Annotated in this window: 58 protein-coding genes and 2 riboswitches; of the genes, 16 read left to right on the top strand and 42 right to left on the bottom strand. The window is 66.3% G+C overall.

All coding sequences use genetic code 11. The annotated features are described in order from the left end of the window. Window positions 1-218: 218 nt before the first annotated feature. The 14 genes from lysS to ftsH all read right to left on the bottom strand — a co-directional run bounded on the left by lysS (window position 219) and on the right by ftsH (window position 12,841). Window positions 219-1,736 (bottom strand): lysine--tRNA ligase, encoded by a 1,518-nt coding sequence (lysS, locus tag DK926_RS20695; RefSeq protein ID WP_114332004.1) that lies wholly within the window; start codon window positions 1,734-1,736, stop codon window positions 219-221. Window positions 1,737-1,811: 75 nt separating this feature from the next. Continuing rightward, entirely contained in the window at window positions 1,812-2,234 is a 423-nt protein-coding gene (locus tag DK926_RS20690; RefSeq protein ID WP_068423179.1) for a rhodanese-like domain-containing protein, read from the bottom strand. After that, window positions 2,231-2,788, bottom strand: coding sequence for a cysteine dioxygenase family protein (locus DK926_RS20685; RefSeq protein ID WP_243636927.1), 558 nt, complete (start codon window positions 2,786-2,788; stop codon window positions 2,231-2,233). The genes DK926_RS20690 and DK926_RS20685 overlap by 4 nt, the downstream gene beginning before the upstream one ends. 114 nt (window positions 2,789-2,902) lie before the next feature. Continuing rightward, window positions 2,903-3,703, bottom strand: a complete 801-nt coding sequence (locus DK926_RS20680; RefSeq protein WP_114331962.1) for a type III pantothenate kinase — start codon at window positions 3,701-3,703, stop codon at window positions 2,903-2,905. Between the two features lie 2 nt (window positions 3,704-3,705). Continuing rightward, the gene (panD, locus tag DK926_RS20675) at window positions 3,706-4,137 is read right to left on the bottom strand and encodes an aspartate 1-decarboxylase (RefSeq protein WP_068423188.1); all 432 of its coding nucleotides are present in this window, start codon (window positions 4,135-4,137) and stop codon (window positions 3,706-3,708) included. Between the two features lie 11 nt (window positions 4,138-4,148). Beyond that, window positions 4,149-5,033, bottom strand: a complete 885-nt coding sequence (gene panC, locus DK926_RS20670; RefSeq protein WP_114331961.1) for a pantoate--beta-alanine ligase — start codon at window positions 5,031-5,033, stop codon at window positions 4,149-4,151. Further along, entirely contained in the window at window positions 5,030-5,944 is a 915-nt protein-coding gene (locus tag DK926_RS20665; protein WP_114331960.1) for a DUF2520 domain-containing protein, read from the bottom strand. The genes panC and DK926_RS20665 overlap by 4 nt, the downstream gene beginning before the upstream one ends. A 123-nt stretch (window positions 5,945-6,067) precedes the next feature. Next, on the bottom strand, window positions 6,068-7,207 hold the full coding sequence (locus DK926_RS20660) for a DUF6779 domain-containing protein (RefSeq protein WP_114331959.1): 1,140 nt from the start codon (window positions 7,205-7,207) through the stop codon (window positions 6,068-6,070). A 101-nt stretch (window positions 7,208-7,308) separates the two neighbouring features. Beyond that, on the bottom strand, window positions 7,309-7,776 hold the full coding sequence (locus tag DK926_RS20655) for a DUF3180 domain-containing protein (protein ID WP_114331958.1): 468 nt from the start codon (window positions 7,774-7,776) through the stop codon (window positions 7,309-7,311). Further along, the gene (gene folK / locus DK926_RS20650) at window positions 7,773-8,288 is read right to left on the bottom strand and encodes a 2-amino-4-hydroxy-6-hydroxymethyldihydropteridine diphosphokinase (RefSeq protein WP_114331957.1); all 516 of its coding nucleotides are present in this window, start codon (window positions 8,286-8,288) and stop codon (window positions 7,773-7,775) included. Before folK ends, DK926_RS20655 begins: the two co-directional genes overlap by 4 nt. Next, on the bottom strand, window positions 8,285-8,647 hold the full coding sequence (gene folB, locus DK926_RS20645) for a dihydroneopterin aldolase (protein WP_114331956.1): 363 nt from the start codon (window positions 8,645-8,647) through the stop codon (window positions 8,285-8,287). The genes folK and folB overlap by 4 nt, the downstream gene beginning before the upstream one ends. Then, a complete protein-coding gene (gene folP / locus DK926_RS20640) occupies window positions 8,644-9,474 on the bottom strand; it encodes a dihydropteroate synthase (protein ID WP_207890875.1) in 831 nt (276 codons plus the stop codon). Before folP ends, folB begins: the two co-directional genes overlap by 4 nt. Continuing rightward, window positions 9,471-10,118 carry a GTP cyclohydrolase I FolE gene (gene folE, locus DK926_RS20635; RefSeq protein ID WP_114331955.1) on the bottom strand — a complete coding sequence of 216 codons (648 nt, stop codon included), beginning with the start codon at window positions 10,116-10,118 and terminating at the stop codon, window positions 9,471-9,473. The genes folP and folE overlap by 4 nt, the downstream gene beginning before the upstream one ends. 83 nt (window positions 10,119-10,201) lie before the next feature. Beyond that, on the bottom strand, window positions 10,202-12,841 hold the full coding sequence (gene ftsH, locus DK926_RS20630) for an ATP-dependent zinc metalloprotease FtsH (RefSeq protein WP_114331954.1): 2,640 nt from the start codon (window positions 12,839-12,841) through the stop codon (window positions 10,202-10,204). 259 nt (window positions 12,842-13,100) lie between these two features. On the opposite strand from ftsH, the gene DK926_RS20625 reads away from it, so the two are divergent. Next, window positions 13,101-15,494, top strand: coding sequence for a serine/threonine-protein kinase (locus DK926_RS20625; RefSeq protein ID WP_114331953.1), 2,394 nt, complete (start codon window positions 13,101-13,103; stop codon window positions 15,492-15,494). Between the two features lie 4 nt (window positions 15,495-15,498). On the opposite strand, the gene hpt is transcribed toward DK926_RS20625, so the two are convergent. From hpt to dacB, 4 genes are read right to left on the bottom strand one after another with little or no spacing between them, the layout of a single operon-like run. Beyond that, complete coding sequence (gene hpt / locus DK926_RS20620; RefSeq protein ID WP_068423317.1) at window positions 15,499-16,053, bottom strand: hypoxanthine phosphoribosyltransferase; 555 nt, start codon at window positions 16,051-16,053, stop codon at window positions 15,499-15,501. Between the two features lie 48 nt (window positions 16,054-16,101). After that, window positions 16,102-17,082: a tRNA lysidine(34) synthetase TilS gene (gene tilS / locus DK926_RS20615; protein ID WP_165839637.1), complete on the bottom strand. Its 981-nt coding sequence runs from the start codon at window positions 17,080-17,082 to the stop codon at window positions 16,102-16,104. Continuing rightward, window positions 17,079-18,134, bottom strand: coding sequence for a zinc-dependent metalloprotease (locus DK926_RS20610; protein ID WP_114331951.1), 1,056 nt, complete (start codon window positions 18,132-18,134; stop codon window positions 17,079-17,081). The genes tilS and DK926_RS20610 overlap by 4 nt, the downstream gene beginning before the upstream one ends. A gap of 31 nt (window positions 18,135-18,165) precedes the next feature. After that, the gene (dacB, locus tag DK926_RS20605) at window positions 18,166-19,575 is read right to left on the bottom strand and encodes a D-alanyl-D-alanine carboxypeptidase/D-alanyl-D-alanine-endopeptidase (RefSeq protein WP_114331950.1); all 1,410 of its coding nucleotides are present in this window, start codon (window positions 19,573-19,575) and stop codon (window positions 18,166-18,168) included. 131 nt (window positions 19,576-19,706) lie between these two features. Between dacB and DK926_RS20600 the strand changes: the two genes are divergently transcribed. Both DK926_RS20600 and DK926_RS20595 read left to right on the top strand, forming a co-directional pair. Then, entirely contained in the window at window positions 19,707-20,198 is a 492-nt protein-coding gene (locus DK926_RS20600) for an inorganic diphosphatase (protein ID WP_068423225.1), read from the top strand. A gap of 43 nt (window positions 20,199-20,241) precedes the next feature. After that, window positions 20,242-20,712 carry a PAS domain-containing protein gene (locus DK926_RS20595; protein ID WP_068423227.1) on the top strand — a complete coding sequence of 157 codons (471 nt, stop codon included), beginning with the start codon at window positions 20,242-20,244 and terminating at the stop codon, window positions 20,710-20,712. Between the two features lie 27 nt (window positions 20,713-20,739). On the opposite strand, the gene DK926_RS20590 is transcribed toward DK926_RS20595, so the two are convergent. The 3 genes from DK926_RS20590 to DK926_RS20580 all read right to left on the bottom strand — a co-directional run bounded on the left by DK926_RS20590 (window position 20,740) and on the right by DK926_RS20580 (window position 23,191). Further along, entirely contained in the window at window positions 20,740-21,816 is a 1,077-nt protein-coding gene (locus DK926_RS20590; protein WP_114331949.1) for a GGDEF domain-containing protein, read from the bottom strand. A gap of 83 nt (window positions 21,817-21,899) precedes the next feature. Beyond that, entirely contained in the window at window positions 21,900-22,358 is a 459-nt protein-coding gene (locus DK926_RS20585; protein ID WP_243636926.1) for a MarR family transcriptional regulator, read from the bottom strand. Window positions 22,359-22,363: 5 nt separating this feature from the next. After that, a complete protein-coding gene (locus DK926_RS20580) occupies window positions 22,364-23,191 on the bottom strand; it encodes a crotonase/enoyl-CoA hydratase family protein (RefSeq protein WP_114331947.1) in 828 nt (275 codons plus the stop codon). Between the two features lie 119 nt (window positions 23,192-23,310). Between DK926_RS20580 and DK926_RS20575 the strand changes: the two genes are divergently transcribed. After that, complete coding sequence (locus tag DK926_RS20575; protein ID WP_114331946.1) at window positions 23,311-23,637, top strand: 2-oxo-4-hydroxy-4-carboxy-5-ureidoimidazoline decarboxylase; 327 nt, start codon at window positions 23,311-23,313, stop codon at window positions 23,635-23,637. A 1-nt stretch (window position 23,638) separates the two neighbouring features. On the opposite strand, the gene fepB is transcribed toward DK926_RS20575, so the two are convergent. Then, window positions 23,639-24,649 carry a Fe2+-enterobactin ABC transporter substrate-binding protein gene (fepB, locus tag DK926_RS20570; protein WP_165839636.1) on the bottom strand — a complete coding sequence of 337 codons (1,011 nt, stop codon included), beginning with the start codon at window positions 24,647-24,649 and terminating at the stop codon, window positions 23,639-23,641. A gap of 38 nt (window positions 24,650-24,687) precedes the next feature. Here fepB and fes point away from each other — a divergent pair, with 38 nt between their 5' ends. Beyond that, window positions 24,688-25,983, top strand: coding sequence for an enterochelin esterase (gene fes, locus DK926_RS20565; protein WP_114331945.1), 1,296 nt, complete (start codon window positions 24,688-24,690; stop codon window positions 25,981-25,983). On the opposite strand, the gene DK926_RS27105 is transcribed toward fes, so the two are convergent. Then, window positions 25,897-26,118 (bottom strand): DUF6480 family protein, encoded by a 222-nt coding sequence (locus DK926_RS27105; protein ID WP_084423609.1) that lies wholly within the window; start codon window positions 26,116-26,118, stop codon window positions 25,897-25,899. The genes fes and DK926_RS27105 overlap by 87 nt on opposite strands. A gap of 64 nt (window positions 26,119-26,182) precedes the next feature. On the opposite strand from DK926_RS27105, the gene alc reads away from it, so the two are divergent. Both alc and DK926_RS20550 read left to right on the top strand, forming a co-directional pair. Next, window positions 26,183-27,142, top strand: a complete 960-nt coding sequence (alc, locus tag DK926_RS20555) for an allantoicase (protein WP_114331944.1) — start codon at window positions 26,183-26,185, stop codon at window positions 27,140-27,142. Window positions 27,143-27,268: 126 nt separating this feature from the next. Continuing rightward, window positions 27,269-27,742 carry a YbaK/EbsC family protein gene (locus DK926_RS20550; RefSeq protein ID WP_114331943.1) on the top strand — a complete coding sequence of 158 codons (474 nt, stop codon included), beginning with the start codon at window positions 27,269-27,271 and terminating at the stop codon, window positions 27,740-27,742. A gap of 80 nt (window positions 27,743-27,822) precedes the next feature. Here DK926_RS20550 and DK926_RS20545 read toward each other — a convergent pair whose 3' ends face one another. Beyond that, window positions 27,823-28,332 (bottom strand): hypothetical protein, encoded by a 510-nt coding sequence (locus DK926_RS20545; RefSeq protein WP_114331942.1) that lies wholly within the window; start codon window positions 28,330-28,332, stop codon window positions 27,823-27,825. 132 nt (window positions 28,333-28,464) lie between these two features. Next, window positions 28,465-29,808, bottom strand: a complete 1,344-nt coding sequence (locus tag DK926_RS20540) for an aminotransferase class V-fold PLP-dependent enzyme (RefSeq protein ID WP_114331941.1) — start codon at window positions 29,806-29,808, stop codon at window positions 28,465-28,467. Window positions 29,809-29,856: 48 nt separating this feature from the next. After that, window positions 29,857-29,972, bottom strand: a riboswitch (SAM riboswitch). A 189-nt stretch (window positions 29,973-30,161) separates the two neighbouring features. Here DK926_RS20540 and DK926_RS20535 point away from each other — a divergent pair. Then, complete coding sequence (locus DK926_RS20535; protein ID WP_114331940.1) at window positions 30,162-34,100, top strand: Pls/PosA family non-ribosomal peptide synthetase; 3,939 nt, start codon at window positions 30,162-30,164, stop codon at window positions 34,098-34,100. Continuing rightward, a complete protein-coding gene (locus DK926_RS20530) occupies window positions 34,097-35,443 on the top strand; it encodes a M1 family metallopeptidase (RefSeq protein ID WP_114331939.1) in 1,347 nt (448 codons plus the stop codon). Before DK926_RS20535 ends, DK926_RS20530 begins: the two co-directional genes overlap by 4 nt. 86 nt (window positions 35,444-35,529) lie before the next feature. Here the strand turns inward: DK926_RS20530 and DK926_RS20525 are convergent, their stop codons facing one another. From DK926_RS20525 to DK926_RS20505, 5 genes are all read right to left on the bottom strand, one after another. Next, window positions 35,530-36,756, bottom strand: a complete 1,227-nt coding sequence (locus tag DK926_RS20525; RefSeq protein WP_114331938.1) for an MFS transporter — start codon at window positions 36,754-36,756, stop codon at window positions 35,530-35,532. Then, entirely contained in the window at window positions 36,753-37,397 is a 645-nt protein-coding gene (locus DK926_RS20520) for a GntR family transcriptional regulator (RefSeq protein ID WP_165839635.1), read from the bottom strand. The genes DK926_RS20525 and DK926_RS20520 overlap by 4 nt, the downstream gene beginning before the upstream one ends. Before the next feature lie 96 nt (window positions 37,398-37,493). Then, complete coding sequence (locus DK926_RS20515) at window positions 37,494-37,691, bottom strand: hypothetical protein (protein ID WP_068423256.1); 198 nt, start codon at window positions 37,689-37,691, stop codon at window positions 37,494-37,496. Window positions 37,692-37,796: 105 nt separating this feature from the next. Beyond that, entirely contained in the window at window positions 37,797-38,192 is a 396-nt protein-coding gene (locus DK926_RS20510; protein ID WP_114331936.1) for a DUF2752 domain-containing protein, read from the bottom strand. 19 nt (window positions 38,193-38,211) lie between these two features. Next, window positions 38,212-38,814 (bottom strand): hypothetical protein, encoded by a 603-nt coding sequence (locus DK926_RS20505; RefSeq protein ID WP_114331935.1) that lies wholly within the window; start codon window positions 38,812-38,814, stop codon window positions 38,212-38,214. A 139-nt stretch (window positions 38,815-38,953) separates the two neighbouring features. Between DK926_RS20505 and DK926_RS20500 the strand changes: the two genes are divergently transcribed. Further along, on the top strand, window positions 38,954-39,541 hold the full coding sequence (locus tag DK926_RS20500) for a hypothetical protein (protein WP_243636925.1): 588 nt from the start codon (window positions 38,954-38,956) through the stop codon (window positions 39,539-39,541). A 12-nt stretch (window positions 39,542-39,553) separates the two neighbouring features. On the opposite strand, the gene DK926_RS20495 is transcribed toward DK926_RS20500, so the two are convergent. Then, entirely contained in the window at window positions 39,554-39,892 is a 339-nt protein-coding gene (locus DK926_RS20495) for a plastocyanin/azurin family copper-binding protein (RefSeq protein ID WP_114331934.1), read from the bottom strand. 87 nt (window positions 39,893-39,979) lie between these two features. Here DK926_RS20495 and DK926_RS20490 point away from each other — a divergent pair, with 87 nt between their 5' ends. Further along, on the top strand, window positions 39,980-40,402 hold the full coding sequence (locus DK926_RS20490; RefSeq protein WP_068423266.1) for a hypothetical protein: 423 nt from the start codon (window positions 39,980-39,982) through the stop codon (window positions 40,400-40,402). A 105-nt stretch (window positions 40,403-40,507) separates the two neighbouring features. Here DK926_RS20490 and DK926_RS20485 read toward each other — a convergent pair whose 3' ends face one another. From DK926_RS20485 to DK926_RS20450, 8 genes are all read right to left on the bottom strand, one after another. Further along, window positions 40,508-41,677: a Dyp-type peroxidase gene (locus DK926_RS20485; RefSeq protein WP_114331933.1), complete on the bottom strand. Its 1,170-nt coding sequence runs from the start codon at window positions 41,675-41,677 to the stop codon at window positions 40,508-40,510. Further along, window positions 41,670-42,140: a copper chaperone PCu(A)C gene (locus DK926_RS20480; RefSeq protein WP_114331999.1), complete on the bottom strand. Its 471-nt coding sequence runs from the start codon at window positions 42,138-42,140 to the stop codon at window positions 41,670-41,672. The genes DK926_RS20485 and DK926_RS20480 overlap by 8 nt, the downstream gene beginning before the upstream one ends. 2 nt (window positions 42,141-42,142) lie before the next feature. Continuing rightward, a complete protein-coding gene (locus tag DK926_RS20475) occupies window positions 42,143-43,525 on the bottom strand; it encodes a PepSY domain-containing protein (RefSeq protein ID WP_243636924.1) in 1,383 nt (460 codons plus the stop codon). A 107-nt stretch (window positions 43,526-43,632) separates the two neighbouring features. Continuing rightward, on the bottom strand, window positions 43,633-44,151 hold the full coding sequence (locus DK926_RS20470) for a hypothetical protein (protein WP_206031063.1): 519 nt from the start codon (window positions 44,149-44,151) through the stop codon (window positions 43,633-43,635). Between the two features lie 26 nt (window positions 44,152-44,177). After that, window positions 44,178-46,244 (bottom strand): FUSC family protein, encoded by a 2,067-nt coding sequence (locus DK926_RS20465; RefSeq protein WP_114331931.1) that lies wholly within the window; start codon window positions 46,242-46,244, stop codon window positions 44,178-44,180. 18 nt (window positions 46,245-46,262) lie between these two features. Beyond that, window positions 46,263-47,555 carry a GAF domain-containing protein gene (locus DK926_RS20460; RefSeq protein WP_114331930.1) on the bottom strand — a complete coding sequence of 431 codons (1,293 nt, stop codon included), beginning with the start codon at window positions 47,553-47,555 and terminating at the stop codon, window positions 46,263-46,265. 61 nt (window positions 47,556-47,616) lie between these two features. Next, complete coding sequence (locus tag DK926_RS20455; RefSeq protein WP_114331929.1) at window positions 47,617-48,384, bottom strand: acetoin reductase; 768 nt, start codon at window positions 48,382-48,384, stop codon at window positions 47,617-47,619. Continuing rightward, a complete protein-coding gene (locus DK926_RS20450) occupies window positions 48,381-49,436 on the bottom strand; it encodes a 2,3-butanediol dehydrogenase (protein WP_114331928.1) in 1,056 nt (351 codons plus the stop codon). Before DK926_RS20450 ends, DK926_RS20455 begins: the two co-directional genes overlap by 4 nt. A gap of 125 nt (window positions 49,437-49,561) precedes the next feature. Next, window positions 49,562-49,660, top strand: a riboswitch (TPP riboswitch). Between DK926_RS20450 and tenA the strand changes: the two genes are divergently transcribed. The 4 genes from tenA to DK926_RS20430 all read left to right on the top strand — a co-directional run bounded on the left by tenA (window position 49,654) and on the right by DK926_RS20430 (window position 52,895). Then, the gene (gene tenA / locus DK926_RS20445) at window positions 49,654-50,379 is read left to right on the top strand and encodes a thiaminase II (RefSeq protein ID WP_114331996.1); all 726 of its coding nucleotides are present in this window, start codon (window positions 49,654-49,656) and stop codon (window positions 50,377-50,379) included. (Overlaps the previous riboswitch by 7 nt.) 20 nt (window positions 50,380-50,399) lie before the next feature. Continuing rightward, entirely contained in the window at window positions 50,400-51,380 is a 981-nt protein-coding gene (locus DK926_RS20440; RefSeq protein WP_243636931.1) for an ABC transporter substrate-binding protein, read from the top strand. After that, on the top strand, window positions 51,358-52,179 hold the full coding sequence (locus DK926_RS20435) for an ABC transporter permease (protein WP_114331927.1): 822 nt from the start codon (window positions 51,358-51,360) through the stop codon (window positions 52,177-52,179). The genes DK926_RS20440 and DK926_RS20435 overlap by 23 nt, the downstream gene beginning before the upstream one ends. Continuing rightward, the gene (locus DK926_RS20430; RefSeq protein ID WP_114331995.1) at window positions 52,176-52,895 is read left to right on the top strand and encodes an ABC transporter ATP-binding protein; all 720 of its coding nucleotides are present in this window, start codon (window positions 52,176-52,178) and stop codon (window positions 52,893-52,895) included. The genes DK926_RS20435 and DK926_RS20430 overlap by 4 nt, the downstream gene beginning before the upstream one ends. Here the strand turns inward: DK926_RS20430 and DK926_RS20425 are convergent, their stop codons facing one another. Further along, window positions 52,896-54,053 (bottom strand): LCP family protein, encoded by a 1,158-nt coding sequence (locus DK926_RS20425; protein ID WP_243636923.1) that lies wholly within the window; start codon window positions 54,051-54,053, stop codon window positions 52,896-52,898. A gap of 96 nt (window positions 54,054-54,149) precedes the next feature. Next, window positions 54,150-54,803 carry an NAD(P)H-dependent oxidoreductase gene (locus tag DK926_RS20420; RefSeq protein ID WP_068423288.1) on the bottom strand — a complete coding sequence of 218 codons (654 nt, stop codon included), beginning with the start codon at window positions 54,801-54,803 and terminating at the stop codon, window positions 54,150-54,152. A 60-nt stretch (window positions 54,804-54,863) separates the two neighbouring features. Between DK926_RS20420 and DK926_RS20415 the strand changes: the two genes are divergently transcribed. Next, window positions 54,864-55,235, top strand: a complete 372-nt coding sequence (locus tag DK926_RS20415) for a helix-turn-helix domain-containing protein (RefSeq protein ID WP_114331925.1) — start codon at window positions 54,864-54,866, stop codon at window positions 55,233-55,235. Here the strand turns inward: DK926_RS20415 and DK926_RS20410 are convergent. After that, complete coding sequence (locus DK926_RS20410) at window positions 55,232-55,552, bottom strand: homoserine dehydrogenase (protein WP_114331994.1); 321 nt, start codon at window positions 55,550-55,552, stop codon at window positions 55,232-55,234. The genes DK926_RS20415 and DK926_RS20410 overlap by 4 nt on opposite strands. Window positions 55,553-56,483 lie beyond the last annotated feature (931 nt).

The following is a 56,483-nucleotide window of genomic DNA, read 5'->3' as shown; positions in this document are numbered from 1 at the left end:
CGCTCGGCATCGAAGGTGTCGCGCCTACGCTCGAATACGTCTGCGCGCCCAACTTCACTGTAGTTGGCCGGTGGTGCGCTTGCCGACCCTCGGTCCCGTAAAGCCCCGGTTCCGAAAGGTCCTACCGAGGCCCTCCATGCCTGCTTACCGTTCATAACGCGTGCACGGGCAGTTTCGTTTCCGGTTCGCTGTCCGCTGCTGGCGAACAACCGAACCGGCTACTTCGACTGCTTGACGATCGGGAACAGGATCGTCTCCCGAATACCCAATCCCGTCAGCGCCATGAGAAGGCGATCGATTCCCATGCCGGTGCCGGTCGTCGGCGGCATACCCTGTTCCATCGCGGCCAAAAAGTCCTCGTCGAGAACCATTGCCTCGTCGTCGCCGGCCGCAGCCTGACGCGCCTGATCTTCGAACCGCTCGCGCTGGATGACCGGGTCGACGAGTTCGGAGTAGCCGGTGGCCAACTCGAATCCGCGAACGTAGAGATCCCACTTCTCGGTGACGCCCGCGATGCTGCGGTGCTGACGCGTCAGCGGCGACGTCTCGACGGGGAAGTCCCGCACGAACGTCGGCGCGGACAGGTCGTCGCCCACCTGGTGCTCCCACAGTTCCTCGACGAGCTTGCCGTGTCCGTAGATCGGCTTGCCGTCCTTGCGCGGCACCTCGAGCCCCACCTTCTCGGCCAGTGCAAGAAGCTCGTCGACGGTGGTCTCCGGGGTGACGGTGACGCCGATGGCCTCCGACAGCGACGGGTACATCTCGAGCGTCGTCCACTCGCCGCTCAGGTCGTACGTGGAGCCGTCGGGAAGCACGACGACCTGCGTGCCCAACGCCGCCTGCGCGACTTCCTGGATCAGTTCGCGCGTCATGCGGGCCGAGTCGTCGTACGTGCCGTATGCCTCGTACGTCTCGAGCATCGCGAATTCCGGCGAGTGCGACGAGTCGGCGCCCTCGTTGCGGAAGTTGCGGTTGATCTCGAAGACCTTCTCGATGCCGCCGACGACACAGCGCTTCAGGAAGAGTTCGGGAGCGATACGCAGGTACAGATCCGTGTCGAGTGCGTTGGAGTGCGTGACGAACGGACGCGCCGCGGCACCGCCGTGCAGCGTCTGCAGCATCGGGGTCTCGACCTCGAGGAAGCCGCGACGTTCGAGCGCGTTACGCAGCTCGCGGACGACGGCGATGCGCTTGCGTGCGACCTCACGAGCCTCGGGACGGGTGATCAGGTCGAGGTAGCGCTGGCGGATGCGCGTCTCCTCGTTCAGTTCCTTGTGCGCGACGGGCAACGGACGCAGCGCCTTCGACGCCATCTGCCATTCGTCGGCCATGACGCTGAGCTCGCCGCGTCGGCTCGAGATGACCTCGCCGTGCACGAACACGAAGTCACCGAGGTCGACGTCGGCCTTCCATGCTGCGAGCGCATCCTCCCCGACGCCCGCGAGGCTGATCATCGCCTGCAGCTGGGTGCCGTCGCCTTCCTGCAGCGTCGCGAAGCACAGCTTGCCGGTGTTGCGTACGAAGATGATGCGTCCGACGACGCCGACGAGCTGACCCGTCGTGGTGTCCGCGTCGAGGCTGGGGTACGCATCGCGAATCTCGCGCAGCGAGTGGGTGCGCGCCACCGAGACCGGGTAGGCCTCACGGCCCTGCTCGAGCAGCCGGTCCCGCTTTTCACGACGAATCCGTAGCTGTTCCGGCGTGTCGTCGACTATGGGGGAAGCTGCTTCAGTCACGGACACACACTTTATCCGCGAGCCCTACGTACCTCGCAAATGCATGTGCATTTCCGGGAAGGCTCGAACAGCCCGTCAGTGCGACGCGACGGCCTCGGCCTCGCGGACGCAGTGCCTGGCCTGTGTCAGGATGCCGAGCAGCCCGGCCGCCTTGAGCGCTTGATACCCGCCGACGAGGTCGGTGGCCTTCGTCAGACCCAGTTCCTGCAGCGACGCGGCCGCGAGCGACGAGGTGTATCCCTCGGAGCAGATCACGACCCATTCGACGTCGTGGTCGGTCGCGGCGGCGAGTCGCGCGTCGCTGGTCGGATCGAGACGCCATTCCAGAACGTTGCGTTCGATCGCGAGCGCACCCGGCAGCGTTCCCTCCACGGCGCGCTGCGCCTGAGGGCGAATGTCGACGACGATCGCGCCACGTGCGACGGCGTCGCGCAGCTCGAATACGGTCATGCGGTCGATCTTGGTGCGGGCCTGCTCCAGCATTTCGACGATGGTCATTTCGAAGGTCCTTCGGGTTCGTCGGTGAGCTCGGTGCGGGTTCTTCGTAGTGTGGACTTGTCCGTCACTTCGTAGTAGGACATGGCCGTCAGAGGCGGCGAGTAGGCATGCACGCTCAGCGTCGGCCCTGTACTGATCGACGCGGGTGCACGCATGACGTCGTGAACCCATCCGAGAGGGAACGACGCCTGATCTCCCGCGTCGAGACGTCGACGCTTCAACGCGTCTCCCGCCCAACGGTATTCGACGAGCGAGCCGCTGAGAACGGTGAGCGCTCCGAGCGACCCCGCATGGTCGTGCAGCTCGGTGGACCGGTCGGCGACCCAGCTGATCAGCCAGACGTCGAGGTCGTCGTCGGCGTGCAGGCGCGTCGACCAACGCTCGTCGGTGGGCCAGACTCCGCCTGCGGGCAGCAGGTGGTCGAAGCGGCCCTCCAGAACATCGGCAGCACCCTGATCGGTGATACGCAGCAGGTCATGGGGGCGCAAGCGTGTCGGCAGCGTCAGCTGGGGAGAGACGGGCGCAGATACAGAAAAGACAGGTGTGGAAAGCACGGAAACTACTCCAGGGTGTGAAAATGAACGAGGCAGCGGTCAGCCTCGACAACACTCCTGGGGTCCCATGCACATCATCACGCCGACGATTCTGACACACGCAGCGCGAACGCGCTAGCGCGCCCGCCTTTTCGCCAGATTGCGCTCGTACACCAGACGCAGGCCTTCGAGCGTCAGATCGGGCTCGTGATGTTCGATCGACGTGCTCTCGTCCATGATCAGCGGTGCACTGTCGCCGGTGCCGATGACCGCGACATCCTTGCCTGCGAACTCGGGCAGCTCGCGCCTGACGCGTCCGACGAGGCCGTCCACGAGACCCGCGAAGCCGAACACGGCCCCGGACTGCATGCACTCGACCGTGTTCTTCCCGACGACCGAGCGTGGACGAATCAACTCGACCTCACGAAGCGCCGCGGACCTCGACGACATTGCGGCCGTTGATATTTCGAGTCCGGGCGCGATCGCGCCACCGAGAAACTCTCCCTTGGCCGATACGACGTCGACACACGTCGTCGTGCCGAAATCAACGACGATGCACGCACTTCCGTACAGATCGTATGCCGCGAGGGTGTTCACGATTCGGTCCGCACCCACCTCTTTCGGATTGTCGACGAGCAGAGGCACTCCCGTGCGTACACCGGGCTCGACCACCACGTGCGGCACGTGCTTCCAGTACCGCGCCAGCATCGTGCGCATCTCGCGCAGCACCGACGGGACCGTCGACAGTGCCGATACACCGGTGATCCGATCGACGTCGTCGCCGAGAAGCCCACGCAGCATCAGAGCCAGCTCGTCCGCGGTGACGCGAGGATCGGTGCGCATCCGCCAGTCGCGCAACAACTTCGAGTGATCTCCACTGCCGGTGAAGAGCCCGAGCGTCGTCGACGTGTTGCGCACGTCGATCGCGAGAAGCACGGCTACACCGCGACGGAATCGGCGCGCAACGAGCGCGGGTCGATCAGGCCCGAACCCTCCGGCGCGTGTGCCGGGTCCGCGCCGAGCACGACGGGCGCGTTCTTCTCGTCGACGAACACCACGCGCGGGGCGTAGTTCGCTACCTCCTGCTCGTTCATCACGCCGTAGGCGATCAGAATGACGAGGTCACCGGGATTGACGAGATGCGCTGCGGCACCGTTGATTCCGATGACGCCACTGCCGCGCTCACCGGTGATGACGTACGTTTCGAGGCGCGCGCCGTTGTCGATGTCCACGATCGTCACCTGCTCACCCTCGAGCAGGTCCGCAGCCTCCATCAGGTCCTTGTCGACCGTCACCGAACCCACGTAATGCAGGTCCGCGTGCGTCACGGTGGCGCGGTGGATCTTCGATTTCATCATCGTGCGAAACATGGTCGTTCCCTTCAGTTCTCGAGGAAGCCGGTGCCGACGGCGACCCCGACGTTGTCGATCAGCCGCGTCGTGCCGACCTTGGCTGCGACGAGCAGCCTGCCGTCGCCGCGTTCGGGCGCGGGACCGAGATCCACACCCCGAAGTTCCAGATAGTCCACTTTCACCTCGGGCGTGCTGTCGAGCACGCTCCGTGCGGTCGTCAGAATCGCCTCGGCGCCACCTGCTGCCGCGTGAGCACCGGCGACGAGAGCCGCGGACAGCACCATCGCCGCCTCACGTTGCACGGGATCGAGGTATCGGTTACGCGACGACAGCGCGAGCCCGTCCTGCTCGCGAACCGTCGGAACGCCGAAGATCTTGACGTCGAAGTTCAAGTCCCGCACCATCTGTCGGATCAGAGTCAGCTGCTGATAGTCCTTCTCCCCGAAATACGCCGCATGCGGAGTCGCTATCTGCAGCAACTTCGCGACGACCGTCAGCATTCCGGCGAAGTGAGTGGGACGCGACACCCCTTCGAGTTCGCTCCCGAGCGGGCCGGGATGGATCGTCGTGCGCGGGCCTGCCGGGTACATGTCGGACGCCGACGGAGCGAACACGAGCTCGACGCCTTCCTCGCGCAGAAGTTCGACGTCGGCATCGAGCGTACGCGGATACGCGTCGAGGTCCTCGCCTGCACCGAACTGCAGCGGATTGACGAAGATCGACACGATGACGACCGCACCGGTACGCCGCGCCTGACGCACGAGATGGATGTGCCCGGCGTGCAGAGCACCCATCGTCGGCACCAGCGCGACGGTCTTGCCCACGGCGCGAAGGGCTTTCGACACCGAGGTGACGACGGCCGGATCGTGGTGGACTGTCAGCTCCCCCGCCTTGTAGCTGCCTGCCAGGGTCATCGTTCACCTTCCAGAAATTCGACGAGCTCGGGGTTCGAGCCGATCTTCGTTGCCGCGCGCAGTGCGAGGGCTCGGTACTCGGCCGCGATGCCTGGATCGACTTTCGCCAGCGTCGCCAGGTGTGCTTCGACGGCGACGAGGTCGCCGCGGGCGACAGGCCCGGTCAACGCCGAGCGGCCGCGTCGCAACGCATTCTCGAGAGCGGCAGTGACGAGCGGTGCGAGGACTCGGACCGGGGTGTTCGGGTCCGTGTCGATACCAGGGAATCCAGGGCCGTCGAGTGCGACGCCGAGTGCGTCGATCGCGTCGGCGATGACCGTGACGAGGTGGTTGGACCCATGCGCGAGAGCTGCGTGATAGAGCACCCGATTCTCTTCGGCGACGTGAACCGGCTCGCCACCGAGCTCGAGGACGAGCGCTTGCGCCACCGCGTAACCGATCTCGTCGGCGGCGGTGATACCGAAACACGCGGACGACAGACGGTCCGTGTCCTCTGCTTCACCCGTGAACGTCATCGCGGGGTGGATCGCCAGGGGAATCGCCCCGAGTGCCGTCAGCGGTGCGAGCACCGAGATGCCGTTGGCACCCGACGTGTGTACGACGAGTTTTCCCGGGGCCACCGCGCCCGTCGACGCCAAGCCGGAGGCGATGGATGCGAGTTCGGTGTCGGGAACAGCGAGAACGAGAAGCTCTGCGCGACGCGCGACCTCGTCGACCGGCAGAATCTCGGTGTCGGGCAGTCGGGTCGTCGCCCGCTGCACCGAATCCGCGGATACCGCGGAACACGCCACGACGACGTGGCCGACGCGCTCGAGCGCCTCGCCGGCCGCAGTGCCCACACGGCCCGCGGAAACGATTCCCACGGTCAGGCGTGCAGGTGCGATGTCGGCGGTGAACTCCGATGAGGTCACCAAAGATCCCTTCGTTCGTTCCAGTCCCGCTCGGCGGGTACCAGACGTCCTTCAGGAAGGATAGCGGCATCGTGCACCGCCCGACCACGGGCCGAGCGCGTGATCTATTTCACGGGCAACGTGTCAGTCCGCGCGACGTCGGTGCCGACGCGTCTGAGGCGCGGACCCGCCCGATTGCAGACCCGCCATGATCTCGGCGACGGACCGGCCGTTCGAGTGAGCTCCGTCGGCGTCGACCTCCGGCTCCGCGCGACGACGGCGACGCGGTGAGACCGGGGGCAGCCCGTCGTCGTACGTCGGCACAGGGTCGGGAGCAGACGCAGGGTCCGGCGACGCCTCCGCTGCTGCCTCACCGCCGGCGTACGCGGGTTCGGGCTGCGGCTCCGGCTCGCGCTCGGGTTCCGGCTGACGATCGAGCTCGGGCTCGGGTTCCGGGAGAGAAGGTGGGCCCGCAGGCGAGCCGACCGGCTCGTTGACGAGGGGCGCGATGGGTGCGCGCGGTGGCATCGGAACACGACGTCCGCTGCCGGGGATCCGGACATCCGTCGCGCGCTCGGACCGTCGACGGATAGGAGCGGCGGTGGAATAGCCCGTCGCTCCCGGGTCTTCGCTGCCGATGGGGACGTCGGGGTACAGCACGGACGTCTCGGCCGTGACGGGCTCGTCGAGCGGGTTTCCCAGCCCGGCGACGGGCGCGCTCTCGGCGTCCGACGTGGTGGCCTGCGGCTGCGAACCGCCGCCCGGGACGTATAGGCCCGACGCCGCAGCCTGGTAGTTCTCGTAGCTGCGACCGCCGAGTTCCTGCATCCGTGTCGCCTCGGCGCGCAGCGCCACACGTTCGGTGGGCAGGTTCCCGTCGAACAACAACTGCAGGTTCTCGCGGAGATGCGCGAGTTCCGCGCGCAGGGCTGCGACCTCGGTGGTTTCGAGCTGCACCTCGCTGCGCACCCGGGCCTCGACGCCCAGCTCGTACTCACGCCGGGCGGAGATCTCGCGTGCGAGCTGCAGTTCGTACACCGTCTGCAGATCCTTGGCCTTGGCCTGATCGGCCACTGCGTCGCGTCGATACTTGGTCATCGCGAAGGCGCCGACGATCGCGGCCCACAGCGCCGAGACCAGGCCGACGCGCAGCCATTGAATGTTCTCGCTGAACAGCAGCAGCGCACTGGCTGCGATGCCGAACACCACCAGGGCGGCGATGAACAGCTGGCTCGCACTGCGCCGCGGACGGCGGGTCGCTTTCGCGCGAGTCGGTTCGGTCATGGCAACCAGGGTAGCCGGGAAATCGGACTACACGAGACAAGCTGAAACGTCGATCTGATTCGATTCACAAGACCGTCGTGTTCACACGGTACGAGCGAGGCTCACGGCGTGGGCTCGTCGGGCGAGTCGTCCGGCGTGCGGCAGCAGTGTTCGAGCCACAGCGCAGCGCCGACGAGCGCTGCACCCGCGACGAGTCCGACGATCGCGCCCGCTCGGTCGGAGGCGGCCGCACGCACGGTCGACACCATCGGCATCACGTGCAGCAGGAATCCGATCCATACGCCGGTCGCAGCAGCACCGACCAGTGCGGAAGCCTTTGCCAGAGCCAAGGCTCGCGCTGCGGTGATGGGGTGAATCTGACGCGGGCCCGCGCCGATCTGACGCCGGTCGACCCTGGATCGGATCACGAACGCGAGGATCGTCTCGACCAACGCGACGGGATAGAGCGACGCGCCTGCGTAGACCGGGATGGGCGGCACCGATCCGTAGAACGTGCGCACCAGCAACCACGTGGCGACGGCCGCGATGACGGCAAGACCGATCAGATCCCAGACACGAGTCGGTTTCACGCGGACTCCGGTGTGTCGAGCGTCATGTCGGTTCGACGCACGCCCGCACGCTCGTCAGCGCCGAGGGCAGCGAGCCACTCGGTGACAGGGCGAACCGTGCCGTCGACCTCGAGCGTCGCAGCCGGGTCGACGTCGAGCCACGGGATCAGAACGAAGGCCCGCTCGCGCGCACGAGGGTGCGGCAGAAGCAATTCGGGATCGTCGCTGCTCACGTCGTCGCACACGACGATGTCGACGTCCAGGCTGCGTGGCCCCCATCGCTGCACGCGGACACGATCGGCAGCCGTTTCGCATGCACGGGCGAAGTCGAGCCACTCCCACGGCCCCCGAGCGGCATCGTCGACGATCAGAATCGCGTTGAGAAAATCCTGCTGCTCGACGCCTCCCCAAGGCTCCGACGAGTAGACGGCCGACGCGGCCACGAGCCGATCGCCGAGCGCGTCGACGACCGATCGAAGATGCGCGAGCGAATCTCCGATGTTGCTGCCGATCGACAGCACGGCACGCGTCACGACCTGCTCCGGTAAGCGACGACCGCGACGTCGCCGAACGTCAGCGGAATCGGCGCCGACGGTTTGTGCAGGGTGACCTCGACCGCGTCGACTCGCTCGTCGGCCATGACGCCGTCGGCGATCTCGGCGGCAACCGTCTCGATGAGATCCCGGGGTGGGCCTGCCACGATCTTCGCCGCGGCCTCGGCGAGTTCGCCGTAGTGCATCGTCCGCGTCAGATCGTCCGTGGCCGCAGCGGGACGCAAGTCCATCCACACGATGATGTCGACGACGAAATCCTGGCCGTCACGCTTCTCGAAATCGAAGACCCCGTGGTGTCCGCGGACGACGAGTCCACGCAACTCGATCCGGTCGCTCATGCGCCTCCTGACTGCCATGCTGCTACGACCGCCACCGCGTCGAGCGAGGAGATGGCGTCGTGCACCCGGACGCCCCAGGCGCCGCCCGCGACGGCGAGGGCCGACACGACGGCCGTGGCGACTTCGCGGCCTGCCGGTGGGCGCGGTGTGCCGTCGGCGGCAAGCAACGATCCGAGAAAGCGCTTGCGCGACGCACCGATGAGCACCGGCATCCCCAGCTCGACGAACGTCGGCAGCGCATGCAGCAACTGCCAGTTGTGACGCGCGTTCTTCGCGAACCCGAGGCCGGGATCGAGGATGATGTTCGACGCGTCGATGCCTGCTGCGAGCGCGAGATCGACCTGCTCGAGCAATTCGCGTCGGACGTCGGCGACGATGTCGTCGTAGTGCTCGACGCCCCCGGCGTGCACGTAGGCCGTCGCCGGTCGCCAGTGCATCAGAATCCACGGCACGCCTGCGTCGGCGACGACGTTCGCCATGTCCGGGTCCGCGCGTCCACCCGAGACGTCGTTGACGATCGACACTCCGGCCTCGATCGCGGCCGTGGCTACCGACGCCCGCATCGTGTCCACGCTGGTCGTGACTCCGTGCCGGGCCAGAGCAGCGATGACCGGAGCGACGCGGTCCGCCTCCACCTCGGGTGCGACGCGTGCAGCGCCGGGACGAGTCGATTCGCCGCCGACATCGACGATGCCGACGCCGCAGTCGCGCAGTTCGAGACCGTGCGCGACAGCCGCGTCGAGGTCGAGATACCGGCCACCGTCGGAGAACGAGTCGGCGGTGACGTTGAGAACACCCATCACGACGGGTGCGGCGGGCACGCTCATTTGCGAAGAATGAGATCCAACGCCTCGGCCCTGGACGCGGCACTGGATTGCAACAGACCACGCACGGCCGACGTCGTCGTGCTGGCACCGGGTTTGCGGATGCCGCGCATCGCCATGCACAGATGCTCGGCCTCGATGACGACGATGGCGCCGCGCGGATCGAGCTTGCGCATGACCGCGTCGGCGATCTGGCTGGTCAGGCGCTCCTGCACCTGTGGGCGCTTGGCATACAGGTCGACGACGCGTGCCAGCTTGGACAGGCCGGTGACCTTGCCTGCCTTGCCCGGGATGTAGCCGACGTGGGCGACGCCGTGGAAGGACACCAGGTGGTGCTCACACGTCGAGAACATCGGAATGTCGCGCACCAGCACCAATTCCTGGTGGCCCTCGTCGAACGTGGTGTTCAGCACGGAGTCGGGATCGGTGTAGAGCCCACCGAAGATCTCCTTGTACGCCCGTGCGACGCGTGCCGGGGTGTCGACGAGTCCGGGACGATCCGGATCCTCGCCGACAGCGATCAGCAGCTCGCGCACCGCCGCCTCCGCCCGGGGCTGGTCGAACGTCTGCCCCGTCTCGACCGCGACGAGCTCGCCGACGCCGTTGACCGCGGCCGCGCCGTCGTCGCCGGCATGCCTGACTGACACCAAGATCGCACCTCCGTTGGCGGGGTTCGGATGCCCCGAGGATTCTTCGTCAGCCTAGCGTCCGGGCAAAAGCGCAGAACGAGCTAGTGCTGCCCGTTCGGCCCTTCCCAGCGCTGGGTGCGTGGGCCACCGTCCTCGTCACGGCCGGTCTCGTTGCCGTCCGGGCGAGGTTCCGGGTTCGACGGGAGACCGCCGAGCGGATCCCAGTGCTGGGTCGGCGGGCTGTCGTGGCCCTCACCCTGGCTCGTGTCACCGTTGTGGCCGCGGTTGTCGGACCCCTGATGACCCGGCCCCTGATGACCGGGTGTCCGGTATTCGGGCGCCTGGTACTCGGGTGCCTGGTACTCGGGTGCCCGATACTCCGGGGGCTGGTACTGCGGCGGACGGTAGTGCGGCGACTGGTACGCGGGCTCGGTCGGTCCCGAATTCGGCCCGGTCGACTCGCGCGGAGGCCAGCCCGGTGCCGACCACCCTGCGGGAGCACCGTAGTCGGGCCGCGAACCCTGCGGCCGCGGTTCGGGAGCCCGGTAACCGCCGCCGTTGTTGCCGCCGCCGTTGTTGCCACCGCCGTTGCCCTGGCTGTGGGCAGGCCCACCGTTGTACGGGCTCACGCCCTGAGGATGCGACCCGTTGACCGGCGCACCGTTGGTGTACCCACCGTTCGTGTAACCGCCGTTGCGTCCACCCGCCTGAGCGTCCTGCCCCTTGCTCAGCTGCGGCGAACCGGCGTACTGCGGTTGCGGGAACGGTTGTGGCGGAACGACTTTCGGCGCGATCGGCTGCGGCGGCCACGGCTCGCCACGTTCGAGGGCCAGCTCGCGCGGCGTCTTCACCGGCGGCTTGTCCGACGGAATGCGCTCACCGAAGTCGTTGAAGGTGGTGATCCGCGGACGCTTGGTGACACTGGTGAAGATCTTCTCCAGGTCCTTGCGCGTCAGGGTTTCGCGTTCGAGGAGTTCGGTGGCCAACGTGTCGAGCACGTCGCGGTACTCGTTGAGGATTGCCCACGCCTCGGTGTGTGCAGCCTCGATGAGCTTGCGCACTTCCTCGTCGATCTCGCGGGCGACCTCGTGCGAGAAGTCGGACTGCACGCCCATCGAGCGGCCGAGGAACGGATCGCCCTGCTCCTGGCCGTAGCGGACGGCGCCGAGCTTGCTGCTCATGCCGTACTCGGTGACCATCGCGCGCGCGATCTTGGTGGCCTGGTCGATATCCGACGACGCACCCGTCGTCGGCTCGTGGAACACCAGTTCCTCGGCGGCGCGGCCGCCCATCGCCATGACGAGGCGAGCGATCATCTCGGACCTGGTCATCAGGCCCTTGTCGTCCTCGGGGACCGTCATCGCATGTCCGCCGGTGCGGCCACGGGCAAGGATGGTCACCTTGTAGACGGGCTCGATGTCCGGCATCGCCCACGCGGCGAGCGTGTGACCGCCCTCGTGGTACGCGGTGATCTTCTTCTCGTGCTCGCTGATGATGCGGCTCTTGCGACGCGGGCCGCCGACGACGCGGTCGACCGACTCCTCGAGCGACGCCTCGGTGATGACCGTGCCGTTCTCGCGAGCGGTGAGCAGAGCTGCCTCGTTGATGACGTTGGCCAGGTCCGCGCCGGACATTCCGACGGTGCGCTTGGCGAGCCCCTCGAGGTCGGCATCCTGCGCAACAGGCTTGCCCGCGGCATGCACCGCGAGGATCGCGCGACGGCCGGCGAGGTCGGGGGCACCGACCGGAATCTGACGGTCGAAGCGACCGGGACGCAGCAGCGCGGGGTCGAGGATGTCGGGACGGTTGGTGGCGGCGATCAGGATGACGCCGGTGCGCTCACCGAAGCCGTCCATCTCGACGAGCAATTGGTTGAGCGTCTGCTCCCGCTCGTCGTGGCCACCGCCCATGCCTGCGCCACGCTGGCGTCCGACGGCGTCGATCTCGTCGACGAAGATGATGCACGGGCTGTTCTGCTTGGCCTGCTCGAACAGGTCGCGAACGCGAGACGCACCGACACCGACGAACATCTCGACGAAGTCCGAGCCGGAAATGGTGAAGAACGGAACGCCTGCCTCACCTGCGACTGCGCGGGCGAGCAGCGTCTTACCGGTTCCGGGAGGTCCGTACAGCAGGACTCCGCGGGGAATCTTGGCGCCGAGCGACTGGTAGCGGGCGGGATTCTGCAGGAAGTCCTTGATCTCGTACAGCTCTTCGACGGCCTCGTCGGCACCCGCGACGTCCTGGAACGTCGTCTTGGGCATGTCCTTGCTGAGCTGCTTGGCCTTCGATTTGCCGAAGCCCATGACGCCACCGCGTCCACCGCCCTGCATACGGCTCATCACGAAGACGAAGAGTCCGAGCAGGACGATCATCGGGAGGAGGAAGAGCAGCAGCGACGAGAACCAGCTGTCCTGCGAGACGACGGTGTTGAAGCTCTGCAGACCGTCCTGGTTGACCTTGTCGAAGATGGTCTGCGACGCCGAATCCGGGTACTTCGCGAGGATCTGTGTCTCGCCCTCGGTAGCGTCGTTTCCGTTCTTCAGATCGAGACGGATCTGCTGCTCACGGTCGTCGATCTGCGCGGTGTCGACGTTGCCCGAATCGAGCTGCGCTATCGCCACCGACGTGTCGACGGTCTTCCAGCCACGCGTGTCGTTTCCGAAGTAGCTGAAGGCGTAGATCACCAGCAGGATGCCGAAAACGATGGCCAAGTTGCGTATAACTGTCTTCCGATTCATACAGCTTCAGCCGAGACGGCCTCGTCCTTTCCAGTCTGCTCCGATGAGCGGCGTCCGGCCGCTACCGGATGCTCAAGGCTACCGCGTACTTCCGACACGGGCCCGAGGTGCATCAGGTGCCCAGTGCTGGGCCGATACGTCTCGAACCGCCCGACGACGCAGCGCGCTTCTGCGTTGTACAACGTTCCCCCTACCCCTGAGGTTCCCCGACCCCCGACGGCGTCTCGTTCAAACGGCACGATAGACCGTGAGCAGGTCTATGGTAGTGACCGTGCAGCCAGGCTCGGACCGAGTCACCGTGAATCAGGAGAGCGTCCCGGCCGCATCGGACGAATCCCGGACGTTGCAGACACCGCTGTTCGATTCCCCGGTCGACGTGGGTGGTCCGTTCCGCGCCGCCTGGACGATGGCACTGGCCACCGACCGGGCGACTCCTCCCGACCTGGCGTCGTTCCTCCCCGATTCCGACGCGGCCCGACGCGGCTGGCTGATGCAACTGATCTCGATAGACCTGCAGGAACGCTGGCTGCGCGCTCGTCTGCCCAAGCGCCTGCCGGAGTACTGCACCGAGTTCGACCTCGATCGCGCGTCTCTGCCGCCCGGGCTGATCTACGAGGAGTTCTGCATCAGGCGCCAGGGCGGTGACGCGGTGTCGCCGCGCGAGTACGTCGCCGCGTATCCCCATCAGGCGTCCGAGTTGACCGAGCTGCTGAACACGACGTCGGGCGAACCGACCGATACCCACGACGCCCGGGCGGTTCCGGACGCGACGCAGGCCGCTGCCGCCACCGCCACCGCTGCGGCCGGGTCGTTCACCGCCGATCTGTCGTGGACCCACCCACGGACCAGGGACGAGCTGGAAGATCTCGACGACGGGGACCGACTGGACGACTTCGATCTTCTGATGGGCCTGGGACGCGGCGCGTTCGCGCGGGTGTTTCTCGCACGCCAGCGATCGATGCAACGTGTCGTCGCCGTCAAGATCTCCGAGGATCGCGGTAGCGAGCCGCAGACACTCGCGCAACTCGATCACGACTACATCGTGCGCGTCTTCGATCAACGGATACTGCCCGAGAAGAAGCTGCGGCTCCTCTACATGCAGTACCTTCCGGGCGGGACGCTGCTCGACGTGCTGCACCGTACGAGGAAGATCCCGCCCTCCGAGCGTTCGGGACAGACGTTGCTCGACGCCATCGACGCCGCCATCGAGATGAAAGGCGGACTTCGACCCACCGATTCCACTGTGCGCCACTACCTTTCGACGCTCACCTGGCCGGAGACAGTGGCCTGGATCGGCAGGCGGCTCGCCGAGGCACTGAACTACGCGGGCGATCGCGGCGTCCTGCACCGCGACATCAAACCGGCCAACGTACTGCTGACCGCGGAAGGCGTCCCCAAGCTCGCGGACTTCAACATCAGTTTCAGCGACAACGTCAAGGGCGACAGTCCGGTTGCTTACTTCGGCGGCTCGCTGTCCTACATGTCGCCCGAACAGTTGGAAGCGTGCCATCCCGGCTTGCCCGGTCGCGCAGAGGATCTCGACACTCGTAGCGACCTCTACTCGCTCGGCGTCGTGCTGTGGGAATTGCTCACCGGCGTGAAGCCGTTCGACGACACGGACGTCGGGTCGACGGCGGGAGACCGAACCACGATCGACGGTCTGCTCGGGATGCGGTTGGCGGGCGTCGCCGACGACGCGTTGTCCTCGCTCCCGCCGCACTGTCCGACGACGCTGCGACGCGTCCTGCTGAGGTGCCTGGCCGCGAACCGGGACGACCGATGGCCGACAGGACGGGAACTGGCGCAGCAGTTCGACCTGTGTCTCGACGCGCACGCTCGCGGTCTCGTCGACCCTCCCCCGTCGAGTGCGCGGTTTCGCGTTCGCCCGTTCACCGTTCCGGTGATGACGGCGGCCATCGGCATCCCCAATGTGATCGCCGCGGTCTACAACTATCAGCACAACAAGGCGCTCATCATCAGCGATCTGTCCGAGGTGGCGCAGGACAGATTCGAAGCCGTCAGCACGGTCATCAACGGCATCGCCTGGCCGCTCGGCCTCGTGATGATCGTGTACTGCGGACGTCGCATCATCTCGGTGCCGCATGTGTTGCGCGCGGGACGGGCCGTGTCGGAGGAGCGGCTTGCACGGACCAGGGCCGACACCCTGCTCGTCGCGGACCGCGTCGTCGCGGTGTGCCTCGGTCTGTGGATCGTTGCCGCCGTGGCCTATCCGGTGTCGTTGCAGATCGCCGCGGGCGCGGTGCCGACGAAGGCCTACGTGCACTTCTTCGCGTCGCTCGGCGTGTGCGGCGCGATGGCGACCGCGTACCCGTTCTTTCTGGTGTCGCTGTTCACGATTCGATGTCTCTACCCGTCGCTGCTGCCGTACGGGCACGCCGACAGCGAGGACGTCCGACGACTCCACGCACTTGACCGTCGGAGCGTCGTCTATCTCGCGGTGGCCGCGTCGATACCTCTCGTCGCCGTCGCGGGACTCACTTTCGTTCCCGCCGAGGACATTCCGGACATCATCGGCGTCGTGCGTGTCATGTGCGTCGGCGGTATCGCCGCGTTCGTCGTGTCGTACTCGATCTTCCGACTCCTCGAGAGCGACCTGCGTGCACTGCGACGCGCGGTGTCGATGGACAGCTGAACGCTCAGCCTCCGTAGACCTTCGGGTCGAGGGTGCCGATGTACGGCAGGTCGCGGTAGCGCTCGTTGTAGTCGAGGCCGTAACCGACGACGAACTCGTTCGGAATGTCGAAGCCGACGTTGGCGACCTCGACGTCGACCTTGATCGCGTCGGGCTTGCGCAGCAGCGTGACCACCGACAGCGACGCAGGGTTGCGCGTCGCCAGGTTTCGCTTGAGCCACGACAGCGTCAGACCGGAATCGATGATGTCCTCGACGATCAGGACGTTACGGCCGTTGATGTCGCGATCGAGGTCCTTGAGAATGCGCACGACGCCGGACGACGACGTCGACGAGCCGTACGAACTGACAGCCATGAATTCGAGCTGCGTGGGGATCGGCAGGGCACGCGCGAAATCGGTCATGAACATGATGGCGCCCTTGAGGACACCGACGAGCAGCAGATCCCCTTCGGGGCTGCCTTCGGGATATCGCTTCGCTATCTCCTCCGCCAGTTCGGCGGTGCGCGTCCTGATCTGCTCCTCGGAGATGAGAACTGACTCGATATCGCCCTCGTACACGGCGCATCCCTTCATAGGTTCGTTCACTGTTTCTCGGACCGGCCGGAATCACAGCAGACTCCATTCGAGCTCTGCTCCAAGCCTGCCATGTCGACGCTGCACCACCAACCTCGCACCTGCCGGTCCTCCGCCGACAGCCACTCCCCCTTGGCCTCGCCACCGCACGATCAGGTCGTCGATGGTTCGCAGTTGCCTGTCGGACAACGAGTGTGCGCCGACCTCGTGCAACCACACGCGAACTGCCCTGCGCCGCAGCGCAGCGGGGCGGTCCGCGACGACCGTCACGTCGAGTTCGTCGCCCGCACGCGCCGACGCGAGGAGCTCCGAGGCGAGGTCGTCGAGCACCGCGGCGTCCTCGCGCAGCTGAGCAGCAGTGCGCGCCATCGCAGGTGCGACGCCTCCGCCGAGAACGTCTTCGAGCAGCGGAAGCACCTCGAGCCGCAGCCGGACACGGGTGAAGTCGCTGCTGACGTTGTGTGGGTCCTCGAACGGCGTCAGACCGAGCTCCTCGCACGCCGCACGCGTCACCGACCGGCGGACTCCGAGCAGCGGACGACCCCACGGCTCGTCCCAATCGGCCATACCCGCGATCGACCGGGGTCCGGACCCACGTGAGAGTCCGAGCAGCACCGTCTCGGCCTGGTCGTCGAGGGTGTGGGCGACGAGAACGTTCGCGCCGTCCCGTGCCTCGTCGAGCGCCGCGTACCGCGCGCGCCGAGCGGCCGCTTCCATCCCACCCACGCGATCGACGCGCACCGGCAACACCGTCGCGTCCGCACATCCGAGCGAAACCGCGGTGGCTGCGGCCGCGTCGGCGACATCGTTCGACCCGGGTTGCAGCCCGTGGTCGACGACGAGAGCGCGCACCGACGACGCCTCGGCGACGGCCGCAGCGGTGAGCGCCAACGAATCCGCGCCTCCGGACAACGCAACGGCAATTGGACCCGGCCGCGACCTGATCCACGCGCGAACCGCATGCCGAACCTCGAGGATCGCAGGGCCCTCGGGCAGCGGCGCGACCGGTGTCATGCCAGGACGCGAGCGATCCACCGGTCGGGATCGTCGATCTCGTCGAGCTTCGGCAGCGTCGTCGCATCGGTCCAGATTCGGTTGAACTCGGTCATGCCGACCTTGCCGACGACGTGGTCGACGAATGCCTTGCCACGCACGTACTGCGCCATCTTGGCGTCGATGCCGAGCAACGCGCGGACGATGCGCTGCAACGGGTTGGTCTTGCGCCGACGTCGACCGTCGAAGGCGCTGCGAATCTGGGCGACGGCGGGCACCACGGCGGGTCCGACCGCGTCCATGACGTGGTCCGCGTGGCCCTCGAGCAACGTGCCGAGCACGAGCAGTCGATCGATGGCGTCACGCTGCTCGGGTGCTTGCGTGGCACGCAGCAGGCCGACGATGCCTGCATCCTCGGCCTTGTCGGACTGTCGCCGGTTCTTCAACGCCTCGGTCAATCGGTTCGCGAACTGGCTCATCGGCTCGTCGACACCGTCCGACAGCACCGCCACCGAACCACGCATGTAGTCGCCGAGCCACGGCGCCGACGAGAACTGGACACGGTGGGTCACCTCGTGCAGGCAGACCCACAGCCGGAAGTCGCTGGGCGGCACGCGCAGTGCGCGTTCGACGGCGATGACGTTGGGCGCGACGAGCAGCAGCGTCCCGTGCTCACCGGTGAACGGGTCGTACTGGCCGAGGATCGCACTGGACAGGAACGCCAGCATCGCACCCGCCTGCAGGCCCGCGGGCTTGCCTGCGAGCAGCCCCGACGGCTCGGAGTCCGGCTCACCGGTCAGATGCTTCATCGACGACGCGGCCGCGTCGATCCAGCCGGCCCGATCGACGATGCGTGCCTGCGGGACAGGAAGGCCGTCGGCGAGTCCGGTGGTCTCGCGCACCGGCCCCTCGGCTCGCACGGACGCGTCGGCGAGCTCGGTGACCACGGCGTCCGCGGTGTAGCGGGACGTCGACGGTTCCTTCGGGGCCAGTGTGGCGCCGGTCCTGGCCGCGAGTGCCCAGTCGACCGACGAGCCGAAGCCCGACGAGCTCTCCGCGTCGCGATCGGTCATACAAGTACCACTGTCTTGCCTTGTAGCTCTGTCATCGGCAACCACACATCCTCAGTGTCGACGCCACCGCGTCGAGCGCAGGTCTGCTGACCTCCGGCGGACGATCGTTGGACATCAGCGCGAACGTCAGTGTTCTGCCGTCGACGTCGACGACGAATCCGGCAAGGGCACTCGCTGTCGACAGTGTGCCAGTTTTGGCGCGGATCCAACCGGCTCCGACGCGATCGGCGCTGGCGTAGCGGTCGGACAGGGTTCCGGTGGCACCGGCGATCGGCAGGTAGTCGAGCATCGGACGCAGTTCGGCCTTCCCCGATCCGGCGGCGCTCGTCATGATCTCGTCGAGAAGCCGCGCCGGAATCAGGTTGTCCACCGACAGGCCGCTCGTGTCGTGCAGTTCCACGCCGTCGAGGTCGTAGCCGGCCGAGAACAGCGTCTGTCCGATCGAGTCGATCGCTCCTTGGAACGACGCCTGCGCGTTCGTCTCGATGGCGATCTCGCGTCCGATCGCTTCGGCGAGAACGTTGTCCGAACGCCCGAGCATCTGGCCGAGACGATCACGCAGAGGCGCCGACTGCACACTCGCCACCTGATCGGCGCCCTGCGCGGCCGTGCCGATCGACACACGAGCCGGATCGATACCGAGCCCGCGCGCGAGGGCACGACCGGTGTCGAGTGCCGGTTCGGCGCTACGCGGTGACTCGTCTTCGGTCGGAACAGAACGTCCGCCGTCGAGCATGATCGGTTCGATCGGCGTGATGTACCCGGCGGCGACGTCGGGCGCGAACCAGCCCTGCGCCATCGCCCCACCGTTGTAGATCGACGTGTCGACGACGATCTTGTCGACCGGAGTGCCCGCCTTCGAGATCTGTTCGACGAGGTCGTCGATCCGCGCCGCACCCGGGTAGAAGCCCGGGGTGCCGACGGGCTGCGCGGTGAGCGTCGGATCGCCTCCCGCGATCAGCACGATCTCCCCCGGCACCGCGCCTTTGACGACCTTCGTCGTCACGCGGTGTTCCTGAGGCAGAGCCAGCATCGCGGCCGCCGCCGTCAGCACCTTCGTCGTCGACGCCGGGGTCATCGGCGTATCGGGCGACGAGGACCACAGCACGTCACCGCTGGCGGCGTCGGCGACGACGCCGGTGAACGAACCGAGATCGGGCGATCCGACGACGGGAGCCAAGGCCGCGGTCAGAGCGGCCTGCGTCGGTATCGGCGCGGTGTCCGGGTAGGGAACGATCGACGGAACCGGCATGACGGCGTCGGGCTCGGGGGCCGTCTCCGTGTCCGACACCGCGTCGGACGTCGTCGGGACTATTGCCGCGACCGCGACCCCGCCTGCTGCCACGATCACGACGGCCACGAGTATCAGGAGGACGCGCGTCCGCCGTCGTCGCCGGCCGGCGGTGGGACCGAGAATTCGCTTGGTCAGGCCCGCCAACATTCCTCCATCTGCTTCGAGCTCTGCCGGTCGGCAGTTCATCCAACAGTATCCCTGGGTCCGGTACGCTTGCGCCGCGAAGCATCATGCGTCGCCCATGACGCACGACACGAAGAGAAGAGCGAGGGCTGCACGTGCCGTTCGACGTCACCATCGAGATCCCCAAGGGACAGCGCAACAAGTACGAGGTCGACCACGTCAGTGGCCGCGTTCGCCTCGACCGTTACCTGTACACGGCGATGGCATATCCGGCCGACTACGGCTTCATCGAAGGCACGCTCGGCGAGGACGGCGACCCGCTGGACGCGTTCGTTCTGCTGCCCGAGTCCGTGTTCCCCGGCGTCATCGTCGAGGCTCGCCCGGTCGCGATGTTCAAGATGGTCGACGAGGCAGGCGGCGACGACAAGATCCTGTGCGTTCCGGCAGGCGACAAGCGCTGGGATCACATCCAGGACCTCTCCGATGTCTCGACGTTCGAGCTCGACGCGATCAAGCACTTCTTCGTCCACTACAAGGACCTCGAGCCGGGCAAGCATGTCGAGGCGGCAGACTGGGTCGGCCGCGCAGAGGCAGAAGCCGAAATCGCTGCGTCCTTCAAGCGTTTGGCGGACAATCCGGAGCACTGAGTCGAAACCGGCTCGGCACGAAAGGGATCAGGTGGGGAGAGACATGACGGACAGCAATTCGGTCGGTAGCGCCGTCGGCGGAAGCGGCGAGCGACGCAATGCCGATTCGCGGCCCATTTCCGATCCGGCGCAATTCCCCGATCTGCCGGTCACGGTCGTCCTCGACCGCATTCCGGTCCCGATCCTCGCTGTCGATCCGAGCGGTGCCATCGTCTTCGCGAACGAGGCGTTCGACGAATTGTTCGGCACGGACCGTTCCGAACGGGCCGACTTCCACCTGCACGACATCTTCCCGGATCGGGCTCCCGAGGGAGTCAACGTCGCGGACATGTTCCTGACGACGGTCGCGACACGCGCCGATTCGTTGTGGCGCATGACCGACAAGTCCGGCGATGTCGTGCAGGTGCGGGCCAGCAAGTCGATTCTGCGACGGGCCGAGGACACCGTCGTGCTCGTCGCGCTCGAGGACTTCACCGATCAGCTGTGGAACGACCCCAAGAGCGCGCTGCGCTGAGACGGTCTCACCGGGTGGGTTCGAGACTCATCCGGTGAACACCCTCGCTTGATTGCCGCCGGACCGCTTGGCCTCGTACATCGCCGTGTCCGCTTTGAGCAGCGCGGCGTGGACCATTTCCGCAGCCTCGTCGGCGTGCAATGTCCGCCACGCGTCCGCCGAGATGAGCGAGGCGCCGACGCTTCCCGTCACCGGTATCTCGTTCTGGATGCGCGCGAGTGCCGCCCGTATCCGTTCGGCCATGTTCAGTGCGTCCGGCGGTGTCATCACCGACGCGACCGTGAATTCCTCACCGCCCGTTCGGGCCACACATGCTCTCGGCGGCGCTGCTGCGGCGAGACGCTCGGCCGTCGCTTTCAACACTCGATCGCCTGCCGCGTGACCGTAGGTGTCGTTGACGTTCTTGAACCGATCGAGGTCGACGACCGCCAGCACGACGGTCTGCCCCGCCGAGCAATCGCACAGCAGACGTTCGAGGCGAAGATCGAAACCGCGTCGGTTGAGCAGGCCCGTCAGCGAGTCCGTGTTGGCTAGGTCGAGCTGCGTCTTGATGACCGCGCGGAACGCGATGACGGAGTTGACGACGAGCAGCGCGACGAGCGTCTGCGCGATCACGGCCGGCAGATCCTGCTCGCGTTCGAGGTACGTTGCCGCGGACAGCACGAGAATCACGATGCTGACGAAGACGGCATGCGCCCGCAGCACCCGCCGACTCGAGAAGTATGCGATATAGGTGCCGATGACGGCGAACAGCGACGTGACAGCCAGTGCGAATCCGCGAGAGGTGAAGGTGAACAGCACGATCGCGACGCCGACGTCGGCATAGAACACGAACCACCCCGGCATACGTGCGACGCGGATGCCGCGACGCAGCCACCACGCGCCGACCGGGATCGTCGACGCCAGCACGATGCCGCACAGTATCCGCCTGCCGGTCGAGCCCGGACCTTCCTGGGAGAACAGGACGATCGTGCCGATGACGGCGAAGAAGGGAACGAGGACCGCGATTCCGAGGCCCACTCTGCGCTCGAGCCTCGTCGCGGGGGTGTTCGTTTCCAGGATGCGCAGTGGTCCCGGTGTCCACCGACCCAGCATTCCTGGCATCTCGCCCCCTCACCGGCGTTTTCGACGACACCGACGCTGCCACTACATCGGTGTCCGACAACACAGAACGCGAGCTTCGGACTCTACCGTTCACGCACCGCCTGTAAATCGGGCTTGACGCGTTCCCAGTCTGTCAGGAATCTGTCCAACAGCTCGACCAGGCGAGCACGATCGTCGCCCGACCAGTCCTCTATGACGCGCGCGAGGTTGGCGGTACGCCGTTCCTGAATGCGACGCGCGATTTCCCGTCCGGAATCCGTGACGGCCAGAACGTACGCTCGGCCGTCGGTCTCGTCGCGAAGACGCTCGACGTGGCCACGGTCGACGAGTTGAGCCACCTGCCTGCTGACCGTCGACGGATCCGAGTCGACCATCGCAGCCAGCGTGCTCGATCGCATCGGGCCGTCCGTCAACAACCGGAACAGGCAGACGAACGCTGCGCCTTCGACGCCGCCCGACGCGTCCTTCAGCTGCGCGAGTTTGCGCTCGCGGATGCGCTGAAGTCGGACCAGCTGGCTCCCGATCTCTTCGGCGTATTCCACTTCTCTCAGCTCCCGGTGAACTTCGCGGGACGCTTCTCGAAGACCGCGGTGATGGCCTCGGTCAGGTCGTTCGACGCGAGGAATGCCGCGTTCCATGCCGCGACGTAGCGAAGACTGTCGTCGACGGCCGCGGAGCGGGAGTGGTCGAGCACCGTCTTCACACCCTGGACGACGAGCGGCGGATTCGCGGCGATCTCGGCCGCGGTGGCACGAGCTGCGGCGAGCACGGCGTCGGCGTCGTCGAACACGTCGTTCACGAGCCCGATCTTCTCTGCACGCGCGGCGTCGATGTCCTTGCCCGTCAACGCGAGTTCGCGCACGTGACCATCGCCGATGATCGCGGGAAGCCGCGCGAGCGACCCCATGTCGGCGACGATCGCGACCTTGACCTCGCGCACGCTGAACTTGGCGTCGGCGCTGGCATAGCGAATGTCCGCGGCGCTGATCAGGTCGAGTCCGCCGCCGATGCACCAGCCTTGTACCGCGACGACGACGGGTTTGCGGCAGTCGGCGACGGCGCCCGTGGCCAGCTGCATCCGCTTGATCGTGTCGTGGAACGTGGTGCGCGGGCCCGCAAGCGCCTTGTCGGCCATCAGCGGCGCGAATTCACCGCCCATCGCAGCGAGGTCGAGCCCGTACGTGAAGTGCTTTCCCGACGCGGCGAGGACGATCGCACGAACCTCCGGATCGGCGTCGAGCTGTGTGAACAGCTGTGGACACTCGCTCCAGAAATCCGGACCCATCGCGTTGCCCTTGCCGGGACCGATCAGCGTCACCTCCGCCACGTGGTCGGAGATTTCCACCGAGAATGCCTTCCAGCTCTGTTCCGTCATAGGGCGAGCCTAATGGAGGACACAGCGACGAGGTCAGGCTGTGTTACGCCGCGTAACGCCTGCGCTAACACCGTGCGGAACCGCTGGAGGTGGCCGCCATCGCGGCTCATCATCGATCCATGATGATGCATCAGGGTCTTGGATTGGATGTGTTCAACGACCTGCCGCGCCACAAGGCGGTACATGCGCTCTTCGAGTGCTGCTGCTCGGTGACGTGGGCGTCGCACGTGGCGGACGGACGAGCATACGGCTCGTACGCCGAGTTCTTCACCCGGGCCGATCTCGAACTCGGCGAGCTGTCCGATGCCGACGTCGATGCGCTCGCGTCGACCTGTCCGTCGATCACCGGGGTCGACGCGGCGATGCTGCGGCGGGAATTGGCGAAGGTCAACCGCACTCGGTTGTCGAAACTGCTGGGCCCCGAGGGCGGTTGGCCTCCGTACTGACCTACGCGGCCAGCTGCTCCTGCAATCGTTCGACGACGTTGGTCGCGCTGTAGTAGTCGAGCCGGAAGCTGTCGAGGCCAGCGTCGTAGACGTGGCCTCCGGTGACGGCAGGCGACTGTGCGAGTTGCGGATCGGCGACATACGCAGCCACGTCCGACTCGTCCGCGCTGACGAGCACGACCGTGTTACCGGTGAACGCGCGGCTGAAGTTCTCGGGCGAAACGGAGACGATGTCCTTGCGCGCACCCATGCTGGTGTCGCCGAGGACGGCGTCGGGCATCTCGGCGAGGGTGAACCCGAGGTCGACCAGCAGTTTGCCCTGCGCCGACTCGCCGGTCCACACGTTCGCGGACTCGGCGCCGTTGTAGACCAGCGCGGTCGTCGGCTGTGGCGGAAGAGCGATCGCCTCTCTCGCGGCCTCGACGGTGTCGCCGAACGTCGCGATGACGTCCGCGGCGTCGGACTCGTGTCCCGTCGCCTCGCCAAGGACGGTGGCGACGTCCTGCCACGTCTTGTTGCCGTAGTCGACGACGATCGTCGGGGCGACCTGGCTCAGCTCGTCGTACAGCTCGATCGCGGAATCCGCGCCGGTCTTCGAGACCACGATCAGGTCGGGATCCTGGACGACGATCTGCTCGATGTCGATGTCGGCCGACGGGAGCGGTTCCACACCACGCTCGACCGCGATGTCACCCCACTGGGTGAAGAATCCCTGTTCGTCGGCGACGTCCGTGTTGGGTGACGTGGCACCGCTCGCCACGACGGGTGCATCGATCGCGAGGAGACCTCCGGTCAACGTGACCGACGTCGACACGATCCGCTCCGGTGCGGCCGGGATCTCCACGGGGCCCTGTTCCGTGTCGACCGTCCGTGGCCAGTCCGCGTCACCGCTCGTGGACGACGGCGCGTCCGCCGCGTCGGGTCCCTCCGAGGAACTACAACCGGCGAGACCTACGGCCGCGACCGCCAGTACCGCCGCGGTACGCACCAGACCGCTTCTTCTTCCGAACACGTCAGAACACCCTTTCGACCAGAGGTTAGGCTTGCCTCATGCTAGAGGACGTGGAGTCGCAGTTGCGCACCGAGTTGATCGCTGCCGGGTCGGAAGACGTGTTCTGGACGGGCGTATCGAGAGCGGGACTTCCACGCATCGAACCCTCGGGCGACAGCCGGGTCCGGGTGACTTTCTTGTGGAGAGATGCAGCGAAGAATCCCTTCAGGGTCTACTTCGACGCGAGTTCGCTCACCGACCACCACGCCGAAGACCTGACCGTCATGACACAGGTGGACGACAGCGGAATCTGGTTCTGGAGCACCGAGATCACCCGCACGTGGCGCGGGACCTACTGCTTCATGCCCGTCGCGGAGGACGTCGTTCGTACGTTGGATCCGCCGGGTGTCGCCGCCACACGCGAGGGTGTCCGCACTCGCTTCCTCGGCTTACTCGAGCATGCCGTCCCCGACGAGAACAACATCCGACGCTTCGGTCGTGAATCGATCGCGGAGATGCCCGACGCGCCCGTTCAACGATGGTGGGACGACGACACCACTCTCGATTCGGCACCTCGAAAACTACGGTGGCACAGCGGTTCTCTCGGGAATTCACGCGACGTCTGGATTCACGAGACCGTCGGCCACGGGGTTTCCTCCGAGCGGCCGCTGGTCATCGTGCTCGACGGCAGACGATGGATCGACGAGGCACCGCTGGCTCCGGTGCTCGACGCCGCAGTGCGCGACGACGCACTTCCACCGTCGGTGATCCTGTTCGTCGATTCCGGCGACGGGGACATGCGCAGTCGTGAATTGCCTTGTCACCGCCCGTTCTGGGAGGCCGTCGTCGACGAACTGATCCCACTCGCGGCGCACGAGGCGTCGTTCACGAGCGATCCGCGTCGAACCGTCGTCTCCGGGCAGAGTTTCGGCGGCCTCGCATCGCTGTTCGCTGCCCTGGAGTTCCCACACCGATTCGGCCTTGTCGCAAGCCAATCCGGGTCGTTCTGGTGGCCGATCATGTCGCACCGAGGCGTGCGCGGGCCCCTCGGCGGACGCGTCGCCGAGATGCTCACCGCATCGTCGGACGCACTGCCGATACGGGTCGTCATGGACGTCGGAGTTCACGAGGGCGACATGCAGGCACACAACCACCGCGTCGCGACATTGCTGCGCGCGCGTGGCGTCACCGTCGACTACCACGAATTCGACGGTGGGCACGAAACTCTGTGTTGGAGGGGAGGATTGACGTCGGCGCTGATCACATTGCTAGAACAGACCGGCGATTCGGCCGACGAAGAATGCGACGACGAGGATCACGAGGAGCGCGACGATTCCGAGGAAGACGACCGGTAGGGCCAATCCACGTTGAGGAGGTTCGTGATTGGGTCCCCCGACGCCGGTCTCGACGGGAGGAGTGTCCCCTGGAGCGACGCCACCACCGGGTTCGAGGCCAGCAGTGTCGTCGGGTTCGGGGTTCTGAGCAGTCATGTCTCGCGAGTACCCGATGCGCTTCGACTCAACCCGCCGGGAGTCTTCCCTTATTCTCACGAGTATGACGGCCACGTTCCCCCTTCCCCTGCCCGACCTCGCCGTTCGCACGCTGGGCGGTGCCGTCGTCTGGGCGAACGACGAGACGTTCGCGGAGAAGGAGAATCTGATCACCCCGGGCAAGGCCGATTTCTCCAAGGCCACATTCGGACACAAGGGACAGATATACGACGGCTGGGAGACGCGTCGGCGTCGGGAAGCGGGGTACGACGAGGCCATCGTGCGTCTCGGCGCACCGGGCGTCGTCGATGCAGTCGTCGTCGACACCGCGTGGTTCACCGGTAACTACCCGCCCGAGATCTCCGTCGAGGCCGCGACGGTCGAGGGCTTCCCGTCGGGCCAGGAACTGTACGACGACGCCGAGTGGGAGACCATCGTTCCGCGGAGCCCCGTGAACGGCGACACCGAGAACCGGTTCGAGGTGGAGTCCTCCGACCGCTGGACGCACGTGAAGCTGTCGATCTACCCCGACGGTGGCGTCGCACGGCTGCGCGTTCTGGGCCGTGGACGTCCCGACCCGCGTTTTCTCGCTGCGGGCCCGTTCGACCTGGCGGCGCTCGAGAACGGCGGCTACGTGTCGGCGTGCTCCAACATGTTCTACAGCTCGCCGAACAACCTGCTGTTCCCCGGCCCGCCGCGATCGATGGGCGAGGGTTGGGAGACGTCCCGCCGGCGAAACGACGCGAACGACTGGGTTCAGGTCATGCTCGCAGGTACCGGTACCGTCCGGTTGGCCGAACTCGACACATCCTGCTTCCTCGGCAATGCCCCCGGCGCGGCGTCGCTGAAAGGCCGTCTCGGCGACGGGGAATGGATCGAGCTGCTCCCCCGGACTCGTCTGCAGCCGGACACCCGTCACCGGTTCGTCCTGGACGCCGCCGAGCCCGTCTCCGAGGTACGGATGGACATCTACCCCGACGGCGGCATGGCACGCCTGCGGCTGTTCGGGGATCTGCTCGAGTGATGGCTCATTCCGCAGGCTCCACTCCCGCCTCGAATGATGGCTCATTCCGCAGGCTCCACTCCCGCCTCGGTTGACGGGTCGCCCTTTGCGCCTGCGGAGTTGCTCGACTGGCAATACTCTTGGAGGATGCCCCGGCTTCTCCACCCGAACGCGGCGCATGTCGCCGACATCCTGATCTCGCGCGGGCACCACGGGGTGGTCGTCACCTCGCCCGAACCCACATCGACCGCAGAAGCCGCTGCGGAATCGCTCGGCGTGAGCGTCGGCGCGATCGTGAAATCGCTGGTGTTCCTCCTCGACGACGACCCGGTGCTGCTGCTGGTGTCCGGAGCCCACCAGGTGAACTCGAACGCCACCGGCGAACGGTTGGGCGGCACGCTGCAGCGCGCACCGCTCGATCTGGTCAAATTGGCGACGGATCAGCCGATCGGCGGCATCGCACCCGTCGGGCACCCCACCAACCTGGCTACCTACGTCGACGAGTCGCTGTCCCAGTACCCCGAATTGTGGGCTGCGGCAGGGCATCCGAACACGATCTTCAGGACGACGTTCAAGGAGCTGCTACGCATCACGGCAGGCCTCGCCGTGGATGTGACCTGACTGCGCAACTCGATGCACACAATCGGCCCGAATCGGCGATTTCCCGTCGATTCGGGTCGATCGTGTGCAGTCAGTCGCGCTCAGGACGCGAGTTCACGCGCCGACGGCATGGCACCCGTCGCGGCGAGCAGTCCGTCGACCTGGAACGCGACGCCACGGTCCTCCAACCACGGGACGACGCCCGCTGCGACGTCGGCCAGGTTGCGCGCCTCGGGTCCGACTGCGACGAGGGTGACACCGTCGGCCACCTCGGCGGCCTTCACGTCGGCGACGAGCCCCGCCAGACCGGCAGCGGTTCCGACGTACCGGATCGAACCGGGAACGGCGGGCACGTCCAACGCCGCGAACTCACGACGCGCAGTCCTGGCGTCGTCGGCGATGTGGAACTCGATGTCGAGGAAGACTGCGACGCTGTCGGCATCCTTGCCTGCGGCCACTGCATCGGAGCGCAGTGCCGTGCGAGCCTGTTGGCCCTCACGAAGGTCTGCGGCGACGATGCGGGCGACCGCCTCGGTCGGAACGGCGTCGGTGATTTCGGTCCAGGTGCCCGCATGATCGACGGCGACGCGTACGGGTGAAGTGTTCGACATGAGATGTCCTGTCGTGGAAGCAGGGGAAGGTTGCCTAGGTCCTACCCGAACGCCTACAAGACCCGGAGGCCGTGCGGCACAGATCCACGTACCTGTCGCGCCAGAATCGGCCCTGCGACACGACATTTGCTGTCATGACCCGATGCTAACCTCTCCGTTCGCGCACGGGGATCCCACGCCTGCGCCGCCGTCGGCAATCGCCGGGAACGGGCGCGGATCGGGCACCGGGTTCCACCATCCGTTGTCCTCCTCGTAGACCCACGAGGGGCCGGACGAGGCCAGCTGCGCGACGGCGTCGACGAGACGGTCGACGTCGGCATCGGAACTACCGAGCCCCAGGCTGGCCCGCACGGCGCCGCCTGCGTAACCGAGCCGTTGCAGCAACGGGTGGGCACAGAACTTGCCGTCGCGCACGCCGATTCCGTGTTCGGCGGACAGGTATGCGGCGATCTCGCCCGGGCCGTACCCGTCGAGTGCAAATGTGACGATGCCCACACTGTCCGGAGCGTCGTTCCACACCGACAAGAGCTGGATTCCGTCGATTCCGGCCAACCCGTCGCGTAGCCGCGTGCACAGACGACGCTCGTGGTCGACGGCACCTGCCGCCTCGTACGCCGTGATCGCCTCGCACGCGGCTGCGAGCGCGACGACGCCGAGCACGTTCGGGGTCCCGGCCTCGTGACGCGCGGGCGACGGAGCCCAGTCCGTCGACGTCGTGGTCACGTGTCGCACCGCACCACCACCGGCAAGGTAGGGCTCACCGGCGTCGAGCCAGTCACGCCTGCCGACGAGGACACCCGCACCGTGCGGCGCGTACAGCTTGTGGCCCGAGAAAGCGAGGTAGTCGACGCCCAGGTCGGCAAGATTCACGCGGCGATGCGGCACCAACTGGGCACCGTCGACGAGAATTCGAGCACCGTGCCGATGCGCGAGCGTCGCGAGTTCGCGGATGGGCAGCACCTCGCCCGTGACGTTCGACGCTCCCGTGACGGCAAGCAGCGCAGCAGGTTTCGTCCGCAGTTCCGCGTCGATGCGCGCAACCGTCTCGGCAACCGAGTCCGCTGCGACGACGACGCGACGCCCGTTCCACGGCAACAGGTTCGCGTGGTGCTCGATGTCGAGCACGACGGTGTCTCCCGGGACACAGCCGGCGAGAAGGTTCAGCGAGTCGGTGGTGTTCCGCGTGAAGATCACGACGGAATCCTGTTGCGCTCCAACGAAGTCGGAGACGGTCACCCGGGCCTTCTCGTATGCGGCCGTCGAGACCCGCGATGCATATCCGGCACCCCGGTGCACGCTGGAGTAGAACGGCAGCAGCTCCTCGATTCGCGCGGACACCTCGGCGAGCGCAGGTGCACTGGCCGCGTAGTCGAAGTTCGCGTAGCTGCAGGTGGTTCCGTCGACGAGCGGGACCTGCACGTTCGCGCCGCTGACCGCAGCGAACGGTGCACAGGTCTTCTCGAGAACAGCAGTCATGACAATTATCCCCTTGTCGTTCGGGGACCCACGCCGATACGGCGTTCGAGTCCGCGCTTGCCGCACCGGTTCTCCGGCGTCGGCCAGGTCGTCACCCGGAGCACCCCACCGCGGAGGAGGGTTGCCGACCAGCGAGCCGGGGCTTTGCGCTGGTACTCATGACCTGAACAGAGAATGGCAAACGACTCTCGTCATTGTCAACCCGGCAGGTAGGAAACCCGCGGGGCGAAGCCGCACCACGCGAGTAAACTTCGCCCGGTGTCTCGACCATGCAGCCGTTCACCTTCTGGCAAACCCAACATGAGATAACGACCCACAAATCACGTTGACGATTCGAGAAGAGGAACACCCGGTTGTCTGTGGAATCACGATCGGAACCGACGAAGACGCAGGCGTCTGCAGCCATACCTGCCGAATTTCTGCGCGGAGATCGCGCTCCTCGTGAGCGCACCCTCATCGACGTCCTGCGGTCGACGGCGTCACAGCATCCCAACGCCATGGCGATCGACGACGGAAGCACGTCGATCACCTACCGCGAGCTGCTCGAGGACATCGACGAGGGCGCGCAATGGCTGGCCAGGGCGGGAGTTCGGCGCGGCGACCGCGTCGGCGTCCGGATGCCATCGGGCTCGTTCTCGTTGTACGTCGCGATTCTGTCGATCCTGAACGCCGGTGCTGCGTACGTGCCCGTCGACGCCGACGACCCCGACGAGCGCGCCGAGCTTGTCTTCGGTGAGGCCAAGGTGACCGCGGTCGTGACGGCGGGCGGCATCGCTGCAGGTACGGCCGACAAGCAGGACATTCCCCTGCCCGACACCCTGACCATCCCGAGCCCCGACGACGACGCCTGGGTCATCTTCACGTCGGGTTCGACGGGTACGCCGAAGGGCGTCGCCGTCAGCCATCGCAACGCCGCGGCATTCGTCGACGCCGAAGCGCGGATGTTCATGCAGGACGATCCCCTCGGTCCGGGCGACCGCGTGCTGGCAGGTCTGTCGGTGGCGTTCGACGCGTCCTGCGAGGAGATGTGGCTCGCGTGGCGTCACGGCGCGTGTCTCGTTCCCGCACCTCGCTCGCTCGTCCGCAGTGGATTCGATCTCGGACCGTGGCTCGTTTCCCGTGACATCTCGGTCGTCTCGACCGTCCCGACGCTCGCAGCTCTGTGGCCCGCTGTGGCGCTCGAAGCCGTCCGCCTGTTGATTTTCGGCGGCGAGGCGTGCCCGCCGGAGCTGGCCGAACGCCTCGCCGTCGACGGTCGCGAGGTGTGGAACACGTACGGGCCCACCGAGGCCACCGTCGTCGCGTGTGCGTCGATCATGGACGGCAAGGGTCCGGTCCGTATCGGCCTGCCACTCGACGGCTGGGATCTCGCCGTCGTCGACGCGTCCGGCCAGCCGGTTGCCGTCGGCGAGGTCGGTGAGCTCGTCATCGGCGGCGTCGGCCTCGCGCGCTACCTCGACCCGGCGAAGGACGCCGAGAAATACGCCCCGATGCCGACGCTCGGGTGGGAGCGCGCCTATCGCAGTGGCGACCTCGTCAAGCTCGAAGTCGAGGGTCTGTTGTTCCAGGGCCGCGCCGACGACCAGATCAAGCTCGGCGGTCGACGCATCGAGCTCGGCGAGATCGACAACGCGCTGCAGGCTCTCCCCGGCGTCGCCGGTGCTGCGGCCGCGGTCCGCAAGACGGGTGCAGGCAACTCGGTGCTGGTCGGCTATCTCGCCAGCACCGACAAGAATTTCGACCTCGATGCGGCGCGGACGCTGCTGTCCGAGCAGCTCCCGGCTGCGCTCGTTCCGCGGCTCGCGCTCGTCGAGGAGATGCCGACGCGGACGTCGGGCAAGGTCGATCGCAACGCACTGCCCTGGCCTCTGCCGGGGCTCGGTGACGCGTCGGCGCTGGAAGGCACTGCCGGCTGGGTCGCCGAGCTGTGGACCGACATCCTCGGCGCTCAGGTGACCGACGAGAACGCCGACTTCTTCCAGAACGGCGGCGGCTCGCTGTCCGCTGCCCAGTTGGTGACGGCACTGCGTGAGCGGTTCCCCGAGATCACCGTCGCCCAGCTCTACGACCACCCACGGCTCGGTTCACTGGCCCGATACCTGGACGAGCTGAAACCGCCGGTCGAGGTCGTGCCGCGTGAGGTCGAACCGACGTCACGCACGGCGCAGTGGGCGCAGATCGCCGCGACCGTTCCGCTGACGACGCTGACCGGCCTGCAGTGGGTCACGTGGCTGGGGATTCTGTTCAACGTCATGTCGTGGTTCGCCGAGGTTCCGTGGGCGCCGACGGTGTCGTGGTGGTGGATTCTCGTCGCGTTCGTCCTGTTCATCACGCCGGTCGGCCGCATGGCGATCTCGGTCGTCGGCTCGCGAATCCTGCTGGCAGGCCTGAAACCCGGCGCCTACAGTCGCGGCGGCAGCGCTCACATCAGGCTGTGGGCAGCGACGCGTCTGACCGACGCCAGCGGGGCGTCGAACCTGTCCGGAGCACCGTGGATGGTCTACTACGCCCGCGCGCTCGGCGCGAAGGTCGGCAAGGGCGTCGACCTGCACACACTTCCGCCGGTCACCGGCATGCTCGAACTCGGGGACGGCTGTTCGGTGGAACCGGAGGTCGATCTCACCGGTCACTGGATCGACGGCGACCTCGTCTACATCGGCGGTATCAAGATCGGCGCGGGGGCTGCCGTCGGCGCTCGCTCGACGCTTCTCCCCGGAACGTCCGTCGGCAAGAACGCGGTGGTCAGCGCCGGCTCGGCCGTCGTCGGCAAGGTCAAGGCCGGGCAGCTGTGGGCCGGTTCGCCCGCTCAGAAGGTCGGCAAGGCCGAGCACCCCTGGCCCGACGAGACTCCCCCGCGCGCGATTCAGTGGATGCTGGCGTACGGCGTCGCGTCGCTGTTCCTGTCGGGCATGGCCATCTTCTCGATCGGTGTCTCGCTCGTGCTGATGGGCTGGTGGCTGCACACTGCCACCTCGATCGGCGAGGCCATCGGCCGTGCGGCCATCATGCTGCCCGTCGCGACCCTCGTGTCGCTCGGCACGTTCGCGGTCATCACGCTGGCCGCCGTCCGGCTCCTCAGCATCGGCCTCACCGAGGGCTATCACCCTGTTCGCAGCCGTATCGGCTGGCAGGTCTGGGCCACCGAACGCCTGATGGACTCCGCCAGGACGTTCCTGTTCCCGCTGTACGCGTCGCTGCTGACACCGCACTGGCTGCGACTGCTGGGCGCCAAGATCGGCAAGGACGTCGAGGCGTCGACCGTGCTGATGATCCCCAAGTTCACAACCGTCGCCGACGGCGCATTCCTCGCCGACGACACGATGGTCGCGAGCTACGAGCTCGGTGGCGGCTGGATGCACCTCGGCGACGCGAAGGTCGGCAAGCGCGCGTTCCTCGGCAACTCGGGTATGACCGGCCCCGGCCGTACCGTTCCGAAGAACGGCCTCGTCGCCGTGCTGTCCGCGACACCGGACAAGGCGAAGTCGGGCTCGTCGTGGCTCGGAAGCCCGCCGGTGCGTCTGCGTCGGGCAGCCGGCCGAGGCGACAGCTCCCGGACGTTCGATCCGCCGCGCAAGCTGAAGATCGCCCGTGCGCTCGTCGAGACGTGCCGCCTCATTCCGGTCGTCGTCACGTTCGGGATCGGCCTGGGCGTGCTGTTCGGACTGACCGCCATCGCCGACGCCGTGGGCTACTGGCTCGCCGCGCTGCTCAGTGGCGTCGTACTGCTGGTCGCAGGTGCGGTCGCCGCGGCGATTTCCGCAGCCGCGAAGTGGGTCTGGGTCGGCCGCATCGACAAGGTCGAGCACCCGCTGTGGAGTTCGTTCGTGTGGCGCAACGAGGTCGCGGACACGTTCGTCGAAACCGTCGCCGCGCCGTGGTTCGCGCGCGCAGCCGAAGGAACGGCCGTCCTGAACATGTGGCTGCGCTGGCTCGGTGCGAAGATCGGTCGGGGCGTCTGGTGTGAAACGTACTGGCTTCCCGAGGCAGATCTGGTGACTCTGGACGACGGTGCCACCGTGAACAGGGGCTGCGTTGTGCAAACCCACCTGTTCCATGATCGGATCATGAGCATGGACAGCGTGACACTCGGACGAGGAGCGACACTGGGCCAGCATTGCGTCGCCCTGCCCGCCGCAGGCATCGGCGACGGCGCGACGGTCGGGCCCGCGTCGCTCGTGATGCGCGGCGACACCGTGCCCGCGCACACCCGCTGGCAGGGCAACCCCATCGCACCGTGGGCGAAGGGCGACCCGTTCTCGCGAATCATCCCCGCCGCTGAGGTGAGCGAGTGAAGTTCGTTCCTTCGAAGCTCGTGACGCCGACGTTCGACATCGATTCCTCCGATGCGCCGATCGACGACTACCTGCCGCAGAACGGCAATCGTGGCTACCGCGTGTCGCGCTACGAACTCGATCTGGAGTACAAGGTCGAGAGCAACCGTCTCGCGGGCAAGGCGAAGATCACCGCGGTCACGACGGCAACGCTGTCGAAGTTCGCGTTCGACCTCGGACCTGCACTGCGCGTGTCCAAGGTGTCGGTCAACGGTTCGCGGTCGGTCAAGTTCAGCCAGCACCGCGACAAGCTGAAGATCACCCCTGCCAAGCCGATCGCGTCGGGTGCGGCGTTGGTCGTCACGATCCAATACGGGGGAACTCCGAAGCCCATCAACGGGTTCTGGGGTGAGGTCGGCTGGGACGAGCTGACCGAAGGGTCGATCGTCGCGAGTCAGCCGAACGGGGCCGCGTCGTGGTTTCCGTGCGACGACCACCCTGTCTCGAAGGCCAGCTACGGCATCACCATCACCACCGACTCGCCGTACTACGCGGTCGCCAACGGCACACTCGTCAGCAAGCAGACGCGCGCCAGCCGGACCACGTGGGTGTACGAGCAGCCCGAACCGATGGCCACCTATCTCGCGACGGTGCAGATCGGTCCGTACTCGGCACACGCCATCAGCGGTAGCGCTGTGCCGATGAAAGCCGTTCTCCCGTCGCGGTTGAAGCAGAATTTCGAGCACGACTTCGGCCGTCAGACCGAGATGATGGACACGTTCACTCGCCTCTACGGGCCCTATCCGTTCGCGGCGTACACCGTCGTCGTCACCGACGACGACCTCGAAATACCCATCGAGGCACAGGGTTTGTCGATCTTCGGCGCCAATCACTGTTCGGGCACACGGTATTTCGAGCGACTGGTCGCGCACGAACTCGCGCATCAGTGGTTCGGCAACAGCCTGACGCTCGGCAAGTGGAAGGACATCTGGCTCCACGAGGGCTTCGCCTGCTATTCGGAGTGGATCTGGGCCGAGAATTCCGGCGGCACGAGTGCACGGGACAAGGCGCGACGCGTCCACACCATGCAGCGGGGCCTACCGCGGGACCTCCTGCTCGGCGATCCCGGTCCGGCCAAGATGTTCGACGACCGTGTCTACAAGCGCGGAGCCCTTGCGCTACATGCACTTCGGAGCACCGTCGGCGACGACAAGTTCTTCCCGCTGATCCAGGAGTGGACGTCGAAGTACCGGTACTCGACCGTGAGCACCGCCGACTTCACCGACCTTGCCTCGCGGTACGGCTGCCCGCGCACGCTGTGGGACGAATGGCTGAATCGGACCGATCTGCCTGCACTTCCGTAGCGGCCCCGGCCCGGCCGAAATCTACCCTCCTGTTGTGCGGTTTCGGACTTCAGAACCGCACAACAGGAGGGTGAATTTCCTACGCCCTACTCCCCTGCCGGAAGGTGGGAGGTCGACTGGGTGCGCACGAACACCCAGCACACCCCGGCCATGATGGCACCGACGACGAAGATCGCGGGGTAGGTGACGACGCCCGGCCATTCCTCCGTGAGCGCGGACAGAATCGCCGGAACCGCGAAGCCCAGGTAGGTCAACGAGTAGAAGACGGCAGTCAGCCCGGCCAGATCGTTCGGGCCCGCGATGCGTTGCACCTCTTGCAGTCCCGAGACGAGGGCCATGCCGTACCCGCAGCCGAGTATCGCGGCCGCTATGAGCGCCGCAGCGATCGTCAGCACCGACGCCGCCCATGCGGCAAGCAGCATGCCGACAACGAGAATCGTCAACGCCACCAACGCACCTCGCGCCGCATTCGGGGTGTCGATTCTGCGCCCGACGGCTTGGATCCCGAATCCAGCGCCGAGCGCGATCACCGACATCAACGCCGACAACGCGATCGGGTGGCCACCGCTACGGTCGGCCATCAGCGACGGCAAGACCGCGTAGGCGACGCTCGCCGCGCCGAACACCCACGGCGCCAACGGAACCACGACGAGCAGGAACCGGCGGTGGCCCGCTGCGGGGATCTTCAAGTCGTCGAGCAGACTCACTCGCTCGGAGCGCGGAACGGCCGGCCGGCTCTCAGGCACCGACATCATCCCGACTCCCGCGGCGACGCAGATGCTGACGTGCACGAGGTACGCGAGATGCGTCGGCCACGGCGCCCACTGCGCCAGAACGCCTGCGACGCCGGCGCCGAGCGCGAACCCGGCCGTCAAGCTCATCGCCGCACGACGAGCACCGACTCCCGGAGCTTCGTGCGCCGACAGCTCCTTGATCCAGCTTCCACCGACGGCCATGCCGATACCGAGCGCCACACCGCTGAGCACGCGCCCGCCGAAGAGCAGGCCCGCATGATCGGCACCCAAAGCGATCAGGATGGAACCGGCCGCCGCGATCGCCGGGGCGGGCAGCATCACCGGCCGTCGACCGAGTCGATCGGACAGTGGTCCGCAGATGAGCAGCGACGGCACGATCCCGATGACGTACGCGAACAGGAACGTGTCGACGGTGACCGCCGAGAATCCGTGTTCGAGTCGATACATCACCAGCAGCGGTGTGAATTCGTTGCCTCCCCACGCGACGGCGAACATGCCTGCCGCGACGAGGAGCCACTTGGCCGTCCTGGTCTCCGTGGTGGCCTTCGTGAGTGTCATGAAGTACTTCCTTCGTTCAGCCGGTGCACGCGGCGCATGTGGCTGTCGACGGCCGACGCGAATCCGTCGGCGTCGCCTGCCTCTATGTGACCGGCAAGCTGCGCATGGTCGTCGACGATCTGCTCGATCTGCCCCGGATCACGGGAGATCGAATGCGTCGTCATCCGTCGCTGTCGTTCGCGAAGGCTGTCGTAGAACGCGTCCAGCAGCGGGTTTCCGCCTGCCCGGACGATGAGTCGGTGGAAATCTGCGTCTGCAGCGCTGAACTCGGCTGCGGTCCCGGTCGCCGCGATCTCGCGTTGGCGAATCAGACTCGCCCGAAGCTGTCGGACGAGCTCCGTGCGAGCACGTTCGTCGGCGACGACCTCTCGCGCGCTCCCGGCCTCGACGAGCCTGCGAGCGGACACGATGTGTTCGGCCTCACCGGGCGCGATGGGGACGACGAGAGCGCCACGCTTGGGATAGAGCCGCATCCACCCTTCGACCTGGAGACGGAGAAACGCCTCGCGGACGGGAGTGCGGCTGACATCCATTCGACCTGCGATGTCGCCCTCGCTGACCAGCTCGCCACCAGGCAGCTCGCCGCTGACGATCATTTCCTTGACGGTCAGGTAGGCGAGTTCCGAGGCCGACGGCTGCATAGACACAACATAGATACTAGATGAAGGGCGCTTCGCACCCGTGCGCGGATAGTTGGAACAGGGTCGAACTATCCGAGCACGGGCGGCGCAGCCGCACTAGGGAACCCAGTACCGCGTGGCCAATCGATCGACGAGCGGGTCGTCGTCGTCCACGTCGTCGAGCGCAGCGAGATCGTCTCGAATCGCGACGAGCCGAGGGTCGTCACCCTCGGCCACCTCGGCCTCGGTGCCGCCGTCCTCGGCGAGCATCTCGCGCATCTTGGCCTGCAGCCGCGCCTTCATCGACTCGGTCATTCGTCGTCACCCTTCTTGAACACCCGGCGAGCGGTCGGGATCAGCACTACGAGGGCCCCGACCAGGACCACGATCGACACCACTTCGAGCCACATGGGTGTCAGCCTACGGCGCGAGCCAGCTGCCTGCCGGAATGTTCCTGACCACGGTGAACGCGACGACGACGGCCACCCCGACGACGAGGAACCACACCGGCGGCCGGGCGGGGAACAGTGGCCGAGACCTCAGGCGGGCGCGAACCCAGGCGGCCCACAGACCCAGCCCGACGACCGCAAGCAGAACGAAGAGCATGTTCGACGCCGTCGCCGACGCCACGTCACCTCGCACGAGGTCGCCGAACGCGCGGGTCGCGCCACATCCCGGACACCACACGCCGGTGACGGCGTGGATCGGGCACGGAAGGTACGTCGTCGAACGTGGGTCTCGGACGGCGACGAGCACCGCCGCCGCACCGACCGCGCCTGCTACGAGAAGCGGGCCTCGCAGCGCGACGACGGACATGTCACGACGATATCGCGCCTCACTGGTCCGGCCGGTTCGCCGCGTGGTCGTAGTACCCGACGACGCCGCAAGCGCCGTGCAGCGCGAAGTCGGCCTGGCCGCCTCGTGCTCGGCCGCTGTCGCAGATTCCCCGCAACAGCACGTCCACCAACCGATCCAGATCGTGCCATCGCCTCGCCGGGTCGCTGCCGTCGTACTCGGCCGACGGTTCGAACTCCCGCCCGACGGACGCGTCGACGGCGGCCAGCTCGTCGAACACCGCTCGATCGGGCACGTCGATCTCGGGTGCATTCTCGGCGACGACGCGCACGGCCCAGCGGATGTCGTCGACGTGATTGCCCAGCCAGGTGCGTCGGCGATGGATTGCGCCCAGCGTCGGCCAGCGCTTGCGGGCAGCCTGACGCGTCTTGCCGGTGACGACCGCCAGATCGGCGAGGCTGGCGCCGAGCCACAACGCGGTCGACGCGGCGTCCGCGGTAACCGCCGCCGCTTCGCGTTCGACGCGTTCCTCGGTCTCGATCGCCTCACGCAACGCGAGTAGGGCATCGTGCCTGCGCCGACGCTCGTCCGACACGTCGGTCGGCTTGTCTCCCGGGTCGAGGTCTGACAACTTCTGGTTCACATGGCCACGATAGCGTGTGAACCTAAGGTTCACAATGCTCCTTTCATCCGTCGAGGGTGAGCTTTGCCCGGTCTCCCGACCGGCCAGGCCGGCGCCGCTAGGTTCGAGTTCTCCTCGCGTAACAAAAGGTGTGATCCCTATGAAAGCCCCCCGAACCGCGCTCGCTGCGCTGTCGACCCTCGCTTTGACCACCGCGTTCGGCACCGCCGCAGTCGGGACCGCGCACGCCGAACCCGCGAGCGTCGGCTACAGCACCACCGTCACCGAATCCGGCTCCGTGCGAACGATTCTCGACGCCGGCGCATTCACCCTCGCCGCCGACGGCCATAGCGTCGACCTCAAAAACGACGAGGGGACGACACTGACGGCCATCCCACTTGCCTACTCGGTGGACGGGCTCGTTCTGCCGATCGCAGGAACCATCGGCGACGACGGCAGATCGCTGACTGTGACACCGCAGGCGACGTCGCTCATCCATCCGGTGTACAGCCCTGCGGCCTACGACAATCTGGTGACCCAGATTCAAATCGGTTGGCAGAACGGCGGTTCGGTGTCGGGCGGCATCGGGGCGGGGATCGGCGCGGTCATCGGATGCGTGCTGTTCATCTTCGTCGGGTGCATTCCCGGAGCGGCAGCCGGGGCGACGATCGGCGTCGTCAACGGCATCACGAGCGCGAATCCTGCCGTGACACCGGCGTTCTTCGACTTCGTCCGGACCCTGCCCTGACGCCTGTGCACCTCAGGACTCGACGACGACGGTTCCGGTCATGTCGGGGTGCGGTGTGCAGTGGTACGTGAACGTTCCGGGCTCGGTGAACGTGTGCGTGAAGGTGTCCGACACCATCAGCGGACTACGGAAGGATCGGTCGTCGGCGACCACGTCGTGCGACATTCCCTTGTCGTCGAACACCCAGGTGACGGTGTCGCCGACCCGAACGGTGATGGTCTGCGGCGAGTACGCACGGTTCACGACGGTGACCTGATTCGGGTACTCCGGCGTCGGCGCCTCCTCGGCAGACGACGAACATCCGACGGCCGCGAGAAGAACAAGACCTACCAACGCACCTCGTGATCGCACGGCCCCACACTACCTACGACGCTCACCCCGCTGTCCGGTCGCGACCTCCGGTACCATCACCGCGTACTCACGACGGAGGTTCCATTCATGACGAAGCGACGTGCTCGTATCGCCGCTGTCCTTGTTTCTGCACTGATCGTGGTCGGGACCGCGTTGTTCGGAGCGGGGACGGCTCAGGCCAAGTTCTCGCAGGCCGGAGTGATCAGCCCGACGGTCGGCTTCGACCCCGCCGCGATCACCGAATGGCGACCGGAACAGTTCTTCGTCAACCAACAGATCTTCGTGCGCACCGATCCGTCGCTCCCCGGCCTCTCGGACTTCACGTTGAACGTCGGATGCAACTGCGCCATCAACTGGTTCAACCACACCACGCAGGTCGGCGGTGTCGCGTTCCCCGGGCCGCTGAACACCGGACCGATCCGCACGGGCTCCGGAGACGTGTCCGCCTGGGTCGAGATCCCGGGCGGATGGACCCTCCTCCGCGGCGCCGGAAACTGGTGGGTTCCGTAGCGTTTCTCGGGTCGTTCCGCGGGCTCCTCTCCTAGTGCGCTTCGCACCCGTGCGCGGATAGTCCGCCCCTGGGCCAACTATCCACGCGCGGGCGGCGCAGCCGCACTACAGCATCCCCTCCCCCAGATACCCACCGTCGTCGACGCCCGCCGGGACAGCGAACACCGCTGATCCGACGGGCGTCGTCCATTCGTTCAACGCGTCGTGCTCGTCGAGTCGCATCTGCACGGGCAGGAACTGCCCGACGACGTCGCGTTGATACGCCGCGAAGATGAGCCCCGAATTACTGGACGACCCGCTCGTCGGCGGATCGTCGTAGTTGTAGGCGCGCCGGAAGAACCTCTCGCCGTCGTGGCGGTGCCGCGCCCGAGCGATGTGCGACGCAGGCGAGATCACCGGGACGCCGAACCTGTCGGTTGCCGCGAAATCGGCTGTGTCGTGCTCGAACTCACCGGTCAGCGGTGCGCCGGTATCCAGACGCCGTCCGACGGCGAATTCCCGACCGCCACGGTCCAGTTCGTCCCACGTATCGAGTTCGACGGCGATCCTGCGCACCACCAGCGACGTTCCACCGGTGTCGTTCCAGACCAGAGCGTCGAAATCCGTTGTCGAACTCGGATTTTCCGTCCCGTCGACCTGGCCCATCAGGTTACGCATCGTCGTTCCCGACGCCTGCGAGCCCCGCGCGGACCGAAACCCGCGCTGCACCCACCTGGTCGACGCCATCGACCGCACGTTCTTCGTCAACACTCTCACCGCATGCGCGACGGGAACCGGATCGTCGGCGCACACCTGCAGAAGCAGATCGCCGTCGCTCCACCGAGGCTCGAGCCGATCGATCCCGAATCCCGGCAGCGGCGTCACCGGCGATGCGACACCGGCTGCCGTGAACGCACCCGGCCCGAGCCCGACCGTGACGGTCAGCCGCGACGGAGACTCCGCGAGTTCGGGTTCCGTGTCGGCAAGCGCGGGCAATCCCTGCGTCAGACGCGACGCGTCCGCGGTCCACATTCGCAGAATCGCGATGACGTCGTCACGGCCGGCACTGTCGTGCAGATCGAACGCGACGAACGTCCCGTGCGCCTGAGGCGGAGTCGCAATTCCCGCCTGATGTTTCCCGTGAAACTGCACTACCTCTCCACCGAAAGCGACTTCGCCAGTCTCTCTTGATATTCCGTAGGCCGCAGCGCCCGCCGCACCGAGTGCGACGGCACCTCCCCCGAGGAGGCGCCGTCGACTGAATGCGTTGGAACGCTGTGGTGCTCGGTCAGCCACCGTAGTTTTCCTGCGCGCCCGCGAAATCGCGAACCTGCGCGGTGAAGGTCGTCGTCGAACCATCTTCGAACGTGAGGGTGATGTCGGTGTCGGCTCCCGGCGTGAGGGGTGACGTCACGTCCATCAGCATCAGGTGATCGCCACCTGCCTGCAGCACCTTCGTGTCGTCGCCTGCCACCGCGAAACCGCCCTCCTTCGGCTTCATGACCATCGAACCGTCCGCGCTCGCAACGACTTCGTGCAGTTCCATCATCGACGAGCTGCCCGTCGATGCAGCGACGACGCGTACCTGATCGTCACCGGTGTTCTGAATCTCCGCGAACGCCGACGTCATTCCGGTGTCGGCCGCCTTGATCCAAGCTTCCCGCACGGTCACCGAATCCGCTTCGGTACGTGGCTCGTCGGCCCCACATCCTGCGACGAGAAGGGCACCGGCGAGAGCGGCGAAAGCTGTTCTGTACATGTTCATTTCGACTCCGAAGTCGTGGACGGTCGAAGCCCGGCCAGGGCATCGACGAGAAGGAAGGCGAGAAGGCTGATTCCGAGAAGCGGCACATACCAGCCGAGCACGAGAGCGGCTACGACCACCGCGACGACGTGTGCGCGCGGCAGGCCGCGAAGACCCCCCCGCCTCGGCGGCCGCGCCGTCGGCCTGCGCTTCCACCACATGAGGTAACCCCGCACCACGACGGTCACCAACGCGAGCGCGAGCAACGCCAACACGATCTGATTCGCGACGCCGAACAGAATGCCCATGTGCAACGCGATGCCCCACGCCGCGAGTTTCGCTGCGACGGGCCAGTCGGCGAAGTCGTTGTCGTCGACGATCGCGTTCGTAGCACCGTCGATTGCTACCGAACTCGTCGACAACGCGAACGGCTGCCGGGTCTGCGCGACGACGAAGGCAGTATCGACCTCGGCCGGAATCGACACTTCGACCTTGCCGTCGATGCCATGCGACCGGGCGGTTCCGAGGACCGAATCGATGCGACCGACGTTCACGTCGAGAACATCCCTCGAGACCTCGGAGACCGACATGTCATGTCCCGCATGGTCTCCCGCGGCCGCAGCGCCGCTTCCGCCGATGGACGTGGCGGTCGCGGGCGTCGTCCAGTTCAGCGCCGACCGCAGGTCGGAGATGTTCTCGCCCGCGTACTTCGACCACGTGAGGCCGGTCGCGGACAGGAACACCAGCCCGACGGCGATCCAGAGGCCGACCGCCCCATGCCAGTTGCGCGTCCTTGCCCGGCCCGAGACGGAACGGTCGACGGTCAGCAGACGCCCGCCGCGGCGGTGGCGTCGTACCCACAGGACGACGCCACCGAGCGCAACGATCCACATCCACGACGCGGCCAGTTCGCTGTAGATCCGGCCGGGTTCGCCCAGGTGCAGGTGGCGGTGGAATTCGCTGATCCAGGTTCGCAGCGGTAAGGAGCTGCTGCTTCCGTACACGACCGACTGACCGACGGACTCCCCCGTCACCGGGTCCACGAAGACCGCGAGGCGCTTCGATTCGCCGAGGGACGGGTCGGTGAACAGGACACGGCTGGTCTCACCGGGTTCCGAGGCCGGCCGCACTGCGGCGACGGTCAGGTCGGGTCGTTCCGACTCCGCGGCGCGGACCTGCGCGGCGACGGACTGGGTCGGGCCCGTCGACTCGGTGGTCAGCAGATCTCGGTACACGACGGATTCGATGGTGGGTGCGAGTGCGTAGAGGCCGCCGCTGAGTGCGGCGACGAGGATGAACGGTGCGATGAGGATGCCTGCGTAGAAGTGCAGCCTCATGACCAGAGAGGGCGCAGGTGGGGATGGGTCTTTCGTACGTTCTTCGGCCACGACTGTGGACATGGGTGTGCTCGATTCGCTCGTCGACGAGAGCCGTCGAAAAGTGGATGTGGCAAAGCACGGCGGATCCCCGTCAGGGTGAATTGCCGCCGCTGAAGTGAAAGCTCGAATCAAGCAGCGACGGGTGGCCCACGCGTCCCGACGCCGGAACACGCCAGCAATCGCAGGACGACGTCGGGACGGTATTCGGTACGGTCCCGAGGACGCTCGTCCTCGACGGGAAGCACCACGCACAGCACCGGAAGGATGCGGCGAAGAACGGACAGCGCGTGACCGTGACCGAGGACGGCAGCACGAATCAACAACGCACACACCATGGTTGCGACGGCGTGTGCGGCCAGCATCGACGGCGTCAGCGACGTTCCGTGATGGTGCTCGCTCGCGATCGTCAGGACGGTGTGCCCGCACACCTGTCCGAGCGCGAGGACGGCCACCATCGGCACTCGGCCGGCCAGTACCGCCACGACACCACCGACAGCCGCACTGACGATCACGAGAAGGACGAGCGCGGATTCCGAGGGCATCATCGTGCCGCCGCCGACGCCGTGTGCGGCGATGCTCAGCGTCCCGGACGTAGCGCCGACGAACACGCCGCGGATGCGCGCGCGACCGTCGGGCCGGGATGTCATGCGGACACCCTACCGACAGCCGAGTGTCAGGCTCGCGTGAACACCTCACCCATCGTCCGGTTGAGCGTCCCGAGCGAGCGAACCACACTACGCACCGACCCCGATGTCGTCGTCGACGCGAGCATCACGTCCAGAGCCGAGGTCTCGGTCAGCTTCTCCGGCGGCTCGACCTGCTCACCGGACAGCGCGCGTTTGACGTCGTCGATCAGTGCCTTGGTGACGTCGGCGGCCTCGCGGAGCGCCTTCGCCGTCGCCTCGGACGGGGCGCTGTCGCTCTGCGCGCGTGAGGCGCCGACGCCTGCGCGGGCGAGTGCATGCCCGGACCGGTTGCTGACCGTCATGATGCGCAGCAGACGCTTCGTGCCGCGCCTCGTCCGTGCCGTCGGACCCATCTCCAGCGGCTTCCCCGCAGTCACGAGTTCCTTGAGTGCGTTGTCGAGATTGCGCATGTCGGCGACGAGATCGGTGTCCCGCCCGGGTTCGACGACCGATTCGATGCTCGAATCGACGATCGAGGACATCTGGTCGAGGTAGGTGTCGATCTTCTCGGTCATCGTCGATCGAGTGCCGGTGGACAGGATGAAGTAGGCCGACGCGATTCCGACGAGTCCGCCCGCGGCGGTCTCGTAGATACGCAGTTCGAGCACGTCGACGCTGAACGTTCCGAGCAGGCCGTACAGCATCGCGAGCATCACCGTGACGAAGAACGACAGCAACGCGTAGGCGACGGTGACGAGGTAGAACGCGAAGAACACACACACGACGAGCATCGTCACCTGCAGCGGCTGGTTGTGGCCGACGAGCGCCGACAGGACGACGCCGGCGAGGACACCTGCAATGGTTCCGACGACGCGGTGGCCCGCGCGCGACAGGATCTCGCCACGCGTCGACGCGCCGGTGAACACGAGGAAGGCCGTCAGGACGGCCCAGTACCAACGGTCGGGCGAGATCAGCTCGCCGAGAATCGTCGCGGCGCTCGTCGCCACGGCCACCTGGATCGCAGCCTTGGTGCTCGGATTCATGCCGGTCTCGTCGTCGCGGCGCTCGTCGTCCTTCTTCGACGGTTCTGCCTCGGTCTTCAACGCGTTGCTGGTGATGTGGTGGATCGCGATGTGGGCTTGAACGGCGCGCATCGCGACGGTCGTCGCGACGCCGGCCTGGGTCGACGCGTCGGCCTTGTCCGCGGCAGACGCCGCAAGGCGTCGCGCAGCACGCAGCGCCTCCTCCGACGGATGGTTCTGCAGACACGAACCCAGCGCGGTGAGCGCTTGCCCCAGCTGTCTGGGCCATTGATTCTCGGGATCGAGCGCCCAGAATGCACTGACGAGTTGTTCGGTGGCGATCTGGGCGTCGAAGATACGCAGCGACAGATCGGCGTTGGTGACGCTGAGCAGTCGAGCGGCGTCGTTGCGATCCAACCAGTCGTCGATCATCAGGGCAGTGCTGCCGAGCCGGTCCAGCCTCTTGCGTAGCAGTTCGATGTTGCGGTCCTTCTTGTTCGACGCGACCTCGAGCACGTCGATGCACGACGCGCGCAGCGCCCGCACCAACCGCTGGAGCTCCACCCGCGGCCGGTCGGGCAGGATCACCGTGCGCACGACGAGTGACACCGCAACGCCGACGACGATCGACGCGGCGAGCATCGGTATCTGACCGGGCGTCGCGCGCAGGAACAGGGCGAAGAAATAGCAGATGAACGCGACCATTCCGAGCGCAGTGCCACGCGGTCCGTACCGACGAACCCACACGGCTGCGAACAGGACGACGATGAATCCGACGTCGGCTATCTTCCCGAACTGCGACAGCACCGCCGACAGCGTGACCGCACCGATCGCGGGAAAGACGAGCAGAAGCGTCGTGACGACGCGGCTGCGTTGGTCCTTGTCCTTCACCGCCGCCGACGATTGCATCGCGACGACGGTGCCGATCATGGCGACGGTGATCGGCTGGCCGAGTGCCGCCGAGCTGGGCAGGAGCACCAGCATCGCGAGGACGACGGTGACGGTCGTCGCGGTCGCCGACCGCAGACGCAACCGACCGGGATCCGAAACGGCGAAAAATCGCGTGAGTGCGCTGCGCGCCCGTGCGTGCATAGTTGGACCGGAGACCGACTATTCGCGCACGGGCGCAGAGCGCCTCACAGCCGGCGCCGTCGAGTGCGGCAGCAACCGGCTCATGTCGTCGGGAAGGAGCAGGTCGACGACGACGGAATCGTCGAACCGATACGGCTGAGTCAGCAGTACGCCCGCCAGATGCTTTCGTAGACGCGACATCTCGGCGCGGACGGTGATAGCTCTTCCGTCGTCGCCGAACAGGTCGGCGGCCATCTGCGCGGCAGTTCGCCCACCTCGGTACGTCGCGAGGAGGTACAGGATCTCCGCGTGCCGCGGCGTCGGCTCGTGTGTCCATTCGCCGACCTCGCTGCGAATCCGCACTCGGGTCTGCTGCGGCTGCCGTAGGTCGATCGTCACCGTCGTGGAATCGACAGTGTCGTCCCCCGAACCCGTCGGGCGTACGAGCCAGCCACCGGGAAGCGGTTCGAAGTCGCACACACCGAGCTGCGGCATCCAGAACCGTCCCGCGCCGAGGTCCTCGGGCAGGAGGATGCGATTGCGCAGTGCCACGGATTCGACCGCAGCCACCCAGCCGTTGGAGTCGACGGCGAGCGCCGGCGCCTGCAGTCGCGCCAGCATCGGCGCTGCCACCGAGCGGAGACGGTCGAGATGCTGCCGATGGTGTTCGCGCAGTTGCGATTCCGCGAGACGCGCAATGGCGTCGACGAGAGCCAGTGTCGTCGGATGTACCGTGCTCGCCGGACCGCTGACGTCGACGGCGCCGATGACGCGCCCGGTGCGCGGATCCTTGATCGGTGCACCCGCGCACGTCCACGGATGATGGCTGCGCACATAGTGTTCCGCCGAGAAGATCTGTACGGCACGCCTGGACACGAGGGCGGTACCGATCGCGTTGGTACCGACGGAATCCTCCGCCCAACTGGCGCCTTCGACGAATCCGAGACCGTCGGCACGACCGAGGACCGACGTGGATCCGCTGCGCCACAGGACGCGTCCGTGCCGATCGGCGACGACGAGAATGTTGTCGCCGTCCTGGACGACCGATTCGAGTCCTCGGCCGAGGTCGTCGAGGATGTCGAACAAACCCGATTCCCGACGGCTCAGCTCGAGATCGGACGTGTCGATCTGCGGCGACTGCACACTGACCTTCTCGGGGTCGATACCGAGTGTCCGTAGCCGCCGCCAGGAATCACCGATGACTTCCCGCGGGCGCGCGGGCGACTTGCCGCCGGTCATGGTCGCGTCGTACACCGCACTGAGAATCTGCGCGTAGCGGCGCGGATCCTCGCCGGCCGCCAGCGCAGGTTCGGGGCCTGTCGACTGTGTCATCACCGGCAATTGTGCGCCAGCTCACAAACCGATGTAAAGCCAGGGCCGTCGAATGCACACCTCATCGATAGACGAGACCGCCGTCGATCAGCGGTGCCTGCCCGGTCATGTAGTCTGAATCCGGGCCCGCCAGGTAGGACACGAATGCCGCGACGTCGTCGGGCGTCTGCGCGCGTCCGAGCGCGATGCCGCCGACGAACTTGTCGTAGGTCTCACCTTCTTTCGCACCGGTCAGCTCGGCGAAACGCTTGTCGATGGTCACCCACATGTCGGTGCCGACGACGCCGGGGCAATAGGCATTGACGGTGATCCCGTCCGACGCGTATTCCTTCGCCGCGGCCTGGGTCAGCGCGCGCACCGCGAATTTCGTTGCGCTGTAGACGCCCAGCATCGCGAATCCGTCGTGTCCGGCGATCGACGACGCGTTGACGATCTTGCCCTTCTGCTTCAGCGTCCTGAATTTCGCTGCAGCGGCCTGAATTCCCCACAGAACACCGTCGACGTTGACGGCGAAGATGTTCTTCGTGTCCTCGGGGCGAACGTCGTCGAGCGGCGCGACCTGCGCGATACCCGCGTTGTTGACGATGACGTCGAATCCGCCGAGTTCCTCGTGCGCATGATCGACCGCCGCGAACACCTGATCGCGATCGGTCACGTCGGTGACGAAAGTCGTTGCATGACGCCCGATGTCACGAACCTCCTGCGCGACGGCGTCGATCTTGTCCGATGCCACGTCGACGAGCGCGATGTCGTGCCCGTCGCGGGCGAGGCGAAGTGCGATGCCGCGGCCGATTCCCTGACCGGCTCCGGTGACGAGTGCGACTGTCATTTCTCTCCTTCGGCTGGAGTTACCAGAACCTTCATCTTGTTACCCGCGTGCAGTGCCTCGAAACCGTCCTCGACCACGCCGTCGAGCGCGATCTTGTCCACCCATCCGGTCGTGTCGTACTGCCCGCGTGCCATCAGATCGATGACGGCGTCGTAGTCGGCCGAGGTGTAGCAGAGCGAACCTTGGATGCGAGATTCGTTCATGACGAGCTTCTGAAGCGTTGTGGTCAAGGGCTTTTCGTAGATCGCGACGCTGACCAGCGGCTTACGCGCACCGATGCAACTCAATGCCGTCTCGACGGCCGGTTGCACACCGGCTGCGTCGTAGATCGCGTCGGCGCCGCGACCGTCCGTGGTGTCGGCGATGAACTCAGGCACGTCGAGTGTCGTGGGATCGAGCGTCTTCGCGCCGAGCGCTTCGATCGATGCGCGACGCGTCGGCGACGGCTCGACCACGTACACGTCGTCGAGTCCTTTGCCGCGCAACGCAAACCACAGTCCGATACCGATCGGCCCTGCACCGAACACCATCGCGGTGTCGTCGGGCTTCGGGTCGCCGAGCGTTGCGGCATGGAATGCGACGGACATCGGCTCCACGAGCGCGCCCAGTTCGAGCGAAACATTGTCGGGCAGCTGGTGAATCATGTTCGACGGCACCACCGTGTATTCGGCCATCCCGCCGTCGGACATCAGTCCGTGGAATCCGATGTGCTGACAGATGTTGTAGTTGCCGGCTTTGCACGGACCGCAGTGGCCGCACCGGTAGAGCGGTTCGATGGCGACGCGGTCACCGATCTTCGCATCTCTGACTCCGGCGCCCACTTCTGTCACCGTTCCGGAGAACTCGTGCCCGAGCACAAGCGGCAGCTGCTGATGCGTCAGCGGGTGCGGTTCGGTAGGAACGAAGATCGGACCGGCATAGTACTCGTGCAGGTCGGTACCGCAGATGCCGTTGAACCCGACTCGAACCTTCACCTCACCTTCACGGGGCGACGGCTCGGGCACATCGGCGATCTCCACCTTGTTCGGACCGTAGTAGACGGCAGCGCGCATCGGTTCACTCCTCACCGGTTGATTCGATGAACACATGTCTATGTGACCTGACCCACAAGCGACAGGGTTGCAGCCCGTTGCAGTCCTTCGATCGCCCGGTCGGCGGATGGTGCTATGGTCGGCGTTGTTCTGACACGGGGTGCGTCCTACCTGAGGATGCTGAGATCACACCCGTCGAACCTGATGCAGTTAATGCTGACGAAGGGATGTCAAGGCGATGGTTACGCCTGTGCACTCGGCGGATTCGGTCCGCCACACGGACCGCATGTGGGACGCAACGGGCTCGTTGCGCACCGCTATCGACGGGCTCGAGTTCCTCGAGCAGCTCGGACACGGAACGTTGCCGCTCGACGCGTTCCGCTTCTACATCGAGCAGGACCGGCTCTACCTGGCCGGATACACCAAGGCGCTGGCCATTCTCGCATCGCGGGCGCCCGACGCGACCACGGCCGCGTTCTGGGCGACATCGGCGGCCAGCGCTGTCGACGAGGCATCTCTGCACGAACAACTGTTGTCCGGCAGTGCGCTCCCTCCGTCGGACGCGCGCGTCGAGCATTCACCGACGTGCCTCGGCTACACCTCCTACCTGATCGCCACTGCAGCCACCGAGCCGTATCCGGTCGCGGCCGCAGCAATTCTGCCGTGCTTCTGGATCTACGCCGATGTGGCGGCGCGGTTGGCGGGTGCAGCACAGGACGTGCTGGCACGGGATCCCGAGCACCCGTACGCCCGATGGGTGTCGACGTACGATTCCGACGAGTTCCGCGACATCGTCTCCGCCGCAAGAACCCTCGTCGACGAGGCGGCCGATGGAGCGACCGAGGCACAGCGCGAGGCGATGGTCGACGCGTTCGTGATCGCCACTCGATACGAGCTGTCGTTCTGGGACACAGCCTTGCATCCGACGCCGTGGTCGCACTCGCGATCGGCGGTGGCGTTGTGAAAAAGCTTCTTGCACTCGCCGTGTCGGCCGTGTCGATCGCGGGACTCACCGCGTGCGCACAGTCGAACGATTCCGACACGATCCGATTCGCACTCGACTGGACACCGAACACCAACCACACCGGACTGTACGTTGCGCTGCAGGAAGGCTACTTCGCCGACGCCGGTCTCGACGTCGAGGTGCTGCCCTACAACAACACCTCGCCCGACACGCTCGTCGATTCGGGCAACGCCGAATTCGGTATCAGCACGCAGAGTTCGACGGCATTCGCGAAAGCAGCAGGTGCACAGATCGTCTCGGTGCTCGCACCGCTGCAGCACTGGGCGACGGGCATCGGAGTCAAGGCCGATCGCGACGACATCCCGAGCCCGAAGGCGTTGGACGGAAAGACGTACGCGGGCTTCGGTGACACCGGCGAGCAGGCGACGCTGAGGCAGGTCGTGCGGAACGACGGCGGCGCGGGCGACTACGAGACGGTCGTGCTCGGCACATCCGCCTACGAAGCCGTCTACTCCGGCACCGCCGACTTCACCGTGTCCTACTTCGCGTGGGAAGGCATCGAGGCCGAGCACAGCGGCACGCCGATGAAATACTTCGACTACACCGACTACGGATTTCCCGACGCGTACGCGATCACCATCAGCGGCAACGAGAACTGGCTGGCCGACAACCCCGACGAGGCGAGAAAGTTCGTCCAGGCGTTGCAGCGCGGCTACCAACTCGCAGCCGACGATCCGCACCGCGCCGCACAGGACGTCATCGACGCCAACCCCGGCGCGTTCACCGACGAGGACCTCGTGTTCGAGAGCCAGCAGATGCTCGCCGACAGTTACATGAAGGACGCGTCGGGAACCGTGGGTACGCAGAACCTCGAGAAGTGGGCGGCCTACTCGAAGTTCCTCTACGACAACGGTGTTCTCGTCGACGAGTCCGGCGCGCCGCTGACGTCCGAACCCGACTGGTCGACGTACTTCACCGATGACTACCTCGCCGATCAGTAGCACAGCCGAGTCGTCGTCACCCCGTGCCCGACGGGTCCTGACGCTCGTTCGGTGGGCGCTGCCGTCGGCGACGATCGTCGTCGTGCTGGTCGCCGCATGGCAGATCTACGTCTCGGTCTCCGGCATCAGGCCGCAGGTGCTGCCGTCGCCGACACGCATCGTGACGCAGGGCTGGGCACATCGCGACGCGATCGCCACGAACGCCGCGGCCACGCTGCAGGTCACGATCGTCGGATTCGCGGTGTCGCTCGTCGTGGCCTGGGTTCTGGCTGTGGCCGTCGACTTCTCGCCGTGGCTGCGCCGGGCCGTCGTCCCGCTGTTCGTGGTATCGCAGACGTTGCCGATCATCGCCATCGCGCCGCTGCTCATCATCTGGTTCGGATTCGGACTGCTCCCGAAGATACTCGTCATCGCGCTGGCAACGTTCTTCCCGATGGCCATCGGTTTGATCGAAGGCTTCGCCGCCACCGACCGCGACGCTCGCTCACTGCTGGCCAGTATGGGCGCGAGTCGGTGGCAGCAGTTCCGGTACGTGCGACTGCCGTCGGCGATGCCCCGGTTCTTCACAGCACTGCGTATCGGCATCACGTATGCGGTCGTCGGTGCGATCTTCGCCGAATATGCCGGCGCAAGTGCAGGACTCGGCATCTACATGGCCCAGCAGAAGAACTCGTTCCGCACCGATCTCGTATTGGCCGCAGTGGTCGTGACGGCCGTCATCAGCGTCGCACTGTTCCTGCTCACGTACGCCGTCGAACGCGTCGTCGCGCCGTGGGCGCTGGATCGGAGGACGTCATGACGCATGTGCACCTGTCCGGTCTGACGAAGTCCTTCGGCGACCGCACCGTTCTCGACGGCGTCGATTTCGATGTGGCACAGGGAGAATTCGTGTCGGTCATCGGCCCGAGCGGATCCGGTAAGAGCACGATCTTCAACGTCATCGCCGGGCTGGATACGCCGGACTCGGGAATCGTCGACGCGCCGACCTGCGCGTACATGCCACAGAAGGACCTGCTGTTCCCGTGGCGGTCGGCGCTGGAGAACACCACCCTCGGCCTCGAAGTCCAAGGCGTCGACAAGAAAGCCGCTCGCCGACGCGCACGCGAGCTGTTCCCGATCTTCGGACTGGGTGGGTACGAGAACGCCCGTCCCGCCGAGATGTCCGGTGGCATGCGGCAACGCGCAGCCCTGCTGCGGACCGTCGTGCAGGGACGTGAGGTTCTCCTGTTGGACGAACCGTTCGGCGCACTCGACTCGTTGACGCGGACATCGATGCAGGGCTGGCTGCAGAACGTCTGGCTGCAGTACCAGTGGACCGTACTGATGATCACACACGACATTCGCGAAGCGGTCTACCTCTCGGATCGCGTGATCGTGTTGTCGGACAAGCCTACTCGTGTGCGCCGCCAGGTAGAGGTGCCGCTCGCCAGACCGCGCGCGCTCGACGTCGTCACGTCGCCGGAGTTCGCGAAGGTCGAGTCCGAGCTGATGGACGTATTGATCAGTTCGTACTGATCAGTCGACGCACGGGATGTTGCCGTCCACCTGCACGCCGACGGCAGGCGGGTCGTCGACCTCGGTCGTCGGAACCGCGTCGGGCGCAGGGGTTTCGGCTGTGGCGGCAGGTTGCTCGGGTGCGGGATCGAGAATTCGCGCGGTCTCCGAGCGCAAGCGATCGACGTCGACGATGTTCACGTCCTGGCCGTCGATCGTCTCGTAGCCTTCGACGGGAAGTGTGAAGAAGTCGATCTCCCCGTCGACGATGCTGCCGGCCTGCGAGACGAGTGAGACCGGATCGAGGTCTTTGTCGATGACGATGTCCTGCTTCGTCCCAGCGACGAGAGCACGCAGTTCCCCGAGATTGCCGAGAATGCCGGATTCCTTCAGTTTCGACATGACTCCGGCGACGAACGCCTGCTGACGGCGAGTGCGGTCCAGGTCGCCGTCGACCAGGCCATGGCGTTGCCGCACGAACGACAATGCTTGCGACGCATCGAGAGTCTGGGTGCCTGCCGGGAAGCGTGCACCCGAATACTCGTCGTCGACGGCGTCGTTGAGGCACACCGGGATCGGACCGACGGCGTTGGCGATGTCGTAGAAGCCGAGCAGGTTGACTTCCGCGAAGTGATCGATCGGGACCTGCAACAAGCGCTGTACTGCCTGGAGCGTGGAGCGACGGCCCTCCTCGCGCGCCTGCCGTTCACGAGACGCCGGATCGGTCACACCCTCGTCGAACAGCGCGGAGTCGGCGTCTGCCTTCGCCAACCCGTAGGCCTCCTTGATCTTTCGCTTACCGTAGCCGGGTACGTCGACGTAGTCGTCCCGTGGGATCGAGATCGCCTTCGCCCGACCACCGTCGCCCGGGAGATGCAGGAGGAGAAGCGTATTGGTGTTGTAGCCGCCGACGTCGCTGTCTCCGGCGTGAAGCTCATCGGTGACGAACGACGGCGGAAGGTCGTTGCCGTCCATGTCTTTTCGACTGTCGAGTCCGATGAGCAGGATGTTGGTGTCTTCGCCGTTCAGGCTCGGATCGTTGTCCGGGAGCTCCGCCAGAGCGTTCGACGTCGTCAGTCCCGTCGTCGCTTCTCGATACACTGCCCACCCGACACCGCTGACGACCAGTGACGACACCGCGGCCAGGCCTACCAACCCACGACTGGCGTGAACGAGCAAGCGCCGTGTATGGGTCGCACGATGGCGGCCGGCCGACACTCGATGTCGCCCAGCTTTTCGAGAACGGCCGGTCCCATCGAGAAGCACTCGACGAGGTTAACCGAGACCGCGCCCCAGGGTGGCCGCGAGGTCAGCGACGGCCGCCCTGGCCGAGGCAAGCGAGTCCTGTGCCTGCGGAATCAACGAACTCATCGCCGGCACCCGGGCCGCGAGTGTGAGGTCGACGAGTACGACGTGCACCTGCATCCCGAGCGCTGTGCCCAGCACCTGCTGCAGCTGCGGAACGGTGTGGTCGGCACCTTCGTCCGGAGTGCCCGGGCCGTATTGGTTCCCACGGCTCGACACGACGACGACATGCTTGCCTTCGAGCGGCCGCGTGGGTGCGTCGAACGGAACGGTGATCCCGGGAACGTGGATGTAGTCGATCCACGCCTTGAGAGTCGACGGCACCGACCAGTTGTACATCGGTGCCCCGATGACGACGACGTCCGCCGAGACCACCTCGTCGATCAATTCCTTCTGCAGCGCTTCGGCTTCGGGTGGCGCTACTTCCTCGGCCGTGCGCAGATGCGGTGCCCAGTGCAAGGCGGACGTCGGAAGATGCGGCAGTGCATCGCGATGCAGGTCGCGGTAGATGACCGAATGGTCGGCACCGAGGGAATGCCATACGTCCGAGAAATGAGCGGTGACCGCCCGGCTCACCGAATGACTCAGGTCGGCAGACGAATCGAGATGCAGCAACTGCGGCACGGACGGCTCCTTGATCCGGGGGTAGGTAACTACAGACTATGCCCAGTAGTCTTCCCGCTTATGGATCACCGGTACATCGCGAGCGCACTGTCCGTCGAGGATTCACGCGCAGTCGACGCCGTGGTCGCCGGACTGGACGGTCGAACCCCCGACATCGCTGTCGACGGTGTCTCACTCGACATCGACGAGCCTGCGCGACGCGCCGTCCTCGAACTGCTCCGGCAGCTCGCGTCGGGAACCGCGGTCACCATCGGACCCGTCGGCGAATTGCTGACGACGTCTCAGGCCGCCGAGATCCTGGGTGTCTCGGACACGTACGTGCGCAGGCTGGCCGACGCAGGCGACCTCGCCATCGAAATGCGCGGCACACACCGCAGATTCAAGCTCGAGGACCTCGTACGGCTGCGTGAGAAGTTCAAACGCGACCGCTAGCCCGCCTCCCGCCCGAGCAACCCGGATTGCAGGGCCAGGAGGTCACGGAATGCCTCGCCCGACGCCCGCCACAGCTGTTCACCGTCGATGTAATCGACCCCCAACAGGTTGACGTCGCCTCGAAATGCGCCGACGTCGACCGACAGTTTGCGCACGATGGCCGACACGTCGCGATCCAGGTAGCCGGAATCCGAACGTTCGAGTTCACGGAACCGCGCTGAGAAGTGGTCTGCAGAGATGCGCCGGTCGACGAACTGAGCCACCAGGATCACGAATCGCGACGCATGCAACGACGGAGAACGAAACGATTGCTCCACGACACCGCCTTCCCCGGTCGACGACCCCATTCATCGCCGCCATCGAATCTCGTCGGTTCGAATCGAGGACAAGGGGCGTGCACAGACCGCGACGACGTCGTCGGTTCGCGGTGATCGAGGGGTGTCGACGATTCGGTTCTTTCGTTATTCGGAACTTCGCCCACGATAACGACGTCAAACCGACCCGAAGACCGTTATCGAGGATCCTATGACCGATCACAACACACTGCGCGCGACAGTTGTGAGGGGCCGTCACGATGGCAATTAATTCGGTGGCGCGCGGTGGCGCGTCTGTCGCATGATGGTCAGCGTCACGAACCGAGGCGGCCGCGAAAGGAGTGGGACTATGACGGTATCTGCCAACGATGTTGTCGTTCCGCGTATTTCGCGTGGCGACGCGCCCGTTCTCTTCATCTAGCGAATTCGATTCCGCTTTCTTTTCACCGCCTGCAGTGATGCTCGTCGAGCTCTGCAGCGTGCGGTCATGCTGTCATGCAAGGAGTTCACATGTACGTGTACGAAAACTTGGTTCGTGAACACGAACTGAGAGTTGCGAAGTCACTCGAACGATACGAGCTCAGGAAACACGGGCGGTCCAGAACGTCGTCCGACGGCCTGGCGCTCTTCGCCGCTGCCCGACGGCTCGTCGCCAGTAGCGGCCGGCCGCCCTCGGCATCGATGGTCCGTGGCAGCGGGTAGACGGGGTGGGTGGTTCATTCATGCCGTTCGCCGGCCTGGGTGTTCGCGTGAATGGTGCGTTCATACGATCTGTCAGCGTGGATGGTTCATCGATACGGACACTCCGCCGCCGCCGCGGCCGGTGAGGGCATGGATGGTCCGTGGCAGCGGGTAGACGGGGTGGATGGTTCATTCATGCCGTTCGCCGGCCGGGGTGACTGTGTGGGTGTGGAATGCAGAACACCCCGCAACC

It is taken from the genome of Rhodococcus sp. Eu-32, from assembly GCF_003336925.1.
In the GTDB taxonomy this organism is placed as follows: Bacteria; Actinomycetota; Actinomycetes; order Mycobacteriales; family Mycobacteriaceae; genus Rhodococcoides; species Rhodococcoides kyotonensis_B.
This window is presented reverse-complemented; position numbering and strand designations above follow the sequence as displayed.

Coding starts and splice junctions, on each gene's coding strand:
- DK926_RS20690 (WP_068423179.1), bottom strand. CDS start 2,234: ATGACCATCGTCGAAATGCTGGAGCAGGCCCGCACCAAGATCGACCGC.
- panD (WP_068423188.1), bottom strand. CDS start 4,137: ATGTTTCGCACGATGATGAAATCGAAGATCCACCGCGCCACCGTGACG.
- panC (WP_114331961.1), bottom strand. CDS start 5,033: ATGACCCTGGCAGGCAGCTACAAGGCGGGGGAGCTGACAGTCCACCAC.
- DK926_RS20660 (WP_114331959.1), bottom strand. CDS start 7,207: ATGACCGAACCGACTCGCGCGAAAGCGACCCGCCGTCCGCGGCGCAGT.
- folB (WP_114331956.1), bottom strand. CDS start 8,647: ATGAGCGACCGGATCGAGTTGCGTGGACTCGTCGTCCGCGGACACCAC.
- folP (WP_207890875.1), bottom strand. CDS start 9,474: ATGAGCGTGCCCGCCGCACCCGTCGTGATGGGTGTTCTCAACGTCACC.
- ftsH (WP_114331954.1), bottom strand. CDS start 12,841: ATGAATCGGAAGACAGTTATACGCAACTTGGCCATCGTTTTCGGCATC.
- DK926_RS20625 (WP_114331953.1), top strand. CDS start 13,101: ATGGTAGTGACCGTGCAGCCAGGCTCGGACCGAGTCACCGTGAATCAG.
- tilS (WP_165839637.1), bottom strand. CDS start 17,082: ATGACACCGGTCGCGCCGCTGCCCGAGGGCCCTGCGATCCTCGAGGTT.
- DK926_RS20610 (WP_114331951.1), bottom strand. CDS start 18,134: ATGACCGATCGCGACGCGGAGAGCTCGTCGGGCTTCGGCTCGTCGGTC.
- dacB (WP_114331950.1), bottom strand. CDS start 19,575: ATGTTGGCGGGCCTGACCAAGCGAATTCTCGGTCCCACCGCCGGCCGG.
- DK926_RS20595 (WP_068423227.1), top strand. CDS start 20,242: ATGACGGACAGCAATTCGGTCGGTAGCGCCGTCGGCGGAAGCGGCGAG.
- DK926_RS20590 (WP_114331949.1), bottom strand. CDS start 21,816: ATGCCAGGAATGCTGGGTCGGTGGACACCGGGACCACTGCGCATCCTG.
- DK926_RS20580 (WP_114331947.1), bottom strand. CDS start 23,191: ATGACGGAACAGAGCTGGAAGGCATTCTCGGTGGAAATCTCCGACCAC.
- DK926_RS20575 (WP_114331946.1), top strand. CDS start 23,311: ATGATGATGCATCAGGGTCTTGGATTGGATGTGTTCAACGACCTGCCG.
- fes (WP_114331945.1), top strand. CDS start 24,688: ATGCTAGAGGACGTGGAGTCGCAGTTGCGCACCGAGTTGATCGCTGCC.
- DK926_RS27105 (WP_084423609.1), bottom strand. CDS start 26,118: ATGACTGCTCAGAACCCCGAACCCGACGACACTGCTGGCCTCGAACCC.
- alc (WP_114331944.1), top strand. CDS start 26,183: ATGACGGCCACGTTCCCCCTTCCCCTGCCCGACCTCGCCGTTCGCACG.
- DK926_RS20550 (WP_114331943.1), top strand. CDS start 27,269: ATGCCCCGGCTTCTCCACCCGAACGCGGCGCATGTCGCCGACATCCTG.
- DK926_RS20545 (WP_114331942.1), bottom strand. CDS start 28,332: ATGTCGAACACTTCACCCGTACGCGTCGCCGTCGATCATGCGGGCACC.
- DK926_RS20540 (WP_114331941.1), bottom strand. CDS start 29,808: ATGACTGCTGTTCTCGAGAAGACCTGTGCACCGTTCGCTGCGGTCAGC.
- DK926_RS20525 (WP_114331938.1), bottom strand. CDS start 36,756: ATGACACTCACGAAGGCCACCACGGAGACCAGGACGGCCAAGTGGCTC.
- DK926_RS20520 (WP_165839635.1), bottom strand. CDS start 37,397: ATGCAGCCGTCGGCCTCGGAACTCGCCTACCTGACCGTCAAGGAAATG.
- DK926_RS20515 (WP_068423256.1), bottom strand. CDS start 37,691: ATGACCGAGTCGATGAAGGCGCGGCTGCAGGCCAAGATGCGCGAGATG.
- DK926_RS20510 (WP_114331936.1), bottom strand. CDS start 38,192: ATGTCCGTCGTCGCGCTGCGAGGCCCGCTTCTCGTAGCAGGCGCGGTC.
- DK926_RS20500 (WP_243636925.1), top strand. CDS start 38,954: ATGAAAGCCCCCCGAACCGCGCTCGCTGCGCTGTCGACCCTCGCTTTG.
- DK926_RS20490 (WP_068423266.1), top strand. CDS start 39,980: ATGACGAAGCGACGTGCTCGTATCGCCGCTGTCCTTGTTTCTGCACTG.
- DK926_RS20480 (WP_114331999.1), bottom strand. CDS start 42,140: ATGTACAGAACAGCTTTCGCCGCTCTCGCCGGTGCCCTTCTCGTCGCA.
- DK926_RS20475 (WP_243636924.1), bottom strand. CDS start 43,525: ATGTCCACAGTCGTGGCCGAAGAACGTACGAAAGACCCATCCCCACCT.
- DK926_RS20470 (WP_206031063.1), bottom strand. CDS start 44,151: ATGACATCCCGGCCCGACGGTCGCGCGCGCATCCGCGGCGTGTTCGTC.
- DK926_RS20465 (WP_114331931.1), bottom strand. CDS start 46,244: ATGCACGCACGGGCGCGCAGCGCACTCACGCGATTTTTCGCCGTTTCG.
- DK926_RS20460 (WP_114331930.1), bottom strand. CDS start 47,555: ATGACACAGTCGACAGGCCCCGAACCTGCGCTGGCGGCCGGCGAGGAT.
- DK926_RS20455 (WP_114331929.1), bottom strand. CDS start 48,384: ATGACAGTCGCACTCGTCACCGGAGCCGGTCAGGGAATCGGCCGCGGC.
- DK926_RS20450 (WP_114331928.1), bottom strand. CDS start 49,436: ATGCGCGCTGCCGTCTACTACGGTCCGAACAAGGTGGAGATCGCCGAT.
- tenA (WP_114331996.1), top strand. CDS start 49,654: ATGGTTACGCCTGTGCACTCGGCGGATTCGGTCCGCCACACGGACCGC.
- DK926_RS20435 (WP_114331927.1), top strand. CDS start 51,358: ATGACTACCTCGCCGATCAGTAGCACAGCCGAGTCGTCGTCACCCCGT.
- DK926_RS20430 (WP_114331995.1), top strand. CDS start 52,176: ATGACGCATGTGCACCTGTCCGGTCTGACGAAGTCCTTCGGCGACCGC.
- DK926_RS20415 (WP_114331925.1), top strand. CDS start 54,864: ATGGATCACCGGTACATCGCGAGCGCACTGTCCGTCGAGGATTCACGC.